Origin of the sequence: Hydrococcus rivularis NIES-593 (assembly GCF_001904635.1) — a bacterium.
Lineage (GTDB): Bacteria > Cyanobacteriota > Cyanobacteriia > Cyanobacteriales > Microcystaceae > Hydrococcus > Hydrococcus rivularis.
In genome coordinates this window covers 173015-223283 of record NZ_MRCB01000004.1, presented here as the reverse complement: position 1 = coordinate 223283, position 50269 = coordinate 173015, and the positions used below count along the sequence as shown (strand labels likewise).

48 protein-coding genes, 1 tRNA gene and 3 pseudogenes (1 of these 52 only partly in view) are annotated in these 50269 nt (G+C 45.0%); 39 read left to right on the top strand and 13 right to left on the bottom strand.

The annotated features are described in order from the left end of the window. Positions 1-124: 124 nt before the first annotated feature. From NIES593_RS05955 to NIES593_RS05930, 6 genes are all read left to right on the top strand, one after another. Positions 125-385 (top strand): MoaD/ThiS family protein, encoded by a 261-nt coding sequence (locus tag NIES593_RS05955; protein ID WP_073598697.1) that lies wholly within the window; start codon positions 125-127, stop codon positions 383-385. 63 nt (positions 386-448) lie between these two features. Next, positions 449-1612, top strand: a complete 1164-nt coding sequence (locus NIES593_RS05950; protein ID WP_073598712.1) for a GuaB3 family IMP dehydrogenase-related protein — start codon at positions 449-451, stop codon at positions 1610-1612. A 460-nt stretch (positions 1613-2072) separates the two neighbouring features. Further along, a complete protein-coding gene (locus NIES593_RS05945) occupies positions 2073-2438 on the top strand; it encodes a Mo-dependent nitrogenase C-terminal domain-containing protein (protein WP_073598696.1) in 366 nt (121 codons plus the stop codon). Positions 2439-2487: 49 nt separating this feature from the next. Further along, complete coding sequence (locus NIES593_RS05940) at positions 2488-3258, top strand: hypothetical protein (protein WP_073598695.1); 771 nt, start codon at positions 2488-2490, stop codon at positions 3256-3258. Positions 3259-3296: 38 nt separating this feature from the next. Continuing rightward, on the top strand, positions 3297-3548 hold the full coding sequence (locus NIES593_RS05935) for a hypothetical protein (RefSeq protein WP_073598694.1): 252 nt from the start codon (positions 3297-3299) through the stop codon (positions 3546-3548). A 6-nt stretch (positions 3549-3554) separates the two neighbouring features. Next, complete coding sequence (locus NIES593_RS05930; RefSeq protein ID WP_073598693.1) at positions 3555-3965, top strand: MltA domain-containing protein; 411 nt, start codon at positions 3555-3557, stop codon at positions 3963-3965. Between the two features lie 300 nt (positions 3966-4265). Here NIES593_RS05930 and NIES593_RS05925 read toward each other — a convergent pair whose 3' ends face one another. Further along, complete coding sequence (locus NIES593_RS05925) at positions 4266-4502, bottom strand: hypothetical protein (RefSeq protein WP_073598692.1); 237 nt, start codon at positions 4500-4502, stop codon at positions 4266-4268. A gap of 469 nt (positions 4503-4971) precedes the next feature. On the opposite strand from NIES593_RS05925, the gene NIES593_RS05920 reads away from it, so the two are divergent. The 3 genes from NIES593_RS05920 (at position 4972) to NIES593_RS05910 (ending at position 8009) form a co-directional block, all read left to right on the top strand. Beyond that, on the top strand, positions 4972-5925 hold the full coding sequence (locus tag NIES593_RS05920) for a phosphate ABC transporter substrate-binding protein (protein ID WP_073598691.1): 954 nt from the start codon (positions 4972-4974) through the stop codon (positions 5923-5925). A gap of 67 nt (positions 5926-5992) precedes the next feature. Further along, positions 5993-7402 carry a DUF2157 domain-containing protein gene (locus NIES593_RS05915; RefSeq protein WP_073598690.1) on the top strand — a complete coding sequence of 470 codons (1410 nt, stop codon included), beginning with the start codon at positions 5993-5995 and terminating at the stop codon, positions 7400-7402. Next, positions 7392-8009, top strand: a complete 618-nt coding sequence (locus NIES593_RS05910; protein ID WP_073598689.1) for a GDYXXLXY domain-containing protein — start codon at positions 7392-7394, stop codon at positions 8007-8009. The genes NIES593_RS05915 and NIES593_RS05910 overlap by 11 nt, the downstream gene beginning before the upstream one ends. Positions 8010-8141: 132 nt before the next feature. Here NIES593_RS05910 and NIES593_RS05905 read toward each other — a convergent pair whose 3' ends face one another. Continuing rightward, complete coding sequence (locus NIES593_RS05905; protein ID WP_015145115.1) at positions 8142-8405, bottom strand: DUF3146 family protein; 264 nt, start codon at positions 8403-8405, stop codon at positions 8142-8144. Between the two features lie 76 nt (positions 8406-8481). Here NIES593_RS05905 and NIES593_RS05900 point away from each other — a divergent pair, with 76 nt between their 5' ends. Next, on the top strand, positions 8482-9921 hold the full coding sequence (locus tag NIES593_RS05900; protein WP_073598688.1) for a GTP-binding protein: 1440 nt from the start codon (positions 8482-8484) through the stop codon (positions 9919-9921). Between the two features lie 13 nt (positions 9922-9934). On the opposite strand, the gene mnmA is transcribed toward NIES593_RS05900, so the two are convergent. Then, a complete protein-coding gene (mnmA, locus tag NIES593_RS05895) occupies positions 9935-10990 on the bottom strand; it encodes a tRNA 2-thiouridine(34) synthase MnmA (protein ID WP_073598687.1) in 1056 nt (351 codons plus the stop codon). A gap of 171 nt (positions 10991-11161) precedes the next feature. Here mnmA and NIES593_RS05890 point away from each other — a divergent pair, with 171 nt between their 5' ends. From NIES593_RS05890 to NIES593_RS25745, 7 genes and pseudogenes are all read left to right on the top strand, one after another. Beyond that, complete coding sequence (locus tag NIES593_RS05890) at positions 11162-11665, top strand: SPOR domain-containing protein (RefSeq protein ID WP_073598686.1); 504 nt, start codon at positions 11162-11164, stop codon at positions 11663-11665. Positions 11666-11739: 74 nt separating this feature from the next. Continuing rightward, positions 11740-13023: a TldD/PmbA family protein gene (locus NIES593_RS05885; RefSeq protein ID WP_073598685.1), complete on the top strand. Its 1284-nt coding sequence runs from the start codon at positions 11740-11742 to the stop codon at positions 13021-13023. A 9-nt stretch (positions 13024-13032) separates the two neighbouring features. Then, positions 13033-14808: an FAD-dependent oxidoreductase gene (locus tag NIES593_RS05880; protein ID WP_073598684.1), complete on the top strand. Its 1776-nt coding sequence runs from the start codon at positions 13033-13035 to the stop codon at positions 14806-14808. Positions 14809-14827: 19 nt separating this feature from the next. Then, positions 14828-15007, top strand: a complete 180-nt coding sequence (locus NIES593_RS23440) for a hypothetical protein (RefSeq protein WP_139253635.1) — start codon at positions 14828-14830, stop codon at positions 15005-15007. Beyond that, a pseudogene (locus tag NIES593_RS25750) lies at positions 14973-15173 on the top strand (IS982 family transposase); the annotation flags it as partial. The gene NIES593_RS23440 and the pseudogene NIES593_RS25750, both read left to right, overlap by 35 nt. A 112-nt stretch (positions 15174-15285) precedes the next feature. After that, positions 15286-16287, top strand: coding sequence for a hypothetical protein (locus tag NIES593_RS05870; RefSeq protein WP_073598682.1), 1002 nt, complete (start codon positions 15286-15288; stop codon positions 16285-16287). A gap of 170 nt (positions 16288-16457) precedes the next feature. Beyond that, positions 16458-16658 carry a PEP-CTERM sorting domain-containing protein gene (locus tag NIES593_RS25745; protein WP_083602355.1) on the top strand — a complete coding sequence of 67 codons (201 nt, stop codon included), beginning with the start codon at positions 16458-16460 and terminating at the stop codon, positions 16656-16658. Between the two features lie 13 nt (positions 16659-16671). Here NIES593_RS25745 and NIES593_RS05865 read toward each other — a convergent pair whose 3' ends face one another. Then, a complete protein-coding gene (locus tag NIES593_RS05865) occupies positions 16672-17037 on the bottom strand; it encodes a hypothetical protein (protein ID WP_073598681.1) in 366 nt (121 codons plus the stop codon). A 30-nt stretch (positions 17038-17067) separates the two neighbouring features. After that, the gene (locus tag NIES593_RS05860) at positions 17068-18579 is read right to left on the bottom strand and encodes a hydroxysqualene dehydroxylase (RefSeq protein ID WP_073598680.1); all 1512 of its coding nucleotides are present in this window, start codon (positions 18577-18579) and stop codon (positions 17068-17070) included. A 389-nt stretch (positions 18580-18968) separates the two neighbouring features. On the opposite strand from NIES593_RS05860, the gene NIES593_RS05855 reads away from it, so the two are divergent. The 11 genes and pseudogenes from NIES593_RS05855 (at position 18969) to NIES593_RS05805 (ending at position 29550) form a co-directional block, all read left to right on the top strand. Then, entirely contained in the window at positions 18969-20051 is a 1083-nt protein-coding gene (locus NIES593_RS05855; RefSeq protein WP_175561044.1) for a phosphotransferase, read from the top strand. A 24-nt stretch (positions 20052-20075) separates the two neighbouring features. Beyond that, a pseudogene (locus NIES593_RS05850) lies at positions 20076-20425 on the top strand (cupin domain-containing protein). A 105-nt stretch (positions 20426-20530) separates the two neighbouring features. Continuing rightward, a complete protein-coding gene (locus NIES593_RS05845; RefSeq protein ID WP_073598679.1) occupies positions 20531-22018 on the top strand; it encodes a hypothetical protein in 1488 nt (495 codons plus the stop codon). Positions 22019-22158: 140 nt separating this feature from the next. Further along, on the top strand, positions 22159-23130 hold the full coding sequence (locus NIES593_RS05840) for a glycosyltransferase family 2 protein (RefSeq protein WP_073598678.1): 972 nt from the start codon (positions 22159-22161) through the stop codon (positions 23128-23130). A gap of 275 nt (positions 23131-23405) precedes the next feature. Further along, entirely contained in the window at positions 23406-25868 is a 2463-nt protein-coding gene (locus NIES593_RS05835) for a single-stranded-DNA-specific exonuclease RecJ (RefSeq protein ID WP_073598677.1), read from the top strand. Positions 25869-26102: 234 nt separating this feature from the next. Further along, entirely contained in the window at positions 26103-26402 is a 300-nt protein-coding gene (locus tag NIES593_RS05830) for an RNA recognition motif domain-containing protein (protein WP_073598676.1), read from the top strand. Between the two features lie 277 nt (positions 26403-26679). Further along, positions 26680-27036: a HesB/IscA family protein gene (locus NIES593_RS05825; RefSeq protein ID WP_073598675.1), complete on the top strand. Its 357-nt coding sequence runs from the start codon at positions 26680-26682 to the stop codon at positions 27034-27036. 100 nt (positions 27037-27136) lie between these two features. After that, positions 27137-27559, top strand: coding sequence for a tetratricopeptide repeat protein (locus tag NIES593_RS05820; protein ID WP_073598674.1), 423 nt, complete (start codon positions 27137-27139; stop codon positions 27557-27559). 23 nt (positions 27560-27582) lie between these two features. Continuing rightward, complete coding sequence (locus tag NIES593_RS05815) at positions 27583-28458, top strand: M48 family metallopeptidase (RefSeq protein ID WP_073598673.1); 876 nt, start codon at positions 27583-27585, stop codon at positions 28456-28458. Then, a tRNA-Leu gene (locus NIES593_RS05810) sits at positions 28437-28521 on the top strand. Before NIES593_RS05815 ends, NIES593_RS05810 begins: the two co-directional genes overlap by 22 nt. A gap of 339 nt (positions 28522-28860) precedes the next feature. Next, on the top strand, positions 28861-29550 hold the full coding sequence (locus NIES593_RS05805) for a hypothetical protein (protein ID WP_073598672.1): 690 nt from the start codon (positions 28861-28863) through the stop codon (positions 29548-29550). Positions 29551-29608: 58 nt separating this feature from the next. Here the strand turns inward: NIES593_RS05805 and NIES593_RS05800 are convergent, their stop codons facing one another. The 3 genes from NIES593_RS05800 to trpC all read right to left on the bottom strand — a co-directional run bounded on the left by NIES593_RS05800 (position 29609) and on the right by trpC (position 32260). Further along, a complete protein-coding gene (locus NIES593_RS05800; protein ID WP_073598671.1) occupies positions 29609-30763 on the bottom strand; it encodes a pyridoxal-phosphate-dependent aminotransferase family protein in 1155 nt (384 codons plus the stop codon). 197 nt (positions 30764-30960) lie between these two features. Continuing rightward, positions 30961-31242 carry a DUF5340 domain-containing protein gene (locus NIES593_RS05795; RefSeq protein ID WP_073598670.1) on the bottom strand — a complete coding sequence of 94 codons (282 nt, stop codon included), beginning with the start codon at positions 31240-31242 and terminating at the stop codon, positions 30961-30963. Positions 31243-31375: 133 nt separating this feature from the next. Beyond that, positions 31376-32260: an indole-3-glycerol phosphate synthase TrpC gene (trpC, locus tag NIES593_RS05790; protein ID WP_073598710.1), complete on the bottom strand. Its 885-nt coding sequence runs from the start codon at positions 32258-32260 to the stop codon at positions 31376-31378. 162 nt (positions 32261-32422) lie between these two features. On the opposite strand from trpC, the gene NIES593_RS05785 reads away from it, so the two are divergent. From NIES593_RS05785 to NIES593_RS05765, 5 genes and pseudogenes are all read left to right on the top strand, one after another. Continuing rightward, positions 32423-32680 (top strand): DUF6737 family protein, encoded by a 258-nt coding sequence (locus tag NIES593_RS05785; protein ID WP_073598669.1) that lies wholly within the window; start codon positions 32423-32425, stop codon positions 32678-32680. A gap of 62 nt (positions 32681-32742) precedes the next feature. Then, the gene (locus NIES593_RS05780; protein WP_083602346.1) at positions 32743-33981 is read left to right on the top strand and encodes an urease accessory protein UreH domain-containing protein; all 1239 of its coding nucleotides are present in this window, start codon (positions 32743-32745) and stop codon (positions 33979-33981) included. Positions 33982-34625: 644 nt separating this feature from the next. Further along, a pseudogene (locus NIES593_RS05775) lies at positions 34626-35539 on the top strand (glycosyltransferase family 2 protein). Between the two features lie 266 nt (positions 35540-35805). Further along, on the top strand, positions 35806-38094 hold the full coding sequence (locus NIES593_RS05770; RefSeq protein WP_073598668.1) for a PP2C family protein-serine/threonine phosphatase: 2289 nt from the start codon (positions 35806-35808) through the stop codon (positions 38092-38094). A 123-nt stretch (positions 38095-38217) separates the two neighbouring features. Next, positions 38218-39867 (top strand): CHAT domain-containing protein, encoded by a 1650-nt coding sequence (locus tag NIES593_RS05765; RefSeq protein WP_073598667.1) that lies wholly within the window; start codon positions 38218-38220, stop codon positions 39865-39867. Positions 39868-39930: 63 nt separating this feature from the next. On the opposite strand, the gene cbiD is transcribed toward NIES593_RS05765, so the two are convergent. Then, complete coding sequence (gene cbiD, locus NIES593_RS05760) at positions 39931-41058, bottom strand: cobalt-precorrin-5B (C(1))-methyltransferase CbiD (RefSeq protein ID WP_073598666.1); 1128 nt, start codon at positions 41056-41058, stop codon at positions 39931-39933. Between the two features lie 155 nt (positions 41059-41213). Further along, a complete protein-coding gene (locus tag NIES593_RS05755; RefSeq protein WP_073598665.1) occupies positions 41214-41849 on the bottom strand; it encodes an OmpA family protein in 636 nt (211 codons plus the stop codon). Positions 41850-41908: 59 nt separating this feature from the next. On the opposite strand from NIES593_RS05755, the gene NIES593_RS05750 reads away from it, so the two are divergent. Next, positions 41909-42397: a low molecular weight protein-tyrosine-phosphatase gene (locus NIES593_RS05750; protein ID WP_073598664.1), complete on the top strand. Its 489-nt coding sequence runs from the start codon at positions 41909-41911 to the stop codon at positions 42395-42397. Positions 42398-42406: 9 nt separating this feature from the next. On the opposite strand, the gene NIES593_RS05745 is transcribed toward NIES593_RS05750, so the two are convergent. After that, positions 42407-43078 carry a response regulator transcription factor gene (locus tag NIES593_RS05745; protein ID WP_073598663.1) on the bottom strand — a complete coding sequence of 224 codons (672 nt, stop codon included), beginning with the start codon at positions 43076-43078 and terminating at the stop codon, positions 42407-42409. Positions 43079-43435: 357 nt separating this feature from the next. On the opposite strand from NIES593_RS05745, the gene NIES593_RS05740 reads away from it, so the two are divergent. Together NIES593_RS05740 and NIES593_RS05735 are read left to right on the top strand one after the other, a co-directional pair. Continuing rightward, the gene (locus tag NIES593_RS05740; protein ID WP_073598662.1) at positions 43436-44389 is read left to right on the top strand and encodes a hypothetical protein; all 954 of its coding nucleotides are present in this window, start codon (positions 43436-43438) and stop codon (positions 44387-44389) included. Next, on the top strand, positions 44358-45602 hold the full coding sequence (locus NIES593_RS05735; RefSeq protein ID WP_073598661.1) for an NAD(P)/FAD-dependent oxidoreductase: 1245 nt from the start codon (positions 44358-44360) through the stop codon (positions 45600-45602). The genes NIES593_RS05740 and NIES593_RS05735 overlap by 32 nt, the downstream gene beginning before the upstream one ends. A gap of 3 nt (positions 45603-45605) precedes the next feature. On the opposite strand, the gene NIES593_RS05730 is transcribed toward NIES593_RS05735, so the two are convergent. Both NIES593_RS05730 and NIES593_RS05725 read right to left on the bottom strand, forming a co-directional pair. Further along, on the bottom strand, positions 45606-46091 hold the full coding sequence (locus NIES593_RS05730; RefSeq protein ID WP_073598660.1) for a hypothetical protein: 486 nt from the start codon (positions 46089-46091) through the stop codon (positions 45606-45608). A 472-nt stretch (positions 46092-46563) separates the two neighbouring features. Then, positions 46564-47175: a response regulator gene (locus tag NIES593_RS05725; RefSeq protein WP_073598659.1), complete on the bottom strand. Its 612-nt coding sequence runs from the start codon at positions 47173-47175 to the stop codon at positions 46564-46566. Positions 47176-47880: 705 nt separating this feature from the next. Between NIES593_RS05725 and NIES593_RS05720 the strand changes: the two genes are divergently transcribed. The 3 genes in view from NIES593_RS05720 to NIES593_RS05710 are tightly spaced (at most 37 nt apart) and all read left to right on the top strand, a layout consistent with a single transcriptional unit that may run on beyond the window. Beyond that, positions 47881-49770, top strand: coding sequence for a DCC1-like thiol-disulfide oxidoreductase family protein (locus NIES593_RS05720; protein WP_073598658.1), 1890 nt, complete (start codon positions 47881-47883; stop codon positions 49768-49770). 37 nt (positions 49771-49807) lie between these two features. Further along, on the top strand, positions 49808-50086 hold the full coding sequence (locus NIES593_RS05715; RefSeq protein ID WP_073598657.1) for a hypothetical protein: 279 nt from the start codon (positions 49808-49810) through the stop codon (positions 50084-50086). Positions 50087-50100: 14 nt separating this feature from the next. Then, a protein-coding gene (locus tag NIES593_RS05710) for a hypothetical protein (RefSeq protein WP_139253632.1) crosses the window boundary here: on the top strand, positions 50101-50269 show its 5' end (the start). Its footprint extends 419 nt past the window's final position; the window shows 169 of its 588 coding nt (coding positions 1-169); the start codon lies at positions 50101-50103; the stop codon falls past the right edge of the window.

The window sequence follows — 50269 nt, the reverse complement described above, 5'->3', positions numbered from 1 at the left end:
CGGCGAAGATACTGGTCGGGTCGCTGACTGGGACAATAGTTCGATGCCAGGTTAATTAATTTTTGTAATAAAATAGTCAGGCAAGCCTTCTTTAAGATAGAAAGAAGGTTTTGTTTTTTCTACTATGTCTCAAGCTTGGGTTAATATTAGGGTTAAACTTTTTGCTGCATATCAAGAAGCTTATGGTGTTTCAGAACTAAAGTTATCGTTTACACAAGGTACTCCCGTACAGGCTGTTTTAGATTATATCCTTAGAGAGCATCCAGAGCTTGAGTTATGGCGAAATCTGACTCGATTTGGAGTTAATCTTCAATTTGTCGAACCTGATATTTTGTTGTGCGATGGAGATGAAGTGGTTCTAATTCCACCCGTTAGTGGCGGATAATTTTTCAAATGACACCGAAAATTTGATAGGCTAGGCTAATAACTTGTAGAAATATAGATGAGTGTGGATATAGCGATCGGTCGGGGGAAAAAGGCTCGTCGAGCCTACGGAATAGACGAAATAGCACTCGTTCCCGGAGTGCGTACTCTAGATCCTAGTTTGGCAGATACTCGCATTCGCATCGGCGAGATCGAGCGAGAAATCCCTATTATTGCTAGCGCTATGGATGGAGTAGTGGACGTGCGGATGGCAGTGTTGTTATCCGAGTTAGGAGCCATGGGGGTACTCAACTTAGAGGGCATTCAGACCCGTTATGCCAATCCAGAGCCAATACTAGATCGCATTGCCTCGGTTGGCAAATTAGAATTCGTGGAGTTGATGCAGGAACTCTATGCGGAACCGATTAAGCCCGAATTAATTCAACAGCGCATCAAGGAAATCAAAGAACGCGGAGGCATTGCAGCAGTCAGTCTCACGCCTGCTGGTGCAGTGAAGTACAGAGAAGACGTTATCTCGGCTGGGGCAGATTTATTTTTCGTTCAAGCGACGGTAGTTTCTACAGCTCATCTCTCGCCAGAATCTACGATTCCTCTGGATTTGGTGCAGCTTTGTCAAGAATTGCCTATCCCAGTCGTTTTGGGCAATTGCGTGACCTATGAGGTGGCATTGAATTTAATGAAAGCAGGGGCGGCGGCCGTTTTAGTGGGCATCGGACCTGGTGCAGCTTGTACCTCTCGCGGCGTATTGGGAGTGGGCGTGCCTCAAGCAACAGCAGTAGCAGACTGTGCTGCTGCTAGGGATGATTTTGAGCGAGAAACCGGTAAATATATACCCGTTATCGCTGACGGCGGCATCGTTACGGGAGGTGATATCTGTAAGTGCATTGCCTGCGGTGCGGATGCAGTCATGATCGGTTCTCCCATCGCCAGAGCGGCAGAAGCGCCCGGACGCGGGTATCATTGGGGCATGGCAACGCCTAGTCCCGTCTTACCTCGCGGAACTCGCATCAATGTAGGAACGACGGGAACGCTTGCAGAAATTCTTACCGGACCTGCTAAGCTAGACGACGGGACTCATAACCTTTTGGGCGCCCTCAAGACCAGTATGGGCACCTTGGGAGCGAAGAACATGAAGGAGATGCAGCAAGTAGAGGTAGTCATCGCGCCTTCATTGTTAACGGAGGGTAAAGTTTATCAAAAAGCTCAACAGTTAGGAATGGGCAAGTAAATTTGTTTGTTAGGCGAGCCAAGCTCGCCCACTTTTTTCTCAGTATTTTTTGATTCGGGATTTTGCGATCGCTGGTTGTTTTGGGCTTTGCTAAGTCGAGGTAAGTACAATTGCGCAGATCTGAAAACGAGCCGCGCGAAAATTAGGCGATTTTGCTGGCGAATTTATTACTTCATAGGAGAGATGATGATAGCAACAAGAGATTAATTCTCTGTTGGGCAACGAACATCGCAATTCGTCATCGTCTAAATGTCAGTCTTACATGCGGACGCTTTTCAGACAAAAATTGTGTGTTATCTCTAGAGAAGGAACCAATTTAGTGGATACAGTTGTCACAATATACCTAGGCTCTTAGAAGTTTCCTATAGTTCGAGTCAGAAATATCGGAAATACTTACAAGAGTTTGTGTAGCTATCAAGTAGATAGTTTTGTTCCTAGTCAACAAGAGTACTAAGCGAAGATGAGTTTAAACAATACTAGCACGAAGTCTATAATTTTAAGCGGTTGGATTGAAAACGATCTCGCAAGGACTAAAACAAACGCCAAACGCTCTTTTAGCTGGAAAAGCGTCGATCTTCTCAAACCTCTGCGGATGCGGCTGAATTCTATTGAAATCGATCGCCCCAAGTTAGCGCATCGCATTTGTCGTCTTATTCCCGCTCAGTGTCCTTTTGCACGTAAAATTCAGCTATTTGGTCGCACAATCGCCAATATTCCTCCCCTGTGCAAAATTAACCCTCTCTACGAAGATTTAATGGCACTCCGTTTCCGCGCTCTTTGCTATCTAGCTGATGAATGTGGTGAGGATATCAGCGCTTATTGCTAAGATTCCTAAGTACCGTTTTTCATCTCAGCTAGAGGAAACTCCTTAAACTATGGCGATTATTGCGCTCAAAGCCTGGTATCTGGAGCATTACGCGCCAATCAAGGAAATTGTCAAACGACCTCACGATCTGCGTCTGAGCCGAAATAGCCTTCTCAAATCAGGGATGCGGGCTGATTTTTTGGACGACGCTCAAGCGATACAAGAATCGGTTTGGTTTCAACGCTATCTCGAAGGAAATCTGGTCGAGTTTTATATTGAGGGAAGTGGCGGCTATGCTATCTCAAATATCGATCTCCTGTCCCACGAAATTTACTTTACTAAACAGGACATTTCGGCTTGGTTAGAACCAATCGTCTTTTTGAGCTGCCAAAATGAATATCCTCAAGCCAGCGAGGCTTTGCGTTCGGCACTTGCAGAAGCCATAGAAACTTTCAATCGGCGATCGCGTTTTCCGATAACTTTAGAAGAATCCCTACGTTCTACGGATACGACCGTGCGGTTAAGCGAAACTCAATTGCGTAAAATTCGCAAAAGTTTATTATTTATCGCCGATGGAACGCCGATAATCAGCATTCCTCAAGAAAGACAACCTCAGTTAATTTTAAGTCCTCTCGTTTGCGTTGAATTGGGTTACGCACTCGCAAACAAGCGAGCCGGTCAAATTTTGCTGGCGCAAATGGAACGTCCAGATTTAATTGGCAAATTTTCCTTCGACTTACCCCAGCACCAACAGCTTATCTTTAAGACAGCGACTGAATTGAACAAAACTTTGCCTTCGATGCTGAAAACTCTACTGCAACGGTTTAATTTGCATTCTTAGTCGCCGATAATAGTCTTAGAGAATTAAATCGAATTATCATGCCAAGAAAACCTGACGAATACGCGATTCATCTTTTCTTATCAAGCGGTCATCGAGAAGAAGTTCGTTTTACCACCATTCAAGACTTTCAGAAATGGTATAGCAACGAGCTAGTACCAAAATCAGATTCTCATGATTTTATGAACATACCAATCAAAAACGTTCAGGGAGAATACATGGTGGTACGTCCTTCTACCGTTGTGGCAATTCGGGTAGAACCAATCTTTTTCGGAAGCGTGGAACGCGATTGAAAATTATTGCTTCTTTCGATTCTGGATTGTTTTCGGCTCTCGACTAAAATTCTAGAGAGCAATGCTGCTGTCAAGGCGTATCAAAATTATCCCATACCGGGAATTAACCGCGATCGCGTTCGTCGTTCTTTGCTCTGTTTTCGCGAGTTGTTGGTAAAGTCTCGCACGCCAAGAAAATTGCAAGTGGCCGTCCAAAAAGAATTCGTCTTTTATCAGTCGGTAGGCAATGACGATCGCGGTACGGTTACTTTTACAGGCTATTTCGAGCCTGTCTATAGTGCCAGTCACCAACCTACTGCTGAGTTTCGCTATCCACTCTATCAAAAGCCATCTAACTTTCGAGTTGGTCTAAACCCCATCCAACCCGTGCCGAATTGGAAGGGAAAGATGGTTCGTTGGACAATAAAAGCCCTCTAGCAGGACATGACCTGGTTTGGCTGCACGATCGCTTCTATCCAGGCTTAGTCTGAGAAAGTTTAGTCCAGGACAGTCCTGGACTAAAATGACAGCAATAGATCAGATCGCTTTTTAAAAAAGAGAATTGAAACATATTCGGGCGACATGAAGCAAGGAAAAACGAGTACAAGCAGTCTTTATTGAATGGTTGCGCGGTTAGATAAGTTATACATTTGTACAAATTTTCTAACTTGTGCGTGATGGTCTTTCTTGAAGTAGCCCTCAAAAGATTTTCTGTCTCCTTCTACCAGGATTTCAATACTAATCGACTTTTGTTACGAACTCAAGATCGTTCATCTTTTTAGAGATTGCCTCATCATCAATCCAAGTTTTACTATTCCGGATCTTTGGATCGATGGGAATAGAATCATTTTTAATAAAACTCTCATTCATCTCTTTTGAGAGTTCAGTAGCACTAATTGGATAGCTAAAACTAGCAGATGCAGATGCAACAATTAAAGTAACTATTACCACAGAAGCAGTAATTTTTTTTGACATAAATTTTCTTGCCAGATAATTGATTAAAGTTAGGAATAAAACCCCTTCTCTAATCCTTTCCTCTTTCCTAAATATAATTCCCCTCTAAAGTGGGTCTTACTTCAGTGATTTATCGGATTTTTTAGAATTCACGTATATAAAGATTTTCCGGTAAAATACTTAAAGATCGAAGAAAAATTTTGGGAACTATATAAACGAGTTCACGAAGTTAAGCGAGAAGAAAATGTCGCTAAATGGCAAATTTGCTTACAGATTGTCCCAAAAGTAGAGAATGTCGAAGATACTCCGCCAATTGAGCGGCAGAGCCAGCTTCGACTCCGTCATGTTGGGCATGGCGATCGCAAAGCGAAACATTTGAGTATACCAACTCCAAACAGAGATTTTTCGTTACGTTCAACTGCACTCAGAATAACAAAATGGACTTTAATCTTCTTATCATGGCTTTTAAAAGGGTCGTCGAGCTAAAGCTATGAAACCAAAAAACGAAACAGCAATTTTAATCTTATCTTTGTTAATTACAGTCGGAATCTTAGGCGGCGGCTACTGGTGGTTTAGCCGTCAATCTGGCATAGATTTGAGCAAATTAATCCCAGGAAAGGGAAACCCATCTCCAACGCCGAACGAAACCGTCAGTTCCCCAGAGAAATTACCCGCTCCAACTTCTCCGACTGCTTCCACTACCTTTTCGGCTCCAGCAACGGTTCCTAGGGGAACAACGGTCAGAATTGACGGCTCTACTAGCATGGTGCAAATTAACCAAGCGCTCAGAAATAGTTTTGAGTTGAGATTTCCAGGGACGAACGTGGATGCTACTGCCGATGGGTCGGATAATGGCATCCAGGATCTTTTAGCGGGAAATGTGGATCTGGCTGCGGTTTCTCGTCCTTTGACTTCCCAGGAACAAGCTCAAGGTTTAGTCGCCATTCCGATTGCTAAAGACGCGATCGCGATCGTCGTCGGTATTAATAATCCTTTTCGCAGAGGTTTGAAGAAAAATCAAGTCGTCGAGATTTTTCAAGGAAAACTTACCGATTGGTCGGCAGTGGGCGGAAAACCGGGTACGATTCGAGTTATTAACCGACCTCGCGTCAGCGGAACTCGCCAAGCCTTTCAAGAATTATTTCTCGAAGGCGAGAATTTTGGTAGTGCGCCCAACATTACCGAAATGCAGCGAGATGCGACGACTCCCATCTTGAGAGCATTAGGAAGAGATGGCATCAGTTATGCCACCTATGCTCAAATAGCCGATCAACAAACCGTGCGCACGGTTTCTGTGGATGGTTTAGATCCAGAAGCCGCCAATTATCCCTATTATCGGACGCTCTATTACGTTTACAAAAATCCAGCCAATGCAGCCGTTAAAGCCTTTCTCGGTTATGCGACTTCGCCCTTAGGACAAGAGGTTATTTCTACGGCTCAATAAGCCTATACCCAATCGGAGACGCTAATCTAGAACTATCAATCGCGATGCGGAACTCAATAAATCGAGAATGGCTTCGGAAAAGTTTCGCCACCAACTGCGCCGAGAAGCGGATCGATGGCAAGCAGAGGGATTAATCGATGAGACATTGTATGCAGAACTAGCTCGTCGCTATCAATTCGATGACCTGGCTCTTTCTGAGCGCAACCGTTTTGTCGCTATCCTAATCGCACTGGGAAGCATCCTTTTAGGGCTAGCTGCCATTATTTTTGTTGCCGCTAACTGGCAAGTTTGGTCGAAAGAATTCAAGGTAGCGTCGTTGGTCGCTTTGTTTGTTGGCGTTAATGCAGTTGGATTTTACCTGTGGCAGCATCCAGTCGAACGATGGCAAGCTCGTCTCGGCAAGGGATTGCTGCTGTTAGGAGCGTTGATTTTTGGGGCAAATCTGGCGCTAATGTCTCAAATCTTTCACCGAAGCGGCTCGCTCTATCATCTGTTCCTAGTTTGGAGTTTGGGAGTCCTGGCGATGGCTTATAGCCTGCGCTTGACTTTTTTGGGGGTGCTAGCCATACTTCTGGCGAGCATTGGCTACGTTGCGGGGATGATCACTTTATTTATGCCGGGGGAGGTTTCTGACTTTCGGATCGCGATCGAACATATGCCGCTCTTGGTAAGCTTGCTGGGAATTCCTTTGGCTTATTGGTGTCGTTCTCGTTGGCTTTTTGGTTTAGGGGCTGCCTTGGTTATTTTTTCCCTAGAAGCCAGTGTAATCATTTTTCTGGCAAATTTTATCAATTTCTCCCCAGGAACTAGGGGAATGATGGGCGCGATCGCTTGTTCGCTTCCGCCCGCGCTACTATGGGCGTATCGCGATTCTCTCTGGAACGGATCTATAGAGAAGCTTTCCTTCGATGAGATCGCGCGCAATCTGGCACTATTTTTTATTAGCGTTCTGTTTTATCTTTTCTCGTTTAACGGGATCTGGAGACCTTTTTCCTATCGCACGGGTTCGGAGATCGCTTGGCACGATTGGGTTAAACTGCTAGATATCTTGCTGTTGGGCGGTTTGACCGTTTGGGTTTGGTGGCGACTGGGATATAGGACGAGCGCTAGGTGGCGGCTAGAGCGTAAGAACGCGATAGTTGGGGCGGCGATCTTACTGATTGGGGTAATGGTTTGGTGGCATTTGAGCGTAGGTGCATTGGGCGCGATCGCAACGTTAATTTTTAATGTCCTTTTATTTCTCTTTGCGGTTGGCTTTATCCGCAAAGGGCTAGCAACTGGACATCGTATCAGTTTCTGGGGAGGCATTCTCTTAACGGTGTTACAGATCGTCTCGCGGATGCTCGAATATGAAACTGACTTGCTGGCTAAGGCGATCGTTTTATTGTTCTGCGGTCTTGGGATAATTGCGGCTGGATTGGGGTTTGAGAAATATTTGCAGACTTTGAAGGCGTTGCGAGCGACGAATGATGAATAAAATTTCCAGTTGGCGGTTTTGGGTTCCCCTGCTTTTCCAATCGGCACTGATTTTAGTCGTGCCCGCTCAAGCGATTTATACGCATTTTTCAGGCAAAACTATCGTACTTCAAACGCTTCCTATAGATCCTTACGCACTACTGCGCGGTCGTTCGCTCAGGCTTAGATACAATATATCTAGGGTCGATGCTCTCGAACGCCTTCCAGGTTGGGAAACAATAGTCCAATCCAATCGGGGAGAAAAACAGACCGCTTTTCGGACTGGAACTCGATTCTATATCATTCTCCAAGCCCCCGCTAAAGCAGCAGAACCAGGAGAGCCTCCCCGTGTGTGGAAACCCGTAGCCGTCAGCCGCGATTGCCCTTCAGATTTACCGAGCGATCGCGTTGCCTTAGAGGGAAAACAGTCCATTTACCCCTGGATTGATTATGGTCTGGAAACTTATTATTTTCCTCAAGAACGAGGCGACGAAATTAAGGCTCGTATCGGTCAAACACTAGAAAATTCAAACAGAGAACGTCCTTTCGCAGTCGAAGTTAAAGTCGATAGTCAGGGTCATGCCATTCCTCTGAGCCTTTGGATAGGCAATAATAATTATCGTTTTTAATGGAATTGGTTATTCGATCAAAGAATTAAGGAGTAGTTAGTAGTTAGTGGTTAGTGGTTAGTTTTCTCCCTTGTCTTCAGAGTCTCCCCACCCTTCCCACACTCCCTGTTCCCCAAATCTTTCTCGCTCTAACTAAAGCTCCGCGCGTACCGTAAACTCATAATCTCCCCCTGGTTCTAATTGATAATCCCAGCGTTCTAAGAAACGTCCCAGGGGTTCAACAATTAAGGCACGCCCTAGCGACGGTTGTATTGATAAATGTCCCCGCCGAAAATTCCATTGAAACTGCCACTCATAGGCGGCCGCTCTGACTTCACCTTCGAGCTTACCCTGTTGCCAGGACTGATTGGTAATGCGGACGTAGGCAATAGTTTCTGGCAAATTTCTAGAACTCACGGATGTCTAACTACTTGACTGCTTTAAAAGATTAAAATAACAAATCAGTTCCCAATTGTCAGTTCGCTAATAACTGATGTCTAATCTATCTTTCGATACAAATTGGAATTCAGAAGATTTGGATAGTGCCATTCTGAGCTTTGAAGCCATTCAGGAGGAACTCAACTACAAACAAGCTCAAAGTTCTCTAAGAGACTTAGTTAACAAGATCGATTTAACGCCTCAAGAAAAAATCGGCTTAGAGACAGATATCGATCGCCTTGCCGACATGCTAGAAAAGCTGGAGGCTTCTGTCGTACAGATTGCTGCTTTTGGCATCGTAGGACGGGGAAAATCTTCGGTTCTCAACGCACTTCTAGGACAAGATATCTTTCAAGCGGGTCCGCTACACGGAGTAACTCGCACGATAGAAAGTGCGCATTGGCAACTTACCCAGGAAAGTCTCGGCGACAATCTATCTGAAATCCAGCGCCTTGCTTTACCGAGTTTGGGTAATTCCCAAATTCAGCTCATCGATACTCCCGGACTCGATGAAGTCGATGGAGAAACCCGCGAAATCATGGCGCGTCGAATTGCCAAACAGGTAGACCTAATTTTATTCGTCGTTTCTGGCGATATCACCAAGGTCGAATTTGAGGCGCTTTCTCAGTTGCGAGAAGTCGGAAAGCCGATGATACTGATCTTTAATAAAATCGACCAGTATCCCGAAGCCGATCGCTTGGCAATTTACCGCAAAATTCGCGACGAACGGGTAAAACAGTTACTTTCACCCAATGAAATCGTCATGGTGGCTGCTTCGCCATTGGTAGCAGAGGCAGTGCGAGACAAACATGGCAAGCTGAAGATGCAGCGCCGTCGCGGAAAACCCCAGATCGAAGAACTAAAATTAAAAATTCTTGAAATTTTGCACCGCGAAGGGAAGTCTTTGATCGCCCTCAATAGCATGCTCTATGCCGATGAGGTCAACGAACGAGTAGTTCAGCGCAAAATGGAAATTCGGGAGGGAGCGGCGAATCAGTTAATTCACAAAGCAATGATGACAAAAGCCGTCGCGATCGCTTTGAATCCCGTTACCGTCCTTGACCTTCTGACGGGTGCTGTCATCGACGTGACGATGATTATCGCCCTCTCTCGTCTCTATGGTCTCCCCATGACGCAACAAGGCGCGATCGCCTTATTAAAGAGGATTGGACTTAGCATGGGAGGAATCAGCGCTAGCGAATTCTTAGCTGCTTTAGGATTGAGTTCGCTAAAAGGATTGTTGGGGATAACGGCACCCGCTACTGGCGGGGCATCCCTAGCGCCGTATTTATCCGTTGCCATTACGCAAGCTGGCGTTGCCGGCGTGGCATGTTACGCGATCGGACAAGTGACGAAAACTTATCTCGCCAACGGCGCATCCTGGGGTCCCGACGGACCAAAAGCCGTGGTGAAAAGCATTCTTAACTCGCTCGATGAAGCTTCGATTCTCAATCGAATTAAATGGGAATTGAGCGCAAAACTGACTCGGCGTTAACTCATAATAACAATTACGAATTATGAATAATTATCCCGCCGCCTAGCAAAACATCTCTGTCGTAGAAGACAGCCGCTTGCCCTGGCGTTATGCCAAACTGAGGTTCGTCGAAAGCCAGCTTGACGCGCGATTCTTCGAGGGGAATCACGTTGACTGGGACAGGAGAAGAACGGTAGCGAACTTGTACCTCAGTGCGAATCGGGGTAGTAGGTTCGGGGATAGAAACCCAATTCATGCGCCCTACCACGCATTCCGAACGTCCGGCACGGTCGCGATTGCCGACCACAACCCGATTCATAACCGGATCTAGTTTCACGACATACAGCGGTTCGGCTGCCGCAATCCCTAGACCTTTGCGCTGACCGATAGTGTAATGATGGATGCCACTGTGCTTTCCCAAAACTTTTCCGTCTAGATCGACGATCTCGCCTTCTTTTTGGTTAATATACTTATCCAAAAACGCCCGCATAGAACCGTGAGCCTCGATCAAGCACAAATCCTGGCTGTCTGGCTTTTGGGCGGTTTTGAGACCCAATTGAGCGGCAATGCGACGGGTTTCTTCCTTGGTTTGATGCCCCAACGGAAAGACGGACGCTGCCAACAAATCTTGCGTCAGGTCGTATAAAAAGTAAGACTGATCTTTATTGCGATCGACGGCTCGCAACAATTGATAGCGCTGGCTCGTCTCGTTGTAACGAATGCGAGCATAGTGTCCAGTGGCAATGCGATCGCAGTCTAATTGTTCCCTGGCGTATTTCAACATCGGCGAGAATTTCACCGTCCTGTTGCACTGAGAACAAGGCAGAGGGGTGATCCCGCCTTCATAACCGGACACCAGATAATCGATAATATTTGCCTGAAAAACGTCTCGACTATCGACGATGTGGTGGGGAATTCCCAATTGTTCGCACACCATCGCCGCATCCACCATTCCTTCAGAACAGCATTGTCCCTTACCCTTCATCAGCCAAAGGGTAAGACCGACAACTTCATATCCTTGATGATGGAGGGTGGCAGCCGCAACCGAACTATCAACTCCACCCGACAAGCCGACGACGACTCTGTTCATACCTATTAAGATTAAAGACTTATTTCCGTTTTTTCTAGGCTAACATTATCAGTATTAAAATTCAGGTATCGAGTTAGGCTCTTTCCCGGTCTGGAAAAGAACTTGACCCAAGAGAAGGAAGTTAGAAAAAAGCCTTCTTGAGCGATAACCAAAGGTGTGAGGAAAACTAAAATGAAGCGTCAAACCAGTGGATTGCTTATATTACTGGGACTCGAAGGCGGCTTGGGATTTTTCTATGCTACTGTTGCGATCGCGCAAAATCCGCCACCCGTCTTGGAAAGCCTGCCGCCGCCCCCTCCCGTTCGCGAGGTTCCCAATTCTCCAACTTCGTCCGATAATAATGCTTCGGTAGTTCGAGAATACAGGTTTCGGGCACCCCAAACATCTCCCAATCCCATTCCTAGCCATTCTTCGCCTTCTTATTCTCCTGCAGCAGCGGAACTCTATCGCGTAGAAGTTTTAGCCAGAAGCGAAGCCATTCTAGCGCGGGTACGAAAGATAGAACCGATGGCATTCGTGCGTCGGGGAGAGACGGTGATTCAAGTCGGTCTATTTCGGACGCGATCGCAAGCAGAACGGCGCCTCCACCAACTAAAAACGCAAGGCTTATCAGCGCGAGTTATTCGAGTGAAAAATCATGCCGGGGCAGTCGATCGCGAGACGCGATCGAGATAAATTTCTCGATCGGACAATCGAGAACCTATGATGGGTATAAGTAACGTTCTGGACGGGTTCGGATTGCACTATCGATGACCATTGACCTGCAAAAACCGATCGATTTAGCGCTAAAAGCAGGGGCTAGCCACGCAGAAGTCTATCATTCTCGCGCCTTGTCTCGACCTGTCTTTTTTGAAGCCAATCGACTCAAACAGTTAGAAAGTTCCCAATCGGAAGGAACGGCACTTAGATTGTGGCGAGAGGGATGTCCGGGGTTAGCCGTGGCGTATGGCGAAGTAGATCCAGAAGTCTTAGTAGAAAGAGCGATCGCGCTTTCGCGCCTCAATCCGCCAGAAACCATCGAATTAGCCGAAGCGAGGACGGCTATCTATTCAAACGTCGGAGAAGAGGTAGCTGTAGAAAAATTGGTCGAAATCGGCAAGAACGCGATCGCGCAACTGCGAGATGCTTACCCGGATTTAATTTGCACTGCGGAGTTAGAAAGCGAACGAGAAACGACGATTTTACTCAACTCTCAAGGACTCCACTGCGAATACACCGACACCTCGGTCAGTTATTTTCTCGGCGTGGAATGGGTTAGAGGAGAAGATTTTTTAGGCATTTACGACGGGGAATACACCAGAGGTTCTCTCAATCCCGACAAAGTGGTCAAGCAGATACTACAGCGCTTGCAATGGGCACAAACCAATGCTCCCCCTCCAACAGGGCGCATTCCCATTTTATTTACTGCTAACGCGGCAACGATGTTATGGGGTACGGCAGCGGCAGCGTTAAATGGCAAATCAGTTCTAGAAAAATCTTCGCCCTGGAGTGACAAACTCGGCGAACTCGTCGCATCCGAGATGCTAACGCTTTCTCAACAACCGGATAAGGAACCCTATAGCTGTCCCTTCGATGACGAGGGAACGCCAACCCAAACCCTTTCTTTGATTTCCCAAGGACGAGTCGAACAATTTTACACCGACCGAACCACGGCGCGCGCGCTAGGCACTCAAAGTACTGGAAATGGATTTCGTCCTGGTTTGGGTCGCTATCCTACACCAGATTTAGTTAACTTGCTAATCGAACCCGGTAAAGGTTCTCTAGAAGAGTTAATCGCCCAATTAGATGAAGGATTACTGGTAGATCAAATGTTGGGCGGCGGTGCGGATCTTTCTGGCGATTTTTCGATTAATGTCGATTTAGGCTATCGAGTTGAAGGCGGCAAGATCGTTGGGCGGGTAAAAGATACGATGGTAGCGGGCAATGTTTACACGGCATTAAAGAAAATAGTTGCTTTAGGCGGCGACATTGATTGGAATGGTTCTTGCTATACGCCTTCGTTAATCGTGCAAGGATTGTCGGTAGTGGGATAACTCAAAAGAATGATCGCTCAACTCAGCACTGATGTTCTCGTTGTTGGCGGAGGAACGGGAGGAACTGCCGCCGCTATTCAAGCTGCCCGTCGCGGCGTTCAAACTATTTTGGTTAGCGAGTTCGCTTGGTTGGGCGGAATGCTGACGGCAGCAGGCGTTTGCGCCCCCGACGGCAATGAATTAGCCGCCTTTCAAACCGGGCTGTGGGGGGCTTATTTGCAAGCTTTAAGGCACAGACAAACGGGAGGATTAGATAACAGTTGGGTTAGTCTGTTTGCCTACGATCCTCGCACAGGAGCGAAAATTTTTGCCGATTGGGTCAAGCAGCTACCGAATTTACATTGGATTAGCGGGCAAACTCCCCTAGAAGTTATTCGTCGGGGCGATCGCATTATAGGAGTTAGATTTGCCGATTATATTATTAAAGCCAAAATTACTATCGATGGCACAGAGTTAGGAGATTTACTCGCTTTGGCAGAAGTTCCCCATCGTTGGGGTTGGGAGTTACAAAGCGAATTTAACGAACCTAGTGCCCCTACCTGTTTTAACGAACTAACTAATAAATATCCCGTACAAGCCTCTACTTGGGTATTCATTTTAAAAGATTACGGAGAATCTCCCTCTCTCCCTCTCTTTCCCTCCCCCCATTTCTCCCTCTCCCCCTCTTCCTTCCAGGGTGCCTGGAGTAACTATGGAGGAGAAAAATTTTTAAATTATGGGCGGCTTCCTGGGGGATTATTTATGATTAATTGGCCCATCTGTGGTAACGATTATGGAGAGGGAATCGGACGTTTAATTGAATCCGAAACATCGCGGCAAGAATTTCTTCAACAAGCATATTGGTACAGTTATAACTTTGCCCATTTCATTCAAACAGAATTGGGACAACGCTATAGTCTAGCCCCAAATATTTTTCCGCAAAAATCATTACATCATGCCTTCGCACTCCATCCTTACTATCGAGAAAGTCGAAGAATTAGAGGACAAGTAACGATCGCAGAACGCGATATTTTACCAGTTAATGGCGGGTGCGTTGCAGCATTGCCGAGAACGGAAAATGGAGAAGTCAGCGCGATCGCAATTGGTAATTATGCTAACGATCATCACTATCCCGGCATCAACTTTCCATTGCAACCTAAATCGATTCGTTGGGGCGGACGTTGGACGGGTACGCCTTTTACGATCCCCTATGGTTCTCTAGTACCAAATGCAACAGAAGGCTTGCTGGTTTGCGAAAAAAATATTTCGGTTTCCCACATTGCCAATGGTTGCACCCGCTTACAACCCGTCGTGATGAATATCGGTCAAGCGGCGGGTATGGCAGCGGCATTATGTATCGAGTTGAATTGTCAGCCGCAAGAAATACCAATTAGAAGCCTTCAAGAAGCATTATTAACCGATTCTATTGCTCCCTCTGCTGTTATTCCTCTGTTCGATCTCCCACCCGAACATGGCGATTGGCTTTACTGGCAAAAATATTATTTAGACCATCCAGAAGACTATCCGCTAGATGGAAATTGCCATTGTCAAGAGATAGTTTTTGAAGCACAAAATTGTAGTTATTTTACGGGAGTCTTTCATGCACGTCAGCATCAGCAATATAACATTACTTTAACCGAGCCAACCCAACAAGGAAAGAAAACCTGGTCGTTAATTACTACGCGCCCTGAAGTGAATCTGCAATTACAAAATTGTAGGAATGGTCAGTTAGTTTCTCTGTTGGGACAATGTAATTTTTCTGGGGGATGGTTGGTCGTAGAAAAAATAAGGATATCACTAACCTGAGTTCCGGATAAGGAAAAGGATGGGTAGTAAGCTGAAAGTACCAACAATTCAGATAACCTGTCCCATGTTTAGTTTATACCATTTGATAGTCGATCGCCCTCACCCTCAACCCCTCTCTCAAATAGGGAGAGGGGAGAAGAATGTCGATCGCGAAAACCTGAAAATTGGTATTAGACGTTTTATTTTGTCATGTAGATGATTTTTGTCAAGAGTTTGAAGCAAAATGGCCAGAGAAACTGTTAAATCATGGAGAACAGCAGCGACATAGGGCTAAAAACCTCTTTTTAAGCGAGACAATGACGATTTTAATTGGTTTTCATCAAAATCATTTCCAAAATTGCCAGCATTTTTATCTATACCAGGTACTAGGGGTTGTTAAATAGCGATCGCATATCTTAAAGAGCAATATGCGATAGGTACGTTAGAAATAAAGATAGTGCAGCTTTGAGTTTTCTTCTTGGTCGAGGAGTACATCAAATGGATGTAGAGTGGCTAGAAAAATGTCAGAAAAGTTCTCATAGAGCATTAGCATGGCTAACACAAAAGATTCAGTCTGATGGTTCATACGGTCTTAAAATCGGCGATCTGGCTTGTTATTACAAATCTCCTTACCTATTTTATCTATCTGGTCTGAGCGAGGAAGCCAGTCTCATTTTAAGGACAATTAAAACCAGATTTTTGCAGCTAGATGGCGATTTTAAGACATCATCTGATTTGAAAAGCGCCAATGATGCTTTTGAGGAATATTGGGCATATACAAATGCTTGGATTGCGATCGCGGCTCAAAAAATGGGACGCTTTGATGTTGCTACGAAGGCATATCAGTACCTTAAATCCTTCTTCCATGAAAAGAACGGAGGATTTACTACTAATAAACCTTACGGTAAATCAAATAATGTTGTAGATGTCCTGACAACCGCTCATCTTGGATTAGCTGCTTTGTATTTTGGCGAACTCGATCGAGCTAAAAGCGCAGGGAATTTATTAAAAAAGTTTATCTCGATGCAGCCAGAGCTAAAATCGGGTTTTTATCTTCGTTTAGATGACAATGGTGAACTTATAACTAATTATGCTCACGAGAAAGAGATCTTTTATCAAGTTAGTGCCGTTAAACCATTACAAGCATATTTTATGATTGGATACCCCATCGCCTTCTTAGGCAAGCTTTATCAGGCAAGTAATGAAGATGGCTATCTAGATTGTGCTAAAAAGTATCTTGATTTTGCGCTCGACTGTCACGAAAACATTCGGGAATTTCATTTTAGTCATAAGGTAGCTTGGGGTTCAGCAGTCGTGGCTAATCTGACTAGAGAAACACGATATATCGATTTGGCTAAAAGCATTGTAGATTATCTTTTGAACATTCAAGATCCGAGTGGTGCTTGGTTGAAAGATGAACCTCCCCACGTTTCCTTCGATCAAACAGCAGAAATTGCCATATGGTTGAGAGAAATATCTACAGAACTAATAGGAATATAACTGAATGGCACTAAGAATTCGTGAGGAGGACGGGTTGAGTCAGTGTTCGCTAACGTACGCGGCTGATGCTCCCATCAATCATAGATGCGATCGCAATCCTTGAAGAAATTGAGCATGATTTGAGTCATTTGAGTCAATGGTATGGCAATTGTCGGTTAGTCGTATAAAGTCTGGCTAGAGAGAATAGTGAGGTAGCTTTAATCGTTGTCAGTGCGATCGCCATTTCTATTATTATTACTTTTGGTCAAGCTTATCATTGCGATCCCACTCAAGCATATCAGACGCAAGAGATTCCCGAACCCTCAACCGTCATTGGGACATTCCTAGTGCTGGAATTGGGAGTTTTATCTAGAAAGCAAAAAGCAATTTAAAATCCAAGCAATTTTATTTTTTAGTTTCTGTCGAGACAAATATATTTTTGATATCTTCTATTACATCTATAATATCTTGACAAGAAACTTTTAAAAGAGATAGGATACCGATCGCGATAAGAGTCGTTCCAATCAAGAAATTATTATCGTATAAAACTAATCCAACAATAACAATGAAATAGGGAGAAATAATTCTGCTTATTTTTTCTACTGTATTAACAAGTTCAGAACTCTCTTGGGTAGGTTCTCGATTGGAGCGATCGAATAACTCGAACTCTTCCGTTTTTTCTTCTGTTTTCGTTAGTTGAGATGACATCATAGTATCTAGCAAATCGGCAGGATCGGAGGGTTTATTTTCTTTTTGCGGTTTTCCAAACATTTTCTAATTGCGTCTCCCATAACATCTTTACTATGGTAGCCAAAAATTCGGCAGAAGATTCTTACCGATCTCGCGTACTGTTTTATTAATCGTTCGCGCTATCTGAATATGGGGTTCGTCTGCTTCTACTGGAATGATTTTTGCCGCTTCTCCTATGCCAAAGCGTTCGATAACAAGATTTGCCGCCTCCAAACCCGTCACGTAGGCTTTTTCTTGCGACCAAGAACCATGATTGGTTACAATCCAATCGCCACTCATAAATAAGTTAGGAATGCTAGTTTTTGCTCTCAGGAGATATTGATAGCTACCTGGGGCAAAATGAGTCACTCCTTGACGAACTCGAATAATACTTCTATCTACGACTTTTGCCTCTCGAAATTCGGGAACGCAAGTAGCTAAATCTTGATGAACTTTTGCCACAATTTCTTCGTCTGTCATAGGCAATAATTGATTGGCATGATAAAAGTCGGCTTCGACTACGCTACCCGATTCGTGTTTGTATTCATCCTGTAAAGTATTGAGATCGAAAAATGTCCATCCCGTCGTGGGATCGAAACCAAAACAAGCATTAGATGGCAGAGGAATACTAATCTTGCGATCGAACCACAACCGTACGGCTAATACATCAATTCCTCCCAAATTCATTAAATTACGAAATTCTGGATAAGCATTTAATGTCTTACTACCCGCGACAATCTTTTTAATTCCACTGACGCTAACGGCAAAAATTACGGCATCTGCATCGAAAGTTTCTTCTCCACAAACAACGGCTTTAGCATTACCCATTGCATCTAAAATAATGTCATCAACTCGTTTATTCGTGAGGACTTTTCCGCCTATTTTTTCTATCTTCTCCACCCACGGTTGAAAAATTTTTTCTCCCACCGTTCCCCGACACCAAACAACATCAAAATCGGGTTGATGAGCCAATATAAAATAATAGAGCATTCCGAGGGCAGCAGCAGCGCTACATTGTTCCCCTGGTGCAAATAAACCCACCAATAACATGGGTTCAAAAGAGTCTTTGTATAATCTTGCAGAAACCCCAAATTGCTTAAATAATTCCCTGGCAGTTACTCTGTCATAACGCTGCCACGCTTCGTCAGAATTATCGAAATCGATAACGGCATAGAGAAGGGGTAAGGCAGAGAGTCTATCGACTAGAGGTAAGCGTTTGAAGCAAGTATAAAAGAAAGTTCCCAACGGCGTCGGCAATCTTGGTTCGTTTTGAAAGATAGGGGATTCAACTTCCAATCCCGCCGGAGAATATTGAGAGGAACGGGTAAAAGGAGTGAAGGGATTGAGTCCTAATTCGTTGACGAGACTAAAAATGTTTTGATAGGGATACCAAAAACCGTGAATTCCTCCTTCTACAGAACGTCCGCCGGGAGTTTTCCATCCGGCGACTAATCCGCCTGGATAGGGGGCAGCTTCTAGGAGAGTGACATCGTATCCTTGTTTGGCAAGGTGGTAGGTTGCCCCCAATCCTGCCCAACCCGCACCGACGATAACGACTCGTTTTTGTGACGATGTTTCTGACATCCTCGTACCTGCTAAGTTTCTTGTCCTAGCATGCCACGATCGTAAAGCTGCGTGAAGCCTAGACCTAGACAGATAGATTTATTGACAAAAGCGATCGCATCCCCAACTATAATCTTTTTTCTTTGTTTATCCAACAAAAAAATCGATAGCGCGATCGCAACTTAAAAAAATCATTCTGTCAAAGTTGTGTTTGTAGCTAAAGATACGACAGTTTTGCCTGGGGTATTCTAAATTAATTTAAAAAGCTTTTTAGTGCAAAATTGTCAAAAACTTATGCATTAAGACAAAAGCAAAACCTGTGCTAGAAACGATCCTTTCTTTAAAAGATTTACAAAATTTAATAAATAGTTATTTTTCTTATTAAATAGTTATAAAAAATATTTTATTGAATGGTGCAGATGCTAAACATCGGGGGAGAAACGCACGTGAACTTATTATCATCTCTAGAGTTACTAATACCTGAAAGGCAGTCGAAAACCAAGAAGCTGAATAGTACCTTTCCTACTGTCTGTTCTACACTTGCCCCTGGCGCTTTAGCGTCTTTAGTCTATTCAGACTATGACGTTGAACTTATCAAAAATTGTCTATTTTGGCGGCGGGGATTGAGCGATGTTTATTTAGTAGAAACCTTATCCAAGCCTTATATATTAAGGGTTTCTCACCATCATTGGCGATCGAAAAACGAGATCGATTTTGAACTAGAATTGCTGGAGTTTTTACGCGATCGCCAAATCCCTGTTGCGTCTCCTCTAAGGACAAAAGAAGGAAATTTATCGGTTGAAATTGATGCCCCTGAAGGAAAACGCTATGCAGCTTTATTCCATTATGCGCCAGGAGAAATTGCATTAGGAGATTTCAATCATACCCAAAGTTTTCTTTTAGGAGAAACCGTTGCCAAGCTACATCAAGCGACTAAAGGATTTAGGACGGTTGCCTACCGCCAACCGCTAGATTTAAAACATTTGCTCGACGATTCGCTACAAATTATTGCCCCATTCTTGCACCACAGACAGCAAGATTTGAAATATTTACTAGAAGCGATCGCTTTGATTAAAAATCAACTAAGCAGTCTGCCAGCCAAATCGCCTTATTGGGTGGTCTGTTGGGGCGATCCTCATAGCGGCAACGTTCATATTACCCGCAATAATCAAATGACACTCTTCGATTTCGATCAATGCGGGTACGGATGGCGCGTTTTTGACATCGCTAAATTCTGGCAAGTTGGGTTACAGACGGGTTTGAGTCGCACTATCAGGCAAGCTTTTCTCGATGGCTATCGTTCCTATGAGAAAATTACCGATATAGAACTTGAGTGTTTGCAAGCTTTAACGCAAGCAGCATATATTTGGGCATGGGCGATCGCGCTCGATCATGCTAAATTTTACGACTATAGCAGGTTGGATAAGAGTTACTTCTCGCAACGGTTGGAACGATTTAAGCAGTTGAATTGCAAAGATTGGCAATTATTTTAGCCACTCTAGCAATTAGCAATACCTATGGCTAATATTTTTGACTTACCTTCATTCTTGCCCGACGAAGAATTCTTTGAGCCTTTACTATCGGCTAATAACCTTCTTATAGAACGCATCATTTCTACCGGACAAAATACCCCACCAGGGCAATGGTACGACCAAGAAAAAGATGAATGGGTAATTCTTCTACAAGGAGAAGCAGAACTTTCCTATGAAGATGGTTCTAGAATCCAGCTTAAAGCAGGAGATTATCTGTTTATCAAAGCAAAGCCCATCAAAAACATCGAGTCGAACATACCACGGTCAATCCTCCCTGTATTTGGCTAGCCATTCATGGAAATTTAAGTAGAGAAGCGCAACTGAAAATTGAGTAGTTTGAGTTAATAGCTGTTGGGTAGCCGATAAGCTATATTGATTGAGTTAGGCTCGGTTTCCAAAAAGCTGAAGTGCTTCCATAACAGCCTCGATAGAGTATTTCCATGACAGATAAAGATGAAATTTACTCTCTCAAACAAGACGATCCAGATAGCAACCAACAGGTATTCAAGATTTCTCTAGCCCTTGGAATTGGCGTAGCGTTAATTTATTTAGCCTTTTTAAAACCCGGTATCTGGGGCATCGATGGCAACGATATGTTCTGGGTCTCTTACTCGATAGTAACCGAAGGAAACTTCAGTACCGGACCGCAAATAGGAGTACCCGGGCGCGGCGGTGAATATTACTCGATCCGATATCCTCTGCTACCTATCCTAGCCACTCCTTTTGTTGTCGTTGGCATTGTGGTAGGGAATATATTGGGACTCCCCACGCGCTACACTGCTACCCTCTGCGCCCTTGTCCTGCCCCTTTTGCTGACGGCTATTACCACCTCCTTAGTTGCTTTGCTAGCCCTGCGAATGGGAAGCTCAAAAAGAGGTGCCTATCTGGCTGCTATAGGCTACGCATTCGGTACGACTGCCATAGTTTACTCTCGCGAGTTTTTTGCCGAACCTCTACTGGCTTTATTGACGACTGCTAGTATCTATCTGGCTTTAGGAAAAACTTATCGAGAACAGGCAGGGGCGAGTATTCTAGCCGGTTTAGCCATTACAGCCAAACCCGCCGGGATCGTTATCGGACCTCTGGTGTCTTTTTATTTTTTGTGCAAACAATATTCCTGGCGAACCGTTATTACTCCCCTCATGGGGACGGGAGTGGGCATACTTTTCTACATGGGATACAACTACTTGCGCTTTGAAAGTTTTTTTGGTAGCGGTCAAAGTAGCGATCGCATTCAACTATCAGGTATGCCAGAACGATTGCTCGGCATGCTTTTTAGTCCTGGGGCTGGCGGTGGATTGATTTGGTACTGTCCGCCTACGATTTTGGCAATTTACGGATTTCGCAAAGCCTTTAGAACGAAACCTCTAGAAGCCCTTCTGCTATTGGGAATCTTTTTAGGTTATTTAGTACTTCATTCCTTTTGGATCTTCAGGGGCTGGAATTGGGGACCGCGCTTTCTCGTTCCTGCCCTGCCCGCACTCTTAGCCTTAGTCGCAGTTCTAGAGAAGAAATGGTGGGACTGGATTGTTGCTTTGACTTTACTAGGGTTGTTTTGGAATGCTCCGACCTTAGTTTCCTATTATCAACGTTACTATGCTGAGGCTAGCGATCGCGGCGATTTTGCTAAAGCTATAGCTTTATGGGGAGATCCCCTAGATGCACCGCTATTCAACGCTTGGGGGGCTGCTTTCCGCCAACTGGGCGCTGCCTTTACCTCGAATGTGGCTGAAGTAATTCGCGGCGTTGGCGAACCTCCAGGAAGCGGCAATTTGGCAAGTTCGGATCTTTTGAGAATCGTTGCTGTTTGGTGGTGGGTTTTGCCCGCTGCAGGTATCCCTATTTGGGTAGGGTTTGTCATTGCCATCATCCTAGTCGGACTGGGGATTTGGCTATTGGTTCGAGGCTGGCGGGAGATGGGGGAGTAGGAGGAGTGTGGGGAGAGTTGGGAGTGTCGGGATAGAGGGAGACAAGGGGACTGAGAGACTGGGAGACAATTAACTACTAACTACTAACCAATCCAAAATCTAAAATCCTTTCATTCAAAATCGAATAACCAACAACTGAAATGAAACTGATTATTCAAATTCCTTGTTACAACGAAGAAGCAACGCTAGGATTGACCCTTTCTCAACTCCCCCGTCAAATTCCCGGCATCGATCGGGTAGAATGGCTGATTATCAACGATGGTAGCTTCGATCGCACTGTAGAAGTTGCGAAAGCCTGCGGTGTCGATCATATCGTAAACTTCGACCACAACCAAGGCCTTGCCAAAGCTTTTATGGCAGGAATAGAAGCCTGTTTGCTAGCAGGGGCGGATATTATTGTCAATACCGATGCCGACAATCAGTACTGTGCCGACGATATTCCGAAACTGATCGAGCCTATTTTAGCAGGGACGGCAGAGATTGTCGTTGGCGCTCGACCCATTCAAGATATCAAACATTTCTCTCCTGTCAAAAAGTTCCTACAAAAATTGGGAAGTTGGGTGGTTCGCATCGCCAGTAGAACCGATATTCCCGATGCGCCGAGCGGTTTTCGCGCCATCAGCCGCAATGCCGCCCTCCAGATGAATGTTTTTAACGAATATACCTATACTTTGGAAACGATTATTCAGGCAGGACAGAAGGGAATGGCGATTACTTCCGTTCCGATTAGGACTAATGATTATTTGCGACCGTCGCGTCTGGTTAAAAGCATTCCCTCTTACATCCAGCGCTCTATTGTGACGATTATTCGCATTTTTATGACCTATCGTCCCCTTCAGTTTTTTATGACGCTGGGGAGCGTGCCTTTCTCTTTAGGCTTTATTCTCTGTTTGCGCTGGTTGACGCTATATTTAGGAATCTTTGGCGATAGCCCCGAAAAACCCCGCGTTCCCAGTTTGGTGTTTGCTGCGATCCTGATTCTCATCGGCTTTCAGTTATGGATGTTTGGTTTGGTTGCCGATTTGATGTCGGTCAATCGAAAGCTTTTAGAAGATATTCAATTGAGGTTGCGTCGCTCGGAGATAGATGCAGCTAGCAAACGGCGATTTTAGGTTTTTTCTCTTGGGGCTAGCCGATAAAATTCTAGATAGATACACGATATGTTGAGATTAATTAAAAGCGATCGCTTTTTTCTTGAATTTGTGATATGTTATTGAATAATGGAAAATGATTGTTTGTTACAATATCCCAAGATCCCTATTATGAATAAATTGACTTAAAAATAAAATAACATAAAAACACTGCCCAAACAATAATTTCTGCCATTTTTCTTAACTTAAAAAATAGCAAAATTATCTCTAGACACAATCCAAAATATCGCTTGACGATGCTTCAACCGCAATGGCAAATTTCACCGCTACAAGAAATTCCTACCTGGTTTATTGAAGCCATTCGATTTTATACGCCTGGTTCAAACGGAAAGCATGCAGCACAAATTTTGTGGCAGCGGGGAATCCGAGAGCATCAACAATTAATCGAATTTCTCGATCCAAATGCCTATCGACCCACCAGTCCTTTTGCCTTTGGACAAGAAATGAAGCGAGCAATTCAACGTCTTTTAAACGCTCGCGAGAAAGGAGAAAAAGTAACAATTTGGGGAGACTTTGATGCGGATGGAATAACAGCCACTAGCGTTCTTTGGGAGGGATTGGGAGAGTTTTTTACCCAACACCAACAACTCAGTTATTATATCCCCAATCGCCTCACCGAATCTCACGGTTTAAATTGTGCGGGAATCGATAAATTAGCAGCATCAGGAACGAAACTCATCGTTACTTGCGACACGGGAAGCACCAATCTAAACGAAATCATTTATGCTAACCAACTAGGAATAGATATTATTATTACTGACCATCATACGCTTCCTGAAGAAAGACCTCCAGTTATTTCTATTATCAATCCCCGCTATTTTGCTGAAAGTCATCCCTTATTTCATCTCTCTGGCGTAGCCGTTGCCTATAAATTAGTAGAAGCGCTTTATCAAACTTTCCCCGATATTCCTCAACAACCTATAGAAGAATTATTAGATTTAGTTGCAATTGGTTTGATTGCCGATTTAGTCCAATTGAGTGGAGATTGTCGCTATCTAGCCCAAAAAGGTATTCAAAAATTACAACAACGATCCTCCTCAGACAGAAATCAGAAGCCAACTCGTCCCGGCGTCACTTTTTTATTAGAATTCTGTCAAAAAAATGGCGATCGCCCGACAGATATTTCCTTTGGGTTAGGACCGAGAATTAACGCCGTCAGTCGCATTCACGGCGAGGCGAGTTTCTGCGTTGAATTACTTACCAGTCGAGATGCCAAACGTTGTAAACAATTGGCAGAAGCAGCAGAATTAGCCAATACCCGCCGCAAAGCATTGCAAAAAGATGTTATCGAACAAGTCAAAAAGCAACTATCCCGCATTGATTTATCGACTACAAGCGTAATAGTTTTAGAAGATTCTCAATGGCAAAGTGGCGTATTGGGATTAGTTGCAGGACAAATCGCTCAGGAATACAATCGACCAACAATTTTATTAAGTGTTGCCGAGGATGAGGAGAGGGAGACGGGGATCTGGGGCAGAAGTCGGAAGTCGGAAGTCGGAAGTCGGAAGTCGGAAAGCAGGGGAGACGGGGGGATTTCTGAGATGGGGAAAAAATTACCTAATCCCCAATCTCCAATTCCCAATCCAAAATCCAAAATTGCCAGGGGTTCTGCGCGTTCTGCTAACAATATTAATTTGTACGAGCTAGTAGAATCGCAAGCTCATTTATTACATCGATTTGGAGGTCATCCTTTTGCAGCGGGATTGAGTTTGCTTGCAGAAAATATTCCTTTATTTCGCGAAGCGATTGATTGCCAGTTACGTCAAAAATACACAAACTTAGCTTTAAAGCAACCCATTATCCAAGCCGATTTAATCGTAACAGTTTCTGAATTAGGGAAATCTTTGTTCCGAGAACTGAAATTAATTGAACCTTGTGGTATGGGAAATCTGTCCCCAAAATTATTAATTAAAAACTGTTGGTTTGAGAACGTTCGGCATCAGAATACTCAAGATTTTAGAGGAGAAAAAATCCCCTACATAAAAACAACTTTTAAAATTTGGGATGATTCTAGCAAAAATGGTTTTCCTGGAATGTGGTGGGGACATTATAAAGACGAAATTCCTTTGGAACGACGTTGCGATGCAATTGTCGAACTTGACTTTAATACCTATGAAAAATGTTATGAAGTGCGTTTAATTGATATCAGACCGAGCATTCCTTTGACAGAATTCATAAGCAATTTCGTTGAAGACTCTTTGTTCGATCGCAGAAATAGCCAGAATTCTTGCGAGCTTAGAATTCCTAATTTACCATTTAAACCGATCGAAGATTGTCCTACGAGTTGGAATGAAATTCAGAAAGAATATCGAATTGCGATCGCACAAAAAGAAAAACTCGCTCTGGCTTATCAAGCACCACAGCCAATCGATCCCCATCGAATTTGGCAACAGTTAATCGGTATTGCTAAATATCTCAATCGCACGGGAAAAACCATTACTCTAAAACAATTACAAGATAAATTAGAATTGAGCGATCGCACCCTCGCCCTGGGTTTAGAAGCACTTTCTCAGCTGGGTTTTAAGTGTCAAAAGCACGATGGTTTTGTGCAAATCCATTATTGTTACTCCGAGATTTCTCAAGAAATGAAAATGACAATTAATCGATTCATAGAAGCCGTCAGAGAAGAGCAATTTCAACGTCAATATTTTTCTCAAATTCAACTCTCAACTCTACAAGAAAATCTGACTTGTTATTAAGGCTCTAAGTTGGCAATATTTCTATTAAGCTACATTCGCGCCAATCTACTAATCTAAAAAGCATAGCTAATTATCAAGTTAGAGAAAAATCAATCAATTAACTGCGTCACGACCCGCTTACCTGTGTTAAACTTTGGGCGTAAGAGTTAAATTCGGCAATGCAGTTCGTTCTCCCTCTATTAGGTAACGTCTCTCCGAATCTAATTCTTGAAATTTTCCGCTCGGAGAGACATCATGTCCATCTTTATTGGTAATTTACCCTACGAAGTTAGTCAAGACGACTTAAAACAAGTTTTTGCAGATTACGGCACTGTCAAAAGCGTAAGACTACCGATGGATCGAGAAACAGGTCGCGTTCGCGGTTTCGCTTTTGTGGAAATGGATACGGAAGCTGAAGAAACTGCGGCTATTCAAGCCTTGGATGGGGCTAAGTGGATTGGGCGTAGCTTAAAAGTTAGCAAAGCCAGACCTCGTGAAGATAAACGGTCGTCTTCTAGCGACAGAGGCAACCAAAAATATTCTCGCCGCTACTAAAACTTTTCTTGGCGTACTAAAAACCCAGATTTCGATAATATATTCATTAAAAGCTGGTAGTTTAATTGGTACGTTTTTTATCGTAGCAGTGTTTTTTTTAAACTTCTTAATTGAACTCGGACGGTCTTTCCGCCGAGTATTTTTTTAATCAAATTGTTAAACTTAGAGGAATTCAAGAATAAGAAGTTATTTCAATCAAAGAGATCGATCTAAACTCGTTATCATAGAAAATAAAAAAACTTTAGTAGCCGATCGCTATTAGGAGTCACTCAGACAGATGACACAAACAACTCAGACCCAATCAAAAGGAATTCAACTGTCACAAGCAGCACTCAATCACGTTCTTAAATTGCGGCAACAACAAGGAAAAGACCTTTGTTTGCGGGTTGGCGTTCGTCAGGGCGGGTGTTCTGGCATGTCTTACATGATGGATTTTGAAGACGTTAGTAAGATTACCGAACACGATGAAGTATTTGATTATGATGGTTTTAAGCTCGTGTGCGATCGCAAGAGCCTTCTTTATCTCTACGGTCTAATGCTCGATTACAGCGATGCCATGATTGGTGGTGGATTCCAATTCACCAACCCAAACGCCTCTCAAACCTGTGGTTGCGGTAAATCCTTTGGCGTATAGCCTAATTGGCTTTTGTTACCTCAATCGCTTATTCTTAGTAATCGGGACAAAACTTATTTGTCTCGATTACTTCCATAAGAGCGAAAAACATTAACATCGGATGACTGACTCGGCTACTTCCCTTCTAGAAAACGGCATAGAACGCTACAAAGCTGGCGAAAAACCAGAAGATTTAATTCCTGTTTTTCAGGATATTTGCGATCGCGCTTCCAAAAATGCAGCAGCGTGGTCGAGTCTAGCTTGGTTATATCTCTTAACCGATAAACCCAAGCTAGCATTAAAAGCTGCTCAGAAAAGCGTTAAACTCGATAGTAGAGCGCCACAAGCCCGCATCAACCTGTCCGTAGCCATGCTGGAGACGGGAACGGCAGGCGTTCGACAACACATCGAAGCAGCCCAACAAATGATGTCACTCGACGCGCAAATCCGTCAAGATATAGAAGAAAATATTGAAGATGGGTTAACCAGAAAACCTGACTGGAAAAGCTTAGAGCGAGTCAAAAGCTGGCTGCTAACCTCATAAACTAGAGTATCGATCGAGCAGCTATGGGATTCTCTAAAACGCAACTAATCGGTCTTAGGGCTGACGACTTTCGCCATCCCCTAGACCTACAAGCCACAACTGCACTCAAACAATTACCGGGATTGGACATCCTGGTTCGCAGTCTACTCGGTCCGGTAGCAGAACAATTTTTCTATCTCAACAATATCGCTTCTAGCATTCTCGTTGGGAAAAATCAACTACCCCACCTGCATAAACTACTACTAGAAGCCTGTCAAATTCTCGATCTAGAACCGCCTCAGCTATACGTTCAGCAAAACCCCATTCCCAACGCCTACACCTTTGCTATGCGAGGGAAACAGCCTTTTATAGTCTTGCATACCTCACTAATCGAGATGCTGACCCCAGAAGAAATTCAGGCAGTAATGGCACACGAGTTGGGACATCTCAAGTGCGAACATGGAGTTTACCTGACCCTAGTCAATATTGTGGTGTTAGCAGCAGGTTTGCTGCCAAGTTGGGGAGCGGTTATCGCTCAGTCTTTAAGAGAACAATTGCTACAGTGGGTCAGATGTGCGGAATTTAGCTGCGATAGGGCTGCACTCCTAGCCATTCAAGACCCCAAGGTGGTCATGTCAGTGCTAATGAAACTGACTGGCGGTTCCCCTACCCTTGCGCCTCAATTAAACCTAGATGCCTTTATCGAACAAGCTAGGGCATACGACGCTATTAGCGAAACCGAATTGGGTCAGATGCTCAAAACCGCTCAAACCGCTCAACTAACTCATCCCGTCCCCGTCCTGCGAGCTAGGGAAATCGATCGCTGGGCAAGCTCTCAAGACTATCAACGCTTGTTGCAACGTCGCCAAATAGAGTATAATCAAAAGGCCGATTCCAAGGGCGGATGGCGAAATTGGTAGACGCAGCAGACTCAAAATCTGCCGCCCTCTAAAGGCATGAGAGTTCGAGTCTCTCTCCGCCCATTATATTTGCAAAAATTTATAAGATTCTACCTCGCTCTCTTAGTTTCCCAGGGTTAGTTAGCAATTAGCGATCGCGAATTTTCTAGTCCCCACCCACTCAAGCGACAGTTGCCCATTTCACGCGCGGGATAGTCATCTGTCATTAGGGGAAAGGGGAAAGGACAAAGGACTTAACAAATAAGGCAACGTCGAGCTTGAGGTTATAAATAAGTATTTATACTGACCGTAATTTTGCGGATACTGGCACAAAATTCCGCTTGCGTAATTCTGTAGTTTTACTGGAGATTTTTCTCCTTCGTTCTGAAAAACTTGAAGGAAAAGACTTGAGAAACTTCGGGTATGCGCGGGCAAACTAGATTGAGTATCAACAATAACGATGTCATCCTTTATCGCGTAGGCAGCCATTGGAGCGCTAGAGTAATCAATATCAATAAAGAATACGATGGATTTGCTTCCAAAAAGACAGCGATCGCAATTCTGACCGATTTGTTGCCTTATGTTTCTTGCGAAACGCACTTGCTTGAGGAATTAAGGGAAATAACGCAGCAATACAAAAAAGACAAACAAGCCAAAAAGCGATCGCATCCGGTAAAACGCCCTCACGATCGCATTTTGAGCCAGTACGAAGATTCTAATGCCTATACCCAGATTGGTTTAGTATTGCGAGAAATCAGCAGCCACGCAATCCTTGCTCAAAACGATGACGAAGCTCGCGATCTCATTTTAGAACATCTTGAGGAACTCGCTGAAGATGACGGGTTAAGTTGCGATTGCGCCTCGTTGTTGTTTGACGCTCTCGACTATGCCGTTACGGCGGCTTTAGGGTGGGATGCTTCAACGGTAATTCAGTTTGAAGACGAGCGTTTGGGCGATTGGGAAGCGAAATCCGATGAAATTTTTGAAAAAGCTAAAGCGCTTGCCGACTCCAACATTTCTAGGTTAATACGGCGATTCCCCAATCTCGTCAGAGCGTGCGATAGTTATGCCCAAGTTCATCGTTCTCGCATTCACCGGATTTGGGAAAGCTAAAGGCGCGAATGCCCCGACTTAGCCGACGCTAAAAGTCGGGGCATGGGGAGTTCGCACCTCAAACATTAGCAAATGCACTAGCCGCCGCCGCAACGCCAGCACCGGGCGAAAAGCTTTCATAGCCTAATTCAATCAAAGTCGCTTCTAGTGAGGCAATAGCGGCTAAAATATCGCGATCGCTCACAAATCCCAAGTGCCCGATGCGAAAGATTTTCCCTTTGAGATGGTCTTGTCCGCCTGCTAGGGCAATATCGTATCGCTTTTTCATTACCGAGCGAATTTTTTCGGCTTCTACCCCGATTGGCGCAACTGCCGTGATGGCATTACTAGCCGCTTCGTCGGAGGCAAACAGAGGCAATCCTAGCGCCTTAATCGCCGCACGAGTGGCTTGCGTTAAGCGCCGATGGCGGGCGAAAATATTATCTAACCCTTCTGATCTCATCATCTGCAAAGAAGCTTGCAGCCCGTACATAAGATTCACGGGTGGCGTGAAAGGAGAGCTGTTTTCATCGGTTGCTTTCTTATATTTCTTCAGATCTAGGTAAAATTTAGGAAGTTTAGCTGTTTCGTAAGCTTTCCAGGCTTTCTGGCTGACTGAAACAAAACCCAAACCTGGCGGAATCATATATCCCTTTTGCGATCCCGAAGCAACGACATCCAAACCCCACGCGTCGATAGGAACGTTCGTCGCGCCCAAACTGGTAACGGCATCGACGATAATCAAACTTTTGCCGTGGTTTTTGACGTATTGATTGATGGTTTCTAAATCGTTGAGAACCCCGGTGGAGGTTTCTGAGTGAGTGATGATAACTGCCTTAATCTGCTTTTGGGTATCGGCTGCTAATTTTTCGCCAAAGGCTTGTGGATTGAGGGCTTTACCCCATTCAGCGGTAATTTCTTCAACCTGCAAGCCAAAAGCTCTGCTTATCTTCGCCCAGCGATCGCCGAATTTTCCGTTATTTCCTACCAAAACGCGATCGCCCGGACTCAAGAAATTAATAATCCCGGCTTCCATTGCCCCAGTTCCGCTAACGGTCAGCATCAGGACATCATTGTGAGTCTGGTGCAGCCATTTGAGATTTTCTGTCAATTCTGCTATAACTTTGCTAAAGTCGCCGCTTCGATGACCGATGGGATGCTTTGCCATCGCCAGCAAAACTTTTTCGGGGACTGGCGTAGGTCCCGGAATCATTAGCATATTTTTGTCTTCCATTCGATTATTCCTCTCTGTTGGCACTCTAGATCGGTAACGAACCGTATTTCCCCAGCTTTTAAGTTAAGGGCAAGCTCCTCATCTTATCCCATTTTTTTTCTTCATGCAATCGGCAGAAATAAGAATAGGCACTCGTTTGCGTCAACTTACACTATAAAAACAAACATAGTTTGTCTTGCCATTTATTAATTCTTAATTCAAGATTCCTCACTCTGTTTCGTTTGAGCGGCTAGTAAATCTGGCGATTCCCCTGGACAACCGCTATTGAGCGACCAACGATGCTCGAACGATACATAGGTTTGTTGACAGGTGGCTTCTAATTGTTTTTGTTGTGCGAAGGCTTTACGCAGAGTCGCAATCAGTTGCTGAACTTGGTCTCTTAGCACCGGGTTTTGATTGGCTGCAAATAAGGTTTGGCGTTCCAATAATTGCAGCAGTAATTCGTAGTGTATGTGAGAAGGAAGGGGAAGTGGTTCCATAAAACCTGCATCGGGTTAAAAAAGCCAGCAAGAATTACAAATAATAGACTTGTAATTGAGCTGACCGATCTTCGGGCAACTGTTTGAAGTTAGCTAGAGCAAAAGCATTAGCTAGCCCTTGGTTAACTTTATTTTAAGTAGTAAACAATGCCGCGATCGCTTCTTTGGGATCGGGTTGTTTGACGAGTGACTCTCCAATTAAAACGGCATCGGCACCCGCATTTTTGACTAAATTGAGATCGGCAGGCGCATGTAATCCAGATTCGCTCACCACTAAAATATCTCGCCGTTGCAGTTGTTCTCGCCTTGCTTCCAACAATTGACAAGTCGTTTGCAAATCGACAGAAAAATTTTCTAAATTGCGATTGTTAATTCCGACTAAGCGAATGCCTTCGATCGCCAATACCCGATCTAACTCTGTCAAAGTATGGACTTCGACCAAAGCTACCATGCCTAAAGCGTTGATAATTTTGACAAAGTACTGCAAATCCTCGTCATTTAAAATAGCAGCAATGAGCAAGACGGCATCGGCTCCCTTGCTGCGAGCGAGATAAATTTGGTAGGGATAAATAATAAATTCCTTGCACAGTAAAGGCAAATCGACTGCTTGACGGACTAGAGCTAGATTGTCAAAACTTCCCTGAAAAAACTTTTCATCCGTCAACACCGACAAACAACTAGCCCCCCCTTGTTGATAGGCAAGTGCAATTTCCACCGGATCGAAGTCTTCGCGGATGACTCCTTTGCTGGGAGAGGCTTTTTTGACTTCTGCAATCAGAGCGGGTTGGGTTTTTCCCTGCTTGAGTGCGGCAAGGAAGTCGTAAGGAGACGGTAAATCTTTGACCTGCTTGCGCAACTCCAGTAAAGGTAATCGTTCGCGCAAGCGATCGACTTCTTTTTCTTTATGCCAAACAATCTCCTCTAAGATATGCTGGGGATCTCCGTCGGGCACTCGAACGGTATAGCGCAGGTTTTCGACTTCTACAGCAGGATTTGGGGGTCTTCTTCTGATTGGCATCGTTTTGGGTAAAGCGCGTTTGGACGGAAGCAACTCCCTATAGTTTTTCAGATTTACGCTCTATTTTAGCTTTTGTCAACCCGATTCTCTGAGATGCGATCGCAAAATACGCTATACAAAAAATGGATATTACATACAAACAAGCCTTAGGAATTCCTCATTTTGTCAGAGCCAAAATCTTTTAATGTTTGGAACTATAAGCCTTGGTGGTGTCAACCCTGGTCGATTTTACTAACTGGAATTTCGATTGTTGGCGGCAGCTGGCTGTTAGTCAAAAACCTTTGGATTACCGGGGGGTTATCCATTTCCGTTCTCCTGTGGTGGAGCTATTTTCTCATTCTCTATCCGCGACTGGTGGAAAAGGTATTCACGAGCAATTCTTCAACTGCTGAGCCTCAAACGAATCGCTTTGGATCTTAAAATCGCGATCGCTTCTAAAAAAGTCTTACTCAAAGTAGCATTAGATTAGTAGAAAAAAGTCATTGCTCCTCTTGGATACGACAGCGATCGATCTGCTACTGATAGCCACCCTGGGATTTTTAGGGAGTTTCGGTCATTGTGCGGGAATGTGCGGTCCGTTAACCGTGGCATTTTCCCTATCGCAGCAGCATTCAGAAACCCCGAATTGGCGATCGCATCTGGGATTTCACCTACTAATCAATTTAGGACGAGTTATCAGTTATGGATTGGTAGGCGCAGCGTTAGGTGGGGTTAGCGAAATTTTAATCGATCGCTCTCAATTGTTAGGAATTGGTAGCGAACTGCGTCAGGGAGTGACAATTGTAACGGGAACGATCTTGATTTGGTTTGCCCTCGGACAAATCAAGCCCGATTTTTTGCCGCCGCTGCCGATTTTACATCCCCTGCAAGCCTTGCATCGGCGCTTAAATACTGCCATGCTGCGACTGTCTGTATCGGAGCGTTGGTGGACTCCGGCTTTGCTAGGGCTACTTTGGGGGTTGATTCCCTGCGGTTTTCTCTACGCAGCGCAAATCAAAGCCGTAGAAAGACAAGAGCTTTGGCTAGGTGCAGCCACGATGCTAGCCTTCGGATTGGGGACGATGCCGATGATGGTAGCAATAGGCGCATTGACCTCGCGGCTGAGCGCTAGCAAGCGCAGCCAGTTGTTTCGCTTGGGAGGGTGGGTAACGCTTGCGATCGGGATTTTAACCCTCTTGCGAACAGACGAAATGGTGGATTTGACCGGTCACGCCGCTCTTTTATTGCTGATGCTAGCCTTGATAGCTCGTCCCCTCAGTGGCTTCTGGGCAGCTCCGTTGCAGTACCGAAGAGCGATTGGGGTGGGAGCTTACGTGCTGGCGATCGCCCATACGGGGCGCATGCTCGACCATTCTTTCAACTGGAACTTGGGGGCTATCTCCTATTTGCTGCCGATACATCGAGTTGGAATGGTGACGGGCGCGATCGCGCTATTGTTGATAACTCCTGCCGCTTGCACCAGTTTCGACTATTGGCAAAAAATGTTAGGCAAGCGCTGGCGACAGATTCATCTTTTGTGCGTTCCGGCTTTAGGGCTGGCAGTCATTCATACTTTACTCCTCGGCTCTCATTATTTGGGCGAGCTGAACTGGGATTGGGGCGATCGCTGGCGTTCCGTCGGGCTTGTCGCGATCGCTGGGGGAGTTCTGTTGTTAAGATGGCGTTTATTTTGGTTACTTTTTTCACTAGATAAGTTTTACATTCGTCCTAATAAACATTAGGCTTCCTGTCTAAATCTTTACAAAAACTTTACGGTCTAATTACTACTTTTGGACTGTTGGAATTATGCACTTAAACACTTCTGTAAGGGGTTGAGCTTGGCCAAACCTCTATAAAGGAATGGGCTTTTTGGCAATCGAGTGCAACTGCTGTGCTATTGTCTTTCAAAGCATTATAATCCCGTAATCTATAGAAAATAAGCGATCGCTAAAGATAACCGCCCAAGGTTATTGTGAAAATCCTGCCGAAGAGGTTATAATGAGGCGCAACTCAGTCGATGAGATTGATTTTTAAAAAATTCCTAACCAATTAATATAAACGCCAAATTTTTTTTAGGAAAAATTATTGACAGAAACTAATGCTTTCAAGCTATTGTTTTGCCATAAATACCCACCCGCGATCGCGATTAAAAATTAGCCAGAAGCGGGATAATAGCGAGCCAAAGACCTCAGTATATTTACGATGATGGCACGAATAAATCCTTCTCAAAGAACCATAAGACTTTGAACGCAAACGATGCCAAATTTAGCTGACTAAGGCTCAGATGAATAAAAAAGCTCAGCAAAAGCACTGATGCTTGGCATTAGCTTTTTCGTTTACGAAGTAGATATAAGCCTAGCCATCGATCTAAAAAAAGCAATCATAGATGATATCTATATATATCCTGACCCATAACGAAGAAATAGATATAGCCGCTTGCATCGAGTCTGCGCTGCTGTCCGACGATGTTATAGTCGTCGATTCCTTCAGTACGGATCGCACAATTGAAATCGCCTCTCGCTATCCCGTCCGCGTCGTTCAGCACGAGTTTGAAAGCCATGGAAAGCAGCGCACTTGGATGCTGGAAACCATTCCCACCAGGTACGAATGGGTATATATCCTAGAAGCAGACGAGCGGATGACTCCCGAACTCTTTCGAGAATGTCTCAAAGCAAGTCAGAGTCAGGAATTTATCGGCTACTATGTGGCAGAGCGGGTAATGTTTATGGGAACGTGGATTCGCCGCAGTACCCAATATCCGCGCTATCAAATGCGTTTGTTCGAGAAAGGAAAAGTCTGGTTTAGCGACTACGGTCATACCGAAAGAGAAGTGTGCGACGGGCCGACAGGCTTTCTGAAAGAGACTTATCCCCATTACACTTGTAGTAAAGGATTGAGCCGCTGGATTGAAAAGCACAATCGCTACTCCACCGACGAAGCTAAAGAAACCCTGCGTCAGTTGAAAAGCGGAAAGATCGATTGGTACAGCTTATTATTGGGCAAATCGGAAGTAGAAAGACGGCGCGCTCTCAAAGATTTATCCCTACGCCTTCCGTTTAGACCGCTTTTGCGTTGGTTTTACATGTACTTTATACTAGGCGGTATTTTAGAGCGGGATTTGCTTGGTGTACCTTACAGGCATTTTACGAATACTTAATTCTCCTAAAAGTAGAAGAAATGCAGCAAGCATCGCGCGATGGCTTGAGCTTAGAGAATTCCGTTACCTCTTTCGAGATTTCCAGTTTTTCCAAGCTCTCGGAATTGGTTTCGGGCGATCGCTCCTCTAGTCAGCGCCAATAGCAACTAGACGGAACGTATTTCATCCAAAATTAAAGAGGGATATTTGACCGAGAAAGCAGATATTTTTCCTTTTTCGTTTTAGCTATCTTCAGCCTAAAAGCTTGCGTCAAAGATTTTCAAAGAAGTATTTCTGCATGGATTGCTAAAATTTGGAAATAACCTACCAGATCAAACCATCTTTAGATGCAGTTGAGTTTTAGGCAGCCTCCACAGAGGCATGCACGCAGCATCCAATTATCGATCGCCCAAGGGAGCGAATAGTTTTCATGGAAAATTCTGTGGCAACCATTCAATGTTCAAATCCCAGTTGTCAGGCACCCAATCTCCTAACCGATCGAGACTGTCACAAATGCCGAACGCCCATTGTGAGGCGCTATCTATGGACTGTAGGAGAGTGGAAGAAAGACTTTAGCGAGGGAGAGTTAATTGGCGATCGCTATCTTTTCGTTAGACCGCGCATTCTTCTCGACACCCAACCCGCCATCTCCCCCCTAACGCCAGAAGAAGTTCCCGATAACATTCTTCCTTATTTGAAGCTTCTGCCCTATCGACTGCACGTTCCTCAAGTTTACGGCTACCTCTCCAGTTCGGGCGAACGGACGGAGCCAGAGATTTGGTTATTAGAATACAACAGCATTCCGACCGACGAATCGGGCAAATTGAAATACGACGAACTCTTTCCCAAATTAACCGAAGTTTGGCACAAGGCAACTGGATTAAGACAACTCAACTGGTTGTGGCAAATGGCTCGCCTCTGGCAACCGCTACAGAATAGGGGCGTAGCTGCCAGTTTGCTCGCTCCATCGCTACTGAGGGTCAATGGACCCCTGATTCAGCTCCTCGAATTGCAGTCTGACCTGGAAAAGCAGCCAAGTTTGCATCAGTTGGGACAGCTTTGGTCTCAATGGATCGAGCAAGCATCGCCGAACCTGAGCGAGTTTTTACAAAAACTGTGCGAGCATCTAGAGCAAGGAAAAATCGAGCGAGCCGAACAGCTCGTTGCTCTTCTAGAAAAAGCCATAGGGCAAGCCGCTCGCCTGCAAGAGCGAACCTATCAGATTTATACCAGCACCGATGCCGGACCGACTCGCGAGCATAACGAAGATGCCTGCTATCCGCCCAGTGGCAAAATCGTTACGATTGGCGATCGCAACAGGGCACTAGCGATCGTCTGCGATGGGATCGGCGGACAAGAAGGCGGAGAAATTGCCTCGCAACTGGCGATCGATACCTTGGTTGAGGACATCGATCGCTCCCTCGGCAATGCAACCGAGTCCGATCCCAAAATTTACATGCAGGCAATAGAACGCGCCATCTGCGACACCAACGATTTGATTAGCGATCGCAACGATAGCGAAAATCGCCAGGAACGACAGCGCATGGGAACGACGCTAGTTATGGGACTAGCTCGCGCTCACGAAATCTATGTCGCTCACGTTGGGGATTCTCGCATTTACTGGATTACGCCGACAAGCTGCCATCAAGTTACCGTTGACGACGATTTGGCATCGAGAGAAGTTCGACTGGGCTACCTGCTCTATCGAGAAGCCGTGCAATATCCCAACGCTGGCGCATTGGTACAAGCTTTGGGCATGAGTTCATCTGCCTCGCTTCACCCGACGATTCAGCACCTAATTTTGGATGAGGACTGCGTTTTCCTGCTTTGTTCTGATGGGCTGAGCGATTTCGATCGCGTCGAGCAGTATTGGGAGAAAGAAATCGCTCCCATTTTAGAAGGCAAACGAGATGTGATGGAGGCGGGAAAACGGTTATTAGCCCTTGCTAACCAAAGAAACGGGCACGATAACGTAACGATTGCCTTAGTTCACTGTCAGGTGCAACCGAAAGCGGGTGCCGAGTCAACTCCTTTGGTCTATCCGGAATTTGAGGCTGAATCGAGCGACGAACCACCGTTACCCGAATCAGAAGACCTTGAGACGGACGAGGAGGCTGAAGACACGGTGTTGACCGCGCGATTTGAGGACGTCTCATCTCCCGAAGCTCCGCCCCAGCGCTCGCCATGGCTTTTAGTCTTGGCAATGGCTTCTCTTGGTTTGCTCGCCTTGGGTGGGGGCTATTGGTTATGGCAACTGGCAAACAGCAGCACAGAGGATACGCGAGTTCCTATCGTGACTTCCGATCCGCAAGGGACTCCAATTGTGCCCGAACCAACGGTTTCTTCCCAACTGCCGCTAGCAGCAGGAGACGCGATCGAAATCTTTAGAACCATTACGCTTCTCGACAGCCCGGCCGCTGAAAAAAGAGTGGGTGACGTACCAAAAGACAGCATGCTTAAAGTCGTGCAAACCGAACCCAATTCTACTTGGCTGAAGTTGCAAGTCTGTCAAGTCGATGAAAAAGTCACTTCCCATAGCATTGGAGGCGAGGCCTCTTCTCCTGAGGGAAAAGAGGGGTGGATCAAATTGGAAACCTTAAAGGAATTGGGGTTTCGAGCCATATCGCCTGCAGCTGACAACTGTCTTGCTACCGATTCTTCCGATCCTACCGAGGTGCCCTCTCCACCGCCATCGCAACCCGAACAGTTACCCCGTTGACTTATCATAATTATGACCGATTGGCAAGCAAGTTACTCAATTGAGAATTTAGAATTCTGCATTCAGAATTCATAGGAGACTGTGTAACAATACTTTCATAGCGCAATCAGTAAAAAAGAGAGAATGTCTGTCAGGGAAATTCCCTGCCTCAGTCTAGCGATCGCTCGTTTGACCTCAGCAGGACCTGAAAATTTTGCTACTTGGGTAATTCAATCTCCCTTACCGGGAGGTTACGTTCATCATGACTCAATTTGGTCGCCAACTTTAACGCGAAAATGGCTGGCATGGCAGGAAATGTTTTCCTTACAAAGCGAATTTCACATTCCCGTCGCTCACCGAGACCCTTCTACCTCTCTGCTGCCGTTTAACTTGCCGCTTTCTAGTCCGAAAGAGAACTATGGCGGACGACTGATGCAGGAGTTAGGCATCAGTCTCTGGCAGTGGGTGTTTGACGATCCCATCCGTCAGAGCTTAGCCCAAAGTCGGGGAATGGCGATGGGACAAAATAAACTTCTGCGGGTGCGATTAGAAATTCGCGACCCTAATTTAATTCCGCTACCGTGGGAAATTATGCAACCGGAAGTGGGCAAACAGTCTATTTCTCTCGATCCTCAAATCCTCTTCAGTCGAACGACCAGTAATGTAGATCCTCTAGCCCCTCAACAATCGGGCGACTCACTCAATATTTTATTAGTGCTCGGACAAGACCAAAACCCGCTAGATCCGCGAGAAACTCAGTCGGACTCGATTCGCAGTTCTTCTAAAACCTTACAACTCGAAACCGAAGCTGCCGCCCTGGCACAAGCGATCGAAGAAGGAGCGCGCGTGGCTAGCGCGATTAACTCTTCGGCGTTCCGGGTTTCTGCTAGCGTTCGCACTCTCGTACAACCTACGCCAGCCCAACTGATCGACACTTTAGATACGGGAATGTATAATGTCCTTTTCTATGCAGGTCATGGCATGCCCGCGCCCGATGGCGGTTTGTTATTTTTGGGACCAAATGCCATCATGAATGGGACGGAGCTGGCGCAAGTTCTAGTTCGCAATCGCGTTATTCTAGCAGTGTTTAACGCCTGCTGGGGCGCACAACCCGACTGCATGGGACAACAGACAATCGAGCGCAGCAGTTTGGCAGAAGTTTTAATTCACCATGGAGTCCCTGCCGTTTTGGGGATGCGGGATTCCATTGCCGATCGCGAGGCATTAAGTTTTATTCAAGCATTTACTAAAGCCCTAGCGCAACGCTTGTCGATCGACCAAGCAGTCCGAGTTGCCAGACAACAGTTGCTCTCCCTCTACAAATTCAATCAACCTGCTTGGACGCTGCCGATTCTTTACATGCATCCCCAATTTGATGGCGAACTGCTGCAACCCATCGAGGAGGGAATTACCCAACTCCCAACCACGATACCGAGTGTAGATCGCGACGATTTTCCCGCTGCCTATCTTCATTCCCTAGAACGCAGCGATAAGATTTGGCGAATTTATGGCGGATTGATGAGAGTTGGTCGTCATCCAGAAAACGACTTGGTGCTTCAGGAAAGATGGGTTGGTCGCCGACACGCCGAGATCATCTGTCGAGACACTTCCTCCACCGCTAATAGACAATACACTTATTTCCTCAGAGATTTTTCTCGCTTCGGGACGTTGGTTTACTGTGCTGGCGAATGGCACAAAGTTCACCATCAAGAAATTTCTCTAGAGTCGGGCGTACAGTTGAAGTTTGGCAGTCCTTACGGTCAAATTCTTGAATTCGTGATCGAAGATTCGTGAACTATCGGGCGCTGACCGCTTATAATTTTAATCTACCAACACTCCCTACACCTCCCTCTCTCTTCATCTATTTGCGCGAAGGCGATCTAACAGTGTTTTCCCCATCGGAGAACTGACGAGAATCGATCGCTTTCGGTCAAATAAAATCGAACCGACTTGCACTTCTTTTTCAGCTTGCTTGCGAATATAGTCTTGAGAACGGCGATCGATGGTTTGCGCGATCGCGCCGTACACTTGCTCAACCCAATTGCTTCCCTCTCGTTCGTCTATCTCCCGCAGCAGTTTCAAAGCGGCTTCTGCGGTAGAACTTGTAAATATTTGTTGCAAAATTGGTGTGGGCAATCCAATTTGAGCGCAATGAGCCGTCAAAATTTCCAAGCGTCCGTCTGCCAAGTGGTGATGGGTATGGAAAATTCCGCCTGCTAATTTAATCAGTTTGCCGTGGTAGCCAAACAGCAAAATCGATCGCACTTGTTGCATAGCTGCGGCAACTAACATAGAACCCAACCAATTCGCGGTTTTAATTAATTGTTCTGGGTGAATTCCCATTTGCTGGGCTAAATCTAGTCCATTTTCTCCTACACAAAAAACCAAGCGATCGCATTGCTTTGCTTTAATCGTTAATTCTTCCTGAAAAGCTTCCAACTGACTCGGTGCGCTCAACGGTTGAGAAATTCCTGTCGTTCCCAGTAAAGACAGCCCTTCAACTACGCCAAAAGCCTCATTGGAGGTTCGTTCTGCCAGCCTGCGCCCCTCCGGTAAAATAATCGTTACGAGAATTTTCTCTTCTGGTTTGAGGAGTCTTTGCAGATTCTCTCGTAACAGCCGTTGGGCGTAACTATAAATTGCCGCTTTCCCTTCATTATCGATTTGTTTGCCAACTCCTTCGCCACCTTGAATGATAATCTGTTCTGGATGCGATCGCTGCACCTCTATTTCTACCAATGCCCAAACCGGAGTATTGCGAGTTAAATCTAAATTATCCCCTGGATCGCTGCGAGTAATTGCCAGAGCACTATTTTCGCCAATACGAGCGACTTGTTCGATGGAAATTTCAACAATTTGGGCGGGTTCGATTAAATCCAGTGAAATCGTATCTCCAATCTCGTCTCGATGTAAATAGCGCAACGCCGCGATCGCAGATGCACAAGCAAACACGGGTAAAGTATATCCAGAACGAGGGGTAGACATTATGAAATTGAATTTGTAGATAACTTATCTTTCCAATAACACAGAATCATCCCCAAGGTAAAATAGCTGTGTCACAATTGAGCAACCCCTGGCGCGATCGCTAAGGAAAAATGACCTGTTATCACCACGATTGACCATTTTCACTACTTCCGTTGTCAGCGACGAATGACAATTTCCACTCGACGATTTTTTTGTCGTCCTTCAGGATTGTCTGAACCATCTGCCTTTGTATTGGCAGCTACAGGTCTAGATTCACCGTAACCGATCGTAGTCATGCGCGATGCAGCCACATTTCCTTGTTGTTGCAACCACTGCTTGACAGCAACAGCGCGACGCACCGACAAATCTTGATTATACGAATCACTTCCGATCGCATCCGTATGTCCTTGAATTTGCATCGGATTCTGGGGATAGTGTTTAGCAATTGCAGCACTGATTTGTCGCAGTGCAGCTTCGGCATCAGGTCGAAGGGTTGCTCGATCGAAATCGAATAGTATATCAGCAGCAATAGTAATAACAGTTGAATTTTGACCCTGTTGTACGCGAATGCCAGGAAAAGTGATTTCCGGAATTTGCACTTCTGGAATCGTAACTTGGGGAGCTTCGACTTTTGGTTGCCGAATTTCTGGTTGTCGAACCGTTGGTCTTTCAACCGTTAGACGATCGGGTTTAGGCTGAGAAGATAAAGGGGGTTGCAACTCAGTAGTTTCTGACTGAGAATGACAGGCAATGGTAAAGCAGGATGAACCTACAAATAATGCAAATATGCTTAAAAAATTAAGCGATCGCATTCGTGTGCGATCTCCACTGTGGTTATAATCTTAATTTTGATGGCACTCAACCGATATTTATGGCTTACAGATTACTTTTTGTCTGTTTGGGGAATATTTGTCGTTCTCCGGCAGCAGAGAATATCATGAATTATCTGATCGAACGGGCAGGTTTGAGCGAAGAAATTATTTGCGATTCAGCCGGAACTTCGAGCTATCATATCGGTTCTCCTCCCGACCGTCGGATGGCGGAAGCCGCAGCACTTCGCGGGATTTCTATGAAAGGCAAGGCCAGACAATTTCAGATTGACGATTTTGAAAAATTTGACTTAATTTTAGCAATGGATCGCGAAAATTATTGGGATATTCTCGCTCTCGACCCTCAGAAGCAACATAGCGACAAAGTAAAGTTAATCTGTGAATTTGCTACTCGCTATCAAGCCAAAGAAGTTCCAGATCCTTATTATGGCGGTAGAGAGGGTTTTGAGAAAGTTATCAATTTGCTCTTGGATGCCTGTGAAGGGTTGTTGAATCACGTCAGCGACTTAAATAATGGCAGAAAACCTTAAAGTCTCTGGCTAATCGACCAAATGGTGCTCTAAAGCAAAACGGACTAATTCGGCTCGATTGCTAGTTTCTGTTTTTCTGAGAAGGCTGCTAACGTACTTTTCGACGGTTCTAGGACTTAAATGAAGCTCGTTGCCAATCTCGGCATTAGAATGTCCTTTCGTCAGTAAGCTCAGAACCTGTTCTTCTCGCTGAGTAAACTTGAAAGAGGGAGGTGGTTCGACACAAGGGACTCGCTCGTTTCCTTCTCGTGCCTGTAAAGGTTTATGACTAGATTGGCGATCGGAGAATTGTCTTTCAGACTGAATCATCTGCGATCGCTCTAACAGATTGCGAATCACTGCCCCCAGTTCCTCCATTGCAAAGGGCTTAGGCAGATAGACATCGCATCCTGCCTGATAGCCAATAATTCGCTCTTCGGTCGTATTTCTCTGTGTCAAAAAGATAACGGGCAGCAGTCGGAATTCGGGACGTTGGCGCACTTGCCTAACGAGATCGTAACCGTCTTTTCCTGGCATTTTGATATCGGAAACCAGCAGGTAAGGGTGATAGGTTTCCAACAGGGAGAGCGCTTCTTGTCCATTTTGAGCAGTAATGACCGAATATCCTGCGAGTTCTAGATAATCTTTAACGGCTAATCGAATTCCTGGATCGTCATCTGCGATCAGGATCAAAAGAGGCATATTTGACCGAGAAAAAAGGATTTTTTTGCTATCTTTAGCCTATCACTCCTGTGAGAAATAGGTGGGAGTGGGGGGACCCGGAGATGGGGAGACTGGGAGAGGAGAGGACGGGGAAAGAGATTTGTAGCCAATATTTAAGGTAATCGATCTAATACCAATTTGAAATAAGAAGGCGACAGATGAATTTACACAATTCAATCGTAGAAAGGGTTTCTCAATCCAAAATCCTTTCATCCAAAATGGTATAACTAGGTACAGGCGCGCTCCTATCGCGTCTGTACGATTCCTGACTCCCGATCGCCAATGACACGAACCAGTGTTGTTGATATGATTGAGATTAAGAATTATTAAGGGCTAATGGGAAAACTGCTTGGGCTTGTTCCCTACCTAATCGCAGTGGGTGCAGCGTGGTCGTTAGGGTTCGTTTATAACGTTTACTACGGCGGCGAGTTGAGCTGGCTGCGTCAGATGTATGAAGACAAAATGGCAATAGCAGCTCAGATCCAAGCTCCCAGACGCTTGTTGGTGACTGGCGGGTCAGGCGCTCACTACACCATCGATTCCAAAGCGATCGAAAGGGGATTGGGAATTCCGGTAGTGAATCTGGGATTGGACGGACCCGTCGGTCTAGACGTAATCCTACCGAGCGTCATAGACCAAGTGCGTTCTGGGGATATCGTTCTGCTGATTCCCGAATATTTAATCCTGCTAGATGATAATGGTTTGGGCGATCGCTCTGCTAGTTTTGGCGTGGCGATCGCCCGACCGGGATTGGGCGGAATCCCACCCAAAGAACTCGCTCAAGAGGTTTGGCTGCTTGGGATTCCGAGCCTGAGAGCGCTAACCAAATCTGCGGTAGATTGGGTCGAGCGGGGAAAAATGACGGGGTACTATTCCGATCCCGTGAGCGATCGCGGCGACCCTACAGTCACGAAAGAGCGAGTCGGTCAGTGGTGGCAACTGCCAATCGATAGCCCCATTTCCAGCCATGCGATCGAGCGGATTAGTCAATTTCGTCAAGAAGTGGAAGCAAAAGGAGGAAGACTCATTCTGTCGCTGCCCTGGGTTTACGCGAGCAAGGACGAAAAAACAATTGCTAGCGTGAAAAAAACGGCTCAAGAACTGGCTAAAATTGCTCCCCTCATCTATGAAAAAGACTCGTTAAATCTTAAAACCGATTCAAGTTTATTTGCCGATACCCATTATCATCTCTTGCCAGAAGCCAGAAAAATTCGAGCGCAGCAGCTCGTCGAACAGCTAAAACCATTAATTGGGGTCGATGCGCGACAAAGTGAAACCAACGATCGCTAACCCAATCCGCATTTGCATCCTCGGTGGCGGTTTTGGCGGCTTATATACGGCTCTGTATTTAAGTCGCTTTGCTTGGGTGAGAGCGGGCAAATGCAAAATGATTCTGGTCGAGCAAAACGATCGCTTTCTTTTTACGCCCTTGCTTTACGAACTGATTACGGGAGAATTGCAACCCTGGGAAATCGCTCCTTCCTATCAGAAACTACTCGGCGGCACCGAGATTGCTTTTTATCAGCAAACCATTCGAGGCGTTGACCTCAAAACTCGTCAAGTCGTACTCGACGATGGCGCAGAACTCGCCTACGACTATCTCGTTCTCGCCGTTGGGACTCAGAATCGCTGGGCAAATATCCCTGGGGTTCAAACCCATGCGCTTACTTTCCGCACGCTTGCCGATGTAGAACGTCTGGAGGCAAGACTGAAAATTCTCGAAGCTAGCGATCGCCAGCGCCTTCGTCTGGCAGCGATCGGCGGCGGTGCTAACGGGGTGGAATTGGCGTGCAAGCTAGCCGATCGCTTGGGCAAGCGAGGACAAGTACATTTAATCGAAAGGGGAGAGGAAATCCTCAAAAACTTCCCATCTGGCGTTCGCAAGGCTGCCTACCGAGCGCTGCGCTCTCGCAACATTAAAATCGCTCGCCTCACCGAGGTGACAGCGATTGAAGCCGATTCGATGACAGTCGTTCGGGACGGCAAAACCGTCGTGCTGCCAGTCGATCTAGTGCTGTGGACAGCGGGAACTCAAGCCAGAGATTGGATCGCTCGCCTAGATTGCCCTAAAAGCGATCGCGGAAAGCTCCTCATCCATCCGTCCCTACAGTTGGTCGATTATCCAGAAGTGTTTGCTCTGGGCGATTTGGCGGATGTTGGCAATGGCAGCCAACCCGTCCCCGCGACGGCACAAGCCGCCTATCAGCAGGCAAGTCGGGCGGCAAAAAACCTCGCGGCTGCTTTGCAAGGCAAGCGGTTGCAGCCCTTCCGCTATTTGCACTTGGGAGATATGCTGACCTTGGGCAAGGGAGCCGCAGTTGTCTCCAGTTCCTTTCTCAATCTCGAAGGAAAGCTAGCCGCCGCAATCAGGCGGCTAGTCTATATTCAGCGCCTTCCAACCCTTCGCCATCGCCTGCTAGTTTTTAAGCATTTGCTGGTTCGGGTTGCGTTGGGAATTCTGGATCGATTGAAACGCTTATTGACTTGTAGGCGATCGCGCTAGAAATTAATAGCGACCGCGATCGCGTTCTAGATCGTAAATCACTTTCTCGACTAACCAATTAACCGAACGGTTGGGATAGTGGATTTGCGCTCCGGCAAGCAAGCGATTGGCAGTCGGGCGATCGTTATGTAGCAGTCTCAGCAGCTTCTGCCGCAGTTGAGGGCTAGCGCGATCGATCGAGAGGGCATTTTCTAGACGAGTAGAGCTAAAAACCAATGGCTTCTTTGCCTTTGCTCTACGCCAAACTATACCAGCAGCACCAGCTCCTAATCCCAGTGCTGTTATCCCCAGGATTTTTTCAGCTTCATCTAAGGATCGAACTCCAGTAAAATCCACCCTCGTGTTAACAATTTCATCGGTAGCACTTAAGGCTGACAGATTAGCCTGTCCTTCCCGAACGGCGCTTGCAAGCGGGAAAATTAGCAAACTGCTAGCGATCGAGGTACTAACCAAAGTAGCTACAGTTCCTAAACGAGAAATTTTTAGCATTTCTAATATTAAATCCGTTTAATTGACCATAATATGTAGCGCAGTGCGCGTAAGCGCATACGTCTTGCTCGCTTTTCATGCTTGCTCGAACGCGAGCTTCTAGCTCGCACTACTGGTTATTGTGTTTGTTCGATCGGATTTGATATAACGTGCAACTTCAATGAGTAAAAAGATTGTTTCCTCAAACGTATTTAACTTGTTCTAATTTTCAGAGTGCATCGGTTTTAAGTGACCCTTTCTAGGGCGATCGACTTCTTAACTGTTGTTACTTTTATTGTGATGCGAAAAAGTGACATAAAAATGTCAGAAGCACCAAGCCTTATCGTTTTAAATTAGGATTAAGACCTTTTCAACCAAAGAGTTATTCCCAAAGCCAAACCAAACGACAGTAGTGAGAGAAGAATTCCTATCAATACCCAAAGCGTCCGTCTCATACCAAGTAAATCTTTTTTCAAATGAACTAAGTGTTGATTCACTTGATTCTGTGCCAGTCTTGTTCGGTTTGGCTCTGGTGAAAATAAACGCTTATCATCTTTTGCTGTTTGTGAAGTTCTTGCTCGATTTGGAGACACTTTTCCCCTGACAGGTAGCTGAATTGCTTGCATTGTTCCAATTGCGTCTGAATCACTTGTTTTAGGGAAGCTAACTCGTTGAAAGTCGCTTGCACTTCGACGAGTTTTGAGAGATATTTATTCACCAAGTCAAAAGGAAGTTGGAAATAGCCTTGAGCCGCATAGCGAATTGCCCGGACTAAATCCTCTGTGGGAGTTGTCTTGAGAAAATAGCCTTTAGCTCCCACTTGCACGGCGCGATCGAAATATTCTTCGCATTCGTGAACGGTCAAAATTAATACTTTTACCTGTCCCCATCGTTGAGAAATAATTTGAGTAGCATTCAATCCATCCATTTTGGGCATCTCTACATCCATAAGCACGACATCTGGTCTGAGACAATCGACTTTCTCGATGGCATCAACTCCGTCACAAGCCGTGCCTACGATTTGGAATTCTGGTTCGACGGCTAAAGCTTCAGTCAAAATTTCCCGAATGGTTAAGAGATCGTCAACGATTAGAATGCGAATCATAATAGGGAAATGCGAACAACTCAATCTGAAAGAAAAGCTTACTCTTTCAGAAGCGATCGAAAAAGTATTAAGCTGCACATTGACTTTTTCTAGCTAGTTTTGAGAGATTTAATTTGCCTATTCTCAAATTCCCAAACCTTGACCAATGTGGAGATATGTGACCTGAAATTATCAACTTTTATTTCCATTTTTTTGATAAAAATTTAAATTGCGTAGGGTTCGTACCGAGATTAGAGCCATGCATCGAGCGATTTGATTCAAGTTAATGCCGAAACGCACAGAAAGTAGCTGAAGCTGAAGGTATCTCAATGAGACATCCTACCCTATTTAAGATTTACTTACTCGATTAGCTCCAAAAGTAGAAGCACTTAATAACAAAGTAAAACTGGAAGTGGGTAATAGTTATTTCCTAGTAAATTATACTTCTCGATTAAAGATAAAATTTGACTTTTTTAAAAATATATTTAATTAATCATTGTCGATAACCCATTTTAAGCAGCGTTTACTTAATGCTATTTGAGATGGACAAAAAGGCTTCTGAGGCAATGAGATATAGAAAACCAGAAAAAAAGAGAAAAAATTATCTTCAAGAAACCATTTGAGAAGATCTGTAGAACTTTAAGTTCCGAATTAGCTTGCCGAGTCGATAATCTAATGCGAAAATTGTTGGCTAAATGCTAATTGTTTACCGAGGGTTATTGCAGCATGACTGCCAGCGAGGAAAAAAGAGCAAAAAATCAATTAGCTGCCAAGATCGAGGAAGTCTTGGGCTTTGACCTGCGATCGCTCGCCTTATTTCGCATTGGTTTAGCCCTAGTCGTTCTTACCGATCTCATCATCCGTTTTGGCGACCTGACGGCACATTACAGCGATGCTGGCGTATTGCCTCGCACTGCCCTCGATCGCATTCTTTCTAGTCCCTGGCATTGGTCGTTTTTATCGATAAGCGGTCAGCCCTTCGTCCAAGGGCTAATATTTTTGTTAGCTATCTTTTTCGTCCTAGTAATGCTAGTCGGATACCGCACCAGACTGGCAACGATCGCGACTTGGGCGATGATTATCTCTATTCACAACCGCAACCCCGCTCTCATTTTTGCCGCCGACGACGTGTTGAGGGCGTTGCTTTTCTGGGCGATATTTTTGCCTCTGGGAGCTTGTTATTCCATCGACAGCGCCTTGAATTCTTCTCCTAACCCCCTGCCTAAGCGGGTAGTTTCTGGGGCAACTTTTGCCTTCATGGTGCAAATTTGCTTTATCTATATCTGGTCGGCGGCATACAAAACCAAAAGCGAACTTTGGTTTCCTGATGGGGATGCGGTTTATTATGCGTTGAGTTTCGACCAATACGGAACGGCATTCGGTCAATGGCTTTTAAGTCTTCCCGTTGAGTTGTTAAGGTTGCTAACCCTATCTGCTCTTTGGTTTGAGTGGTTGGGTCCTTTGATGATTTTTATTCCCTTCTATAACAGCTTTTTCCGTTGCGTTGCTATTGTCTGTTTTATTCTTTTGCATATTTCTTTCGGATTGTGTTTTGAATTGGGAATTTTTCCCTTTTTAAGTATTTCCAGTTGGTTAGTTTTTATTCCGACTAATATTTGGGATGCACTGGCGAAGAAACTATATACTCCCCAGCGTGCTGGATTGAGAATTAATTACGATGCAGACTGCGGATTTTGTAAAAAGGTCGTTCATTTTCTACGTACTTTTTTAATTTTACCCAAAACACCGTTATTGGTAGCACAAGATGACCCTTCAATTTATGCCGATATGCAGGAAAAAAATTCTTGGGTTGTGGTCGATTGGCAGGAAAATCGGCATTATAAATGGGAAGCGATCGCGTATGTTTGTAGCTTATCTCCCGTCTTTTGGTTTCTCGCCCCCATCCTTAAATGGAGACCTTTAATGGCTGTAGGAACTAAGTTTTATGAGACGATTGCTTCTAATCGGCAAACGGCAGGCATGTTTACCAGACTGTTTAAATTTCGCCCGTTAGCAATCCGGTCTTCTTTGTGGCTAAATATTGTTACTTTATTCCTATTAATTTACACCTCGCTTTGGAATCTAAAAAGTTTTGTCGAACAAACAGTTGCGAGAAGAGAAGAACCTAAAAATGATTGGGTTAGTGCAACCGATAAATTTTTCAAGAGACGAACGATTCAACAACTCGATATTCTCAGTCGCGTAACGCGATTAGATCAATCTTGGAGTATTTTTGCACCAGCACCGCCGAGAGATGATGGATGGCACGTTATTGAAGGGAAACTTAAAGATGGCACGACAATTGATGTCCTCAAAGATAGCGGTTCGGTGAGTTGGGAGAAGCCAACAATCGGTCAGCGCAATGCACTTTATAGAAATATGCAATGGCGGACTTATTTTATCAATCTCAATCGCGGCATTGGCAAAGCGCTTTATCCTTTTTATGGAGCATATTTATGTCGAAATTGGAATGCAACCCCTAAAAATTCCCAAAAATTAGAGAGGATTGACATTTATTTTATGAGCGAAAGAACTGTTCCTCCCGGCGAGACTCAAACGGTAGAAAAAACGCTACCTTGGCAACAATCTTGCTCCGATCCCTCTAATTCCAAATAAGTTAGGATTGGCAATCTATTAAATTTGAAAGTAAGCTATGTCGAGCGGCAAGAGTGCTAGAGATAATACCGGAATTTATCTGCTAATTATTTTAGCGATCGCAGCTCTGCTGAGACTGCTATTTTTAGATGCGATTCCCCAAGGATTTAACTGCGATGAAGCGGCTGATGGGTATGAAGCTTACTCTATTCTTGAAACTTTACGCGATCGCTATGGTAAATTTCTTCCTACTTTTTTCCTGGAGTTTAGACTAAAAAAGAAAGAGCTATCTTATTCTTGTGGCTGCTACTCTATCCACTTCCTGCTGCATTGGTAGGAGCTGCAAGTTCTTTGAGAGCACTGGTAGGCGCACCTGTATTTGCTATTTTCTCTGCTTACGGTGCTGTTCGATTAATAGAGCTAATCGGAATTGCTAGAAGAAAGCTGTTGATAGTCGCGGCTTTGTTTATCGTTGTAGCCAGTCTAACAATATTCGTCAAGCGCTATTTCTTTGAGTATC

What these genes read in the sequence shown, in the direction of transcription:
- NIES593_RS05955 (WP_073598697.1), top strand. Translation starts at nt 125, where the DNA reads ATGTCTCAAGCTTGGGTTAATATTAGGGTTAAACTTTTTGCTGCATAT.
- NIES593_RS05945 (WP_073598696.1), top strand. Translation starts at nt 2,073, where the DNA reads ATGAGTTTAAACAATACTAGCACGAAGTCTATAATTTTAAGCGGTTGG.
- NIES593_RS05940 (WP_073598695.1), top strand. Translation starts at nt 2,488, where the DNA reads ATGGCGATTATTGCGCTCAAAGCCTGGTATCTGGAGCATTACGCGCCA.
- NIES593_RS05935 (WP_073598694.1), top strand. Translation starts at nt 3,297, where the DNA reads ATGCCAAGAAAACCTGACGAATACGCGATTCATCTTTTCTTATCAAGC.
- NIES593_RS05925 (WP_073598692.1), bottom strand. Translation starts at nt 4,502, where the DNA reads ATGTCAAAAAAAATTACTGCTTCTGTGGTAATAGTTACTTTAATTGTT.
- NIES593_RS05920 (WP_073598691.1), top strand. Translation starts at nt 4,972, where the DNA reads ATGAAACCAAAAAACGAAACAGCAATTTTAATCTTATCTTTGTTAATT.
- NIES593_RS05915 (WP_073598690.1), top strand. Translation starts at nt 5,993, where the DNA reads ATGGCTTCGGAAAAGTTTCGCCACCAACTGCGCCGAGAAGCGGATCGA.
- NIES593_RS05910 (WP_073598689.1), top strand. Translation starts at nt 7,392, where the DNA reads ATGATGAATAAAATTTCCAGTTGGCGGTTTTGGGTTCCCCTGCTTTTC.
- NIES593_RS05900 (WP_073598688.1), top strand. Translation starts at nt 8,482, where the DNA reads ATGTCTAATCTATCTTTCGATACAAATTGGAATTCAGAAGATTTGGAT.
- mnmA (WP_073598687.1), bottom strand. Translation starts at nt 10,990, where the DNA reads ATGAACAGAGTCGTCGTCGGCTTGTCGGGTGGAGTTGATAGTTCGGTT.
- NIES593_RS05890 (WP_073598686.1), top strand. Translation starts at nt 11,162, where the DNA reads ATGAAGCGTCAAACCAGTGGATTGCTTATATTACTGGGACTCGAAGGC.
- NIES593_RS05885 (WP_073598685.1), top strand. Translation starts at nt 11,740, where the DNA reads ATGACCATTGACCTGCAAAAACCGATCGATTTAGCGCTAAAAGCAGGG.
- NIES593_RS05880 (WP_073598684.1), top strand. Translation starts at nt 13,033, where the DNA reads ATGATCGCTCAACTCAGCACTGATGTTCTCGTTGTTGGCGGAGGAACG.
- NIES593_RS23440 (WP_139253635.1), top strand. Translation starts at nt 14,828, where the DNA reads ATGGGTAGTAAGCTGAAAGTACCAACAATTCAGATAACCTGTCCCATG.
- NIES593_RS05870 (WP_073598682.1), top strand. Translation starts at nt 15,286, where the DNA reads ATGGATGTAGAGTGGCTAGAAAAATGTCAGAAAAGTTCTCATAGAGCA.
- NIES593_RS05865 (WP_073598681.1), bottom strand. Translation starts at nt 17,037, where the DNA reads ATGTTTGGAAAACCGCAAAAAGAAAATAAACCCTCCGATCCTGCCGAT.
- NIES593_RS05860 (WP_073598680.1), bottom strand. Translation starts at nt 18,579, where the DNA reads ATGTCAGAAACATCGTCACAAAAACGAGTCGTTATCGTCGGTGCGGGT.
- NIES593_RS05855 (WP_175561044.1), top strand. Translation starts at nt 18,969, where the DNA reads ATGGTGCAGATGCTAAACATCGGGGGAGAAACGCACGTGAACTTATTA.
- NIES593_RS05845 (WP_073598679.1), top strand. Translation starts at nt 20,531, where the DNA reads ATGACAGATAAAGATGAAATTTACTCTCTCAAACAAGACGATCCAGAT.
- NIES593_RS05840 (WP_073598678.1), top strand. Translation starts at nt 22,159, where the DNA reads ATGAAACTGATTATTCAAATTCCTTGTTACAACGAAGAAGCAACGCTA.
- NIES593_RS05835 (WP_073598677.1), top strand. Translation starts at nt 23,406, where the DNA reads ATGCTTCAACCGCAATGGCAAATTTCACCGCTACAAGAAATTCCTACC.
- NIES593_RS05830 (WP_073598676.1), top strand. Translation starts at nt 26,103, where the DNA reads ATGTCCATCTTTATTGGTAATTTACCCTACGAAGTTAGTCAAGACGAC.
- NIES593_RS05825 (WP_073598675.1), top strand. Translation starts at nt 26,680, where the DNA reads ATGACACAAACAACTCAGACCCAATCAAAAGGAATTCAACTGTCACAA.
- NIES593_RS05820 (WP_073598674.1), top strand. Translation starts at nt 27,137, where the DNA reads ATGACTGACTCGGCTACTTCCCTTCTAGAAAACGGCATAGAACGCTAC.
- NIES593_RS05815 (WP_073598673.1), top strand. Translation starts at nt 27,583, where the DNA reads ATGGGATTCTCTAAAACGCAACTAATCGGTCTTAGGGCTGACGACTTT.
- NIES593_RS05805 (WP_073598672.1), top strand. Translation starts at nt 28,861, where the DNA reads ATGCGCGGGCAAACTAGATTGAGTATCAACAATAACGATGTCATCCTT.
- NIES593_RS05800 (WP_073598671.1), bottom strand. Translation starts at nt 30,763, where the DNA reads ATGGAAGACAAAAATATGCTAATGATTCCGGGACCTACGCCAGTCCCC.
- NIES593_RS05795 (WP_073598670.1), bottom strand. Translation starts at nt 31,242, where the DNA reads ATGGAACCACTTCCCCTTCCTTCTCACATACACTACGAATTACTGCTG.
- trpC (WP_073598710.1), bottom strand. Translation starts at nt 32,260, where the DNA reads ATGCCAATCAGAAGAAGACCCCCAAATCCTGCTGTAGAAGTCGAAAAC.
- NIES593_RS05770 (WP_073598668.1), top strand. Translation starts at nt 35,806, where the DNA reads ATGGAAAATTCTGTGGCAACCATTCAATGTTCAAATCCCAGTTGTCAG.
- NIES593_RS05765 (WP_073598667.1), top strand. Translation starts at nt 38,218, where the DNA reads ATGTCTGTCAGGGAAATTCCCTGCCTCAGTCTAGCGATCGCTCGTTTG.
- cbiD (WP_073598666.1), bottom strand. Translation starts at nt 41,058, where the DNA reads ATGTCTACCCCTCGTTCTGGATATACTTTACCCGTGTTTGCTTGTGCA.
- NIES593_RS05755 (WP_073598665.1), bottom strand. Translation starts at nt 41,849, where the DNA reads ATGCGATCGCTTAATTTTTTAAGCATATTTGCATTATTTGTAGGTTCA.
- NIES593_RS05750 (WP_073598664.1), top strand. Translation starts at nt 41,909, where the DNA reads ATGGCTTACAGATTACTTTTTGTCTGTTTGGGGAATATTTGTCGTTCT.
- NIES593_RS05745 (WP_073598663.1), bottom strand. Translation starts at nt 43,078, where the DNA reads ATGCCTCTTTTGATCCTGATCGCAGATGACGATCCAGGAATTCGATTA.
- NIES593_RS05740 (WP_073598662.1), top strand. Translation starts at nt 43,436, where the DNA reads ATGGGAAAACTGCTTGGGCTTGTTCCCTACCTAATCGCAGTGGGTGCA.
- NIES593_RS05735 (WP_073598661.1), top strand. Translation starts at nt 44,358, where the DNA reads ATGCGCGACAAAGTGAAACCAACGATCGCTAACCCAATCCGCATTTGC.
- NIES593_RS05730 (WP_073598660.1), bottom strand. Translation starts at nt 46,091, where the DNA reads ATGCTAAAAATTTCTCGTTTAGGAACTGTAGCTACTTTGGTTAGTACC.
- NIES593_RS05725 (WP_073598659.1), bottom strand. Translation starts at nt 47,175, where the DNA reads ATGATTCGCATTCTAATCGTTGACGATCTCTTAACCATTCGGGAAATT.
- NIES593_RS05720 (WP_073598658.1), top strand. Translation starts at nt 47,881, where the DNA reads ATGACTGCCAGCGAGGAAAAAAGAGCAAAAAATCAATTAGCTGCCAAG.
- NIES593_RS05715 (WP_073598657.1), top strand. Translation starts at nt 49,808, where the DNA reads ATGTCGAGCGGCAAGAGTGCTAGAGATAATACCGGAATTTATCTGCTA.